Here is a 56,688-nt window from a genome sequence, read left to right on the forward strand (position 1 = left end):
GCCGCGATCCTGGGCCAGGAGATATTCGGCCCGGTCGCCCCCGTCACCACCTTCAGCACTGAAGAAGACGCCATCAAGCTCGCCAACAGCACCGAGTACGGGCTCGCGTCCTACCTCTACAGCCGCGACTTCAACCGGCTCCTCCGAGTGGCGGAGCAGATCGAGTTCGGCATGGTCGGCTTCAACGCTGGCGTCATCTCCAACGCAGCCGCCCCTTTCGGCGGCGTCAAGCAATCAGGTCTCGGCCGTGAAGGCGGCTCCGAAGGCATCGCCGAATACACCACTACCCAGTACATCGGTATCAGCGACCCCTACACCGCGTGAACAGGCATGGGAACTGCAACCGCTTGGGCCCCGAACGCGGCTACCTCGGCTGGGCGACTGAGAACCATCCAGCAGGGGGCACTCCCAAGGACCCAGGCGCTTTTCCCACCGCACCTACTTTGAAGGACGCAGCAAGCAATGAAACTCCTCACGCTCCGCCTTGGCAACGGCGTCACCACAGCCGTCCGGCAGGACGGCGACACCCTCACCGAGATTCCCGGCTTTCCCGATGTCGGCGCCCTGCTAAAAGACCCCAACTGGGAGACCACGGCGAAGACAGCTGAGGGCACACCGCACCCCTATGACGGCGCCGATCTCGCCGCCGTCGTGCCGTCCCCGGGCAAGATCATCTGCGTGGGCCAAAACTATCGGAACCACATCTAAGAGATGGGGCATGATGTTCCGGCGTACCCCACACTGTTCGCCAAATACGCCGAATCCCTGATCGGTGCCAACGACGACCTGATCCTGCCAGAGGAATCGGACACCGTGGACTGGGACCGAGCTCGCCGTCGTGATCGGTAGGGCCGGGCGGCGGATCCCCGAAGCCCAGGCGGGGGATCACATCGCCGGGTATTCAGTGCTGAACGACGTCAGCATGCGTGACTACCAGTTCCGCACCCTGCAGTGGCTGCAGGGCAAGACTTGGGAAAAGTCTACGCCATTCGGGCCGGCCATGATCACTAAGGACGAGTTCCTGCCCGGCCCCCTGATGACCTCAGCCGTGGACGGCGAAGTCCAACAGAGCACCCCGACCTCGGACCTGGTGTTCACCCCTGAGTTCCTGGTCTCCTACATCTCCACGATCATCACGCTGAACCCCGGCGACGTGATTTCCACGGGCACCCCTGGCGGCGTGGGCCACGCCCAGGACCCCAAGCGATACCTGCACGAGGGCCAGATCCTGGTCACCAGCGTCGAAGGCCTGGGCCAGCTGAGAAACCGCGTGGTCAAAGAAGCTTGATCGGGGAGTTGGCAGGGTCAAAGGACCAGCCTTTGCAACGCACCCTGAGCCTCTTTCGTCCGCCACGTAACGCCCCCAGGTCCTTACGCGGGCCCTGAAACGGCGCCCCGTGAAAGTGAGACGTGAGATGGTCGCGGACTGGCCGCTTGCTATGGCGCGAAAGCTGTTCGAACAAGCCTACGACGGCTTAGCGGCGGCCGCGGAGGCGCGCATGCGTCACCATGTGGGACAGAGCGCGGCTGAACTCATACCATCGGTCAGATCACTCAGCACGGCGGAAGTCGCAGACTTGGAGCAGGGGCTCGGCGACCCGCGCAAAATGACGGTGGGGACTGGCGGCCTACCCTAACATTGATACCGCCGAACATCCCGCGGCGCCCGGCAGCTTTCCCGCAACCAGGCAGGAACGCCGTAATGCCTAGGGCCCGGTGCTAGCAAAATGCTGGCGGGGTAACTTCTCAGGCGCCTCCAGCCCCTTGGACTCCAACTCCACCAGCAAGAGTTTCAGAGCGTGGTTGAGGTGACTGGTTTCTTCCGGCGGCAATATTGCGAGCAATTCCCGCTCGATGCCGGTGATCGCTTCGAGCAGCGGGGGTATCTCCTGCCGGGCCCGCGGAGTGAGATCCAATAGCGCGCTGCGTCGGTCGCTTTCGTGCGGTCTCCGTGTTAGCAGCCCAGCCGCGAGAAGTTTCTGCACCCTCTTGGTCGTTCCGGCCGGAGAAGCCGAGAGTGCGGCCGCGATTTCAGTGGGAGCCAATGGGTCGCCGTGCCTCATCAGAACAGCCAGGACGTCAAATTCGCCCCGCGTTAGGCCGGCCTTCTCAAGAAGGGCTTCGCTTTGCAGTTGGACAATGCGCGATATGCGGTGGATGCGCCCCAAGACGGCGGCCGCCTCCACCTCAATCGAAGGCAGCCTTAGTCGCCATTGCTCCACAACGCCATCCACCGAGTCCCTCATGTAGCAACCGTACTGTAAATTAAAAGTACTTCGCCAGCGAAATACTTTTAATTGGAGGATCGTGACATCACCATCAGTCACTGCAATTCCGCGAGTGAAACAGCTCCTGGCCGTCGGTCCCCACGCAGGCGCCCATCGGGTCGCCGTCCGAGCCGGGGCATCAGCCCTGCTGCCGCTCCTTGTGCTGTGGTCATTGAACAAGATCGAACTAGCTCCCTTTGCGATACTTGCAGCGACCGGAGCGGTTTTTGGGCGCAACGCTTCTTTACCCCGACGTCTCACGATGCAACTGCAGACCTCGACTGTTCTTGCCCTATTGATCCTTATCGGGGCGGCCGTATCCGCCGCAGACCTTCCTGGCTGGACCACCGTTCTGGCAACAGCCCTTGTCGCCTGCCTGTGCTCTGCGGCAGCCGACCTGCTCCAATGGACACCATCCGGCTGCCTCTTCTTTGTCTTCGCCTTCGCAGTAAGCGCCTACACCCCTCCGGGAAACACCGGGCTACCACTGATTGCCACGGCAGCTGCCGGCTCAGCTGTTCTTACAATTCTTGTGACCATCGTCGGAGGAGCCCTTGAGACCGTCACCCGCCCGCGTCGAGGCGGCGCCCCGGCCCGGCAGGCACCAGCCGCTCCCCGGCGCCTGCCACTGCCCCTGATTGCCGCACACTCGCTTGCCTGCCTGCTCGCTGCAGCTACGGCAGGCATGTTGAGTCTCGCCGGCGGTCTCGCGCACCCCTACTGGGCTATGGTTACTGCCATCGTGCCAGTAATCGGGGCGACAACGACAGGGCAGCTGACCAGGGCTACCCACCGAATGATAGGCACCTTCCTGGGCATCGGCGTCACCGGTCTTTTACTCTTTTGGGTGCCCGGCGGCCCTGTCCTCATCGTCGTACTGGCTCTGTTGACTGCCCTGACAGAGCTCATGGTGGCCCGCAATTACGGACTGGCGATGCTCTTCCTCACACCCCTGACCATTGGCATGATGTTTCTCAACCATCCACAACCGCTCGGCCCACTACTGGCCGACCGCGCTCTGGAAACCTGCATCGGTTTGTCAGTTGTGATGGTCTTGATAGTCCTGACACATAACCTAAGGCACCCGGAGGAACAAGCGGGATAGCTTTCGGGGCGCGGGAACGAGGTCTCACGGGGGAACTAGAGATGAACCATCAGGTTGAATCACACCCCAGCCTGACGTAAATGCGGTTTCGCAAGGGAGGATTTACCTGCCGGTGGGCTTCGGTCTTGTTCTCAGGCACCTGTCAAGCCGCAAAAGGGCACTTCGTCAGCTCCTGCCGCAACCGAGTCTCATCGAGTCCCGATTAATTGGTCTATTTCGATGATTCTCGGGCTACTGCACCGCGGTTTTCCTGCCATTCGACTGTCAGGGTGGGATTTGAGAACATCATGAGCGACTGTCAATAAAAGGGAAATTTCGCTCTATTCTGACGCCACGGCGATCGTTGCTTCGAGTTTCGCGTGCCAGGCGAGGCAGGCTGATCGGCGGCCGCAAGTGGCCCCCGCGCTGTCTGCCAGGCCGTCCAGTGCGGCTCTTCGGCGAGGCGATCTTCGAGAACCTGGACGGGTGCGAGAGGACACTCCTACGGTTTCTGCTCCCCAGGGCTAACCCGATAGCTAGTTGACCGAATATCCATTATCGGCGCTGGTATTAAGGGGAGCCGAAGGGGCGCTCGTGAATATGTGCCAAGAGATCATCGGCCCCACCAGCAAGACCGTCCCGGTAAGCAGCTCGGAAAGCTCGACATGCGTGCCAGAAGTTTCTTGACCCGCACCTGCCACTAGTGAGACTTCTTAGTCGTTGACCTGTGTTTGGTGTCCACCAACCTGAGAGGTCTTCACCTAGTCACGATGTAATTAACGTCTTGACTCGTACATCTAAGCATCCGTCGGCCGGATTTGCATCATCAGCCCGAAGAGATCCGGGAGACCGTGCTCTTCACCGATTTGACCATTCGTGAACCGATAAATGTTCATTGCCTGCGTTTGGATCTGTTTGCCTGTTGCAGGGACGCCGAGGAAGTCCCCTCGGTGCGTGCCACGAAGGATGAATCGAGCGGCTACTGTGTTTCCTTCAATAATGGTTTCTTCCAGCGACCACTGGACGTCGGGAAACGCTTGCCGCATGATCCCGATGATTTTGACGTAGCCGCCTGGACCCTGCACTGGCTCTGGCAGGAAAGGCACATGGAACGTTGCCGACGGCGAGATGATCTCATCACCAATCCTTTCGTCGGCTGAATTGATGAATTCAACGAAACGGTCCATCCGTTCACGCAGTTCTTCAGTCATTTGTTTGCTTCCTTCACGTCTCTATTTCGCTACGGCACACACAGTATTTTGGTGGCTATCGGATGATGAACTCTGGTTCCCGCAAGCCTCTCAGCTAGGTCGCACTGCAGCGGCCGCCGGCTCGACTGGCATGTAGCAGCCGACCGAGCAGTTCCATGAGTTCATCCGTGTTCTGCTCGGTGAGCACAGGATTCAGTCGCAGATGCAGCTCGGCTTGAACCGGGTGTTCCTGGCCCCTTCCAGCAAGATTCGACCGTCCGCCGTGAGCTCGATGAGGGAGGACCTTCGATCGACTGGGTTAATTCTCCGACGGCAATATCCGGCCTTTTCAATCCGGTAAATGAGCTTGCTCGCGCCTTCGACGGCAGGTCCTTAGGAGTTCGGGAGGGGTGTGGGCTGGTAGGCGACGAATTTCCACTCGTCGCCTTCTTGGATCCATACGGCCAGTGAGCTATTGTTTATGGTCTTATCGGTTCCGTTGACTGTCAGGTCGGCCTTCATGCGTCCCAGCACCAAAGCTGTATTCCCGATGATGGTGATGCTTTCAATGGAATTCTCGATCCTGTGATAGCGGAGGGTGCCAGTGCGGAGCTTGGCCGTGTAGTCCTGCCTGGAGTCGCGGTTGCCTCCGGAGTGGGAGTAGACGAGTTCGTCATGGCAGAGATCGTCGAAGGTAGCGAAGTCCTGCTCGAGGACGGCCCTGTAGCGTTTCGCTTCCAAGTCTTGGATGACGGATTCCGATATTCGTTCGGAGTCAGTCATGGGACTTGGGTATGTTGCCGGCCTCTGGGGCGAGGACGATGTCGAATCGGGTTCGGGCCCAGGGCTGGCCAGCGAGGTCCCGGCTGTTGGGGGTGGGGGTGCCGGGTTTCTGTTCGATGAATTTCTTGATCAGGGAGTCTTTGACTCCGAACACGGAGTCGCCGATGGCGATCTGGGGGTCGCCGTCGACGAAGATGTGTGTCACCAGGGTGCGTTGCCCCGGGGCTGTGACCATGAAGTGTAGGTGTGAGGCGCGTACCGGCGACCGGTTGACTGCTGCCAGGAGTTTGCCGACGGGACCGTCGTGCGGGATGGGGTATGGCGTGGGGGTCAGTCCCCAGAAGGAGTATTGGCCGTTTTCGTCGGCGAACAGATGGGCGCGGCCGGCAATCCTCCCGTCGGAGTACTGGGCGTCGTAGAACCCTTCGTCGTCGGCTTCCCAGACTTCGATCCGGGCACCGGGGACTGGTTTACCCTCGGTGGTGGTGACGGTGCCTTCAACCCAGCACGGTTGTCCGGTGGCGCCGCCGGCGATGTCTCCTCCGTTGGGGATTTCGGGGGCGTCCTCTGTGAAGAAGGGTCCGAACACGGTGGCCTCGGTGGCGTTGCCGTGGGTGGGGTTGTTCACTGCGACCGTCTGCATGGAGGCGCCGAATATATCCGAGAGCAGGATGAACTCCTGCCTTTTGTCGTCGGTGATATGTCCGCATGCGGTCAGAAAGTTGATCGCGGCGTCCCATTCCTCTTCGGTGAGACGCACTTCTCGGATGAAGGAGTGAAGGTGCCGGGTGAGGGCTTCCAGGAGCGTCTTCAGCCGCTCGTCCGGGGTGTTTTTGAAGGAGTCGACGACAGTCTCTGTCAGTTCCTGTTCGACGGCGGCCTGGACTGGGTCGGGAGCCATGGAGGTTCCGGTGGTGGTGGTCATTGGAGTGTCCTTTGTTGTCTTCACAAGGTGGCCAGTTCAGGGGCGGGGACGTCGCCGGCCTGTGCCGCGGAGAGCAGCGCGGTGATGTTCTCCTCCGTGGCAGAGGTCGGGTTCGATCCCGGCACCACGGCAAGGACCCGGCGGACGGCCTCGGGGATGTCTTCTGGGGTGAAGCCGTAATCGGCGAGGGACTTTGGCGCGTTGAGGCTTTCCCGGAGGCTGTTCAGTGCCTGGACGGCCGAGGTCTTGGTGTCCTCGGTGTGTCCTAGGGCGGCGGCGAGCCGGGCTGCCAGTTCCGGTACGGCCGGGGCGTTGAGCGCCAGAACGTATGGAAGGACTACGGCGTGGGTTTCGGCATGCGGGAGGTTGAAGGTTCCGCCGAGGACGTGGCAGATCTTGTGGTGCAGCCCGGAACCTGCGGAGGCGAAGGCGACTGCGGCAAGATAGCAGCCGTAAAGTGACTGCTCGCGCGCCAGGATGTCGCCGACGTCCGCGGTGATCCCGGTGAGCCCGGCGGTCAGGGCGCGGACTCCTTCCAGTGCCAGTGCCTGGTTGATGGGGTCTGCCTTTGGCGCCCACAATGAATCCACGCAGTGTGCCAGGGCGTTCAATCCCGAGGCCACGGACATGCCCGCGGGCAGTGAAACGGTGAATTGCGCGTCGTAGATGACCGTGACGGGCAGGACCCTGTCATCAACCCCCGTGGTTTTGGTGCGGTCTTCTGTCAGGCCCCAGACGTTGGTTGCCTCAGACCCGGCGTAGGTGGTGGGAACCGCGATGATCGGTATCCCGGTTGTCAGAGCGACCGCCTTGGCCAGGCCCGTGGTCGAGCCGCCCCCTACGGATACCAGGAGGTCGATGTCCGCGTCCGCTGCGGCCGCCCGTGCCTTATCAGCCGTTTCCATGGGGACATGCATGACCACGTCGTCGTGCCACATTGCGACTTCGATCTCCGCGCAGGCCTGCCGGGCCATCTCGGTCTCGAACTTCGAGGCGATGACCATCACCTTCTTCGCGTCCAGCCGGGTTACCTCTGCTGCGAGGTAACCGGCGGCTTTCCCGGAGCCGAAAAGCACTCTCTGCCCCAGCGTCGTGTGCTCGAATTCCATTCCCATATCTTCCGTACTCCTGCTCATGCTCATGTCGTGTTGATGCTTGAATCGAGCGCCCCGGGCGGTGCTCATGCCATCCTGATCAACGTGGCATGAGCACCGCCCGAAGCCCCTGAGCCCTGTCGCTCAGGCTGCCTCGCGACTATTTGGCGGACGCCGCCAGTGCGGTGGGGATTGCGGCTTCATCTCCCAAGCGGAGCAGCTTTTCTGCGTTGCGGTAGCTGATGTTGGCGCGGTCGGCCTCGCTGATGGGTGCGTTGTCCAGGAACTTCGCGGCTTCCTCAATGGTTTCGAACGGGTAGTCGGTGCCGAACAGGATGTGTTCGGAGCCCAGCGCCAGCAATGCACACAGGAGCGGGGCGGGCGAGCACACCCCGCTCGTAGTGACGTACAGGTTTTCGCGCAGGTATTCCGAGGGCTTGCCCTTGGCGAGCTCGATGCCGTGGTGGTTGTGGAAACCCCAGCGTGAATCCATCCGCCACAGAACGTAGGGCAGGCCTTCACCCATGTGTCCCAGAAGCAGCTTCGCGTTGGGGAAGTCGTCAAAGACCCCGCCGAAGATCAGCCGGAGGGCGTGAGTGGAGGTATCGATTCCCCAGCTCCACATCGGACCCACCAGTTCCGGGTGTCCGCTGAGTACGTGAGCCGTGTCCACACCATTTGCCGGGTGCAAGTACAACGGAACGTCGAGGCCTTCTGCCATTTCCCAGACAATGCGGAGCTTCGGATCATCCAAGTACATGCCGTTGGTGTGGGCATTAACCAAAGCACCCTTCATTCCCAGGTCCTTGACGGCGCGTTCCAGTTCCTTGGCCGCGGCCTGGGGATCCTGCAGCGGCAGCGCTGCGAAGCCTGAGAACCGGTCGGGCCTTTCAGCCATGATGCCGGCCAGGAAGTCATTCACTGTCTTGGTCTTGGCAATAGCCACCGCGGGGTCGGTTTCGGCCTGGATGCCCGGGGAGTTGAGAGACAGGACTTCCATGTCGATCCCGTGCAGATCCATTTCCGGCAGCCGCTCCTCCGTAAAGTCCAGGAGCCTGCGGGAGGCATCGGCCCACGCCTGCGGCTGCGCGATGTTCGAGGTGCTGCTGCCGTAGCCCACCAGATCAGGGGTTACGAAGTGTTCTTCGAGGGCAATTTTCTTCATTGGGTCTCCTTTGAACCTTGAGTCACTGCGTTCACTATTATGCATTGACTTTATCTATGATGAATTCTAGTCTTGGGTTGTGTCAAGCATCACAGGAGATGCGTGCCGAGAGATTTGAGGATTTGAGGATGGAAAAGTACGACGTTGCTGTCGTGGGATACGGTCCGGTGGGCATGGCCATGGCGGCCCTGCTCGGGAAGGCTGGGCACAAGGTGATTGTGCTGGAGCGCTACGCCGGCCTGTATAACCTTCCTCGGGCAGCGATTTTCGATGACGAGACCATGCGCACGTTCGCAGAGCTCGGGATAGCCGAGGAACTTCTGCCCAAGGTCAGCGCGCAAAGGAACTATGAGTGGCGCAACGGTGCCGGCGATCTTTTGATCGAGCACGAGTTTGCGTTGAAGGGCGCCTCTGGATGGTCCGAGTGGTACATGATGTACCAGCCCGATCTGGAAAATGCGCTGTCCGCCCTCTGCACTTCCCTTCCTAATGTCGAGGTCAGGTTCAACTCGAAGGTCGACGGATATGAAGACAGGGGTGACGAGGTCCGTGTGAATGTGGCCGGGGCTGAAGCTGTGAGTGTCAAATACGTTGTTGCCTGCGACGGTGGCAACGGCACTACCCGGGCCAAGATCGATGCCGAACTCACAGACTTCGGTTTCTCGGAGCCCTGGCTTGTATGCGATTTCCGGCTTACCGGCGACGCCCGGCCGCCACACGCCCGCCAAGTATGTGATCCCAAACAGCCCCAGTCGATCATCTCCCTGGGGCCGGACCACCACCGGTTCAGTTTCATGCTCGACTCTGAAGCCGACTTTGAAATCGAACGTGACCCCGAGCGTGTCTGGAACCGCGTAGCGCCCTATTTGGCGCCGGGTCAGGCGGAACTGGTGCGGGTCGCCACGTACACCTTCAGGTCGCTGCTTGCTAACCCATGGCGAAGGGGAAGGATCATTCTGGCTGGCGACGCTGCCCACCAGATGCCGCCTTTCCTGGGACAGGGAATGTGCTCCGGCATCCGGGATGCCCATAACCTGGCGTTCAAGCTTGATCTGCTGCTGGCCGGGCAGGCTCAGGACTCGATCCTTGATACGTACCAGTCCGAGCGCGAACCCCACGTAGCCGCCGTGGTACACAAAGGCATCGAACTCGGGAAGGTCCAGACCATGCGCGACCCCGAGGCGGCAGCCGAACGGGACCGGCAATATCTGGCCAACCGGGCCCGGAACCACAACCCGGAAAAACTGCGCTTTCCCGGCCTCGGCCCGGGCTTCCTGTCCGGCAATGGCCACGCCGCTGCCGGCCACCTGTTCATCCAGGACGAGGTACGCACGGCGGCAGGGGACCAAGGCCGCTTCGACGGGATCTTCGGCTACGGCCCTCGGCTGCTGCTCCTCCGCTCGGGCTACGAAGAGTTCGCCCCCGAAAGCGCCCATGACATCGCCGGCGGAGACGTCGTCGTGGTAAACCCCGCAACAGGTCGGGCCGAAGCATTCACGGATGTCAACGGCAGCTACTGGAGCTGGTTTGAGACCAACCAATGCTCAGCAGTACTGGTTCGCCCCGACTTCTACATCTTCGGGGCCGTACGAACAGGCGGTGAAGTTACTGGACTCATCCGCGAGTACGACAAAAGCTTCGCATTCGAAACCAAAATCCCTGCAACATCAGGAAGCGTGAGCGCATGAGCACCAAAGAACAGACTCAGGGAAAGGAACACATCAGGACAATCTCCGAGCGCGTTCTGTTGACCGTCGCACTGGTCATTGGCGGTTTGGAAGGCTATGACCTGGCAGTTTACGGCGTAACCGTCCCCTCGTTGCTGGCCGACCACGCCCTGAACGTCGACAAGGGCGCCGCGGGCACTCTCGGCTCCGTGGTCGCGGTTGGCATGATGATCGGCGCAGGCCTGGCCGGCGCCATGATCAGCCGCATCGGCCCGAGACGGCTCATCCTGTCCAGCTGCATGATCTTTTCGGTCGGCATGCTCCTTTCAGCCGCGGCGCCCAGTGTCCTCATTTTCGGTCTCGGACGCATCCTGGTGGGGTTGGGTCTTGGAATCGTCCTGCCCACCCTGTTGGCCTACGTGGCTGACTTGTCTCTGCCCGGCCGCCGTAACAGGAATACAGGCATCGTGATGGCCGGATACGCCGTAGGCGGCCTAGCCGCCCCGCTGCTGGGCGCTGCATTGCTCCCCAGCGCCTCATTCCGATGGTTGTACGTCATCGGAATCATCCCGGCCGTGGTGATCCTTCCCTTTGCCTGGAAGCTTTTGCCCGAAACGCCCGTCCATCTTCTGCGCCTGGGCCGCGTAGAGTCAGCGCACCGCCTCAGCGCCGCCATGGGCTTGCCGGAGCCAGTCCTCGTGGCTGCAGGGAAGCGACACTTCGCAGGCATCGGACCGCTCTTTTCTGCCGGTGTCGCCGGGGCCACGATCCTGTTCTGGATCATGACCTTCTGCGGGCTCCTCCTTGTGTTCGGTATCACCGCGTGGCTGCCCACGATGATGCAGGCCAACGGTTACTCGCTCGGATCCGCCCTTCTGCAGACTGCTGCGATGTGGATCGGCGTCGGCGTCGGCGTCATCGTCGGCGGAAGAATCGCCGACAGGATAGGGGCGAAACCAGTTGTCGTGACTGCGTTCCTGATGGGGGCGCTCAGCCTGGTAGCCATGAGCCTGAACCCGAACGTCGTCGTATTGTTCATCCTGATGTTCCTCAGTGGGGTCGGCTTCATCGGCTCGCAAATTCTTGTCAACGGGTTCATTCTGACCCGGTACCCCGATGACATGCGTGGAAGCGGCCTTGCGTGGGCGCTGTCCTTCGGCCGGCTTGGCGCCATTGTCGGCCCCTCGCTGGGCGCATGGGTCCTCACTTCAGGACTGTCCGTCGAATGGAACTTCTACACCTTTGCCATCCCCGCAGTGGTAGGAGCTGTCGCATCACTCCTGGTCCCGCGGATACGAGTCAGCGAACCTGGAAGCCACGAAGTCGGTGCGCTTAGAGGAGACGTACCCGGCGGAGTAACTGGATAAAGCCGCCGCCATCGACCGCGATCGATTACCTGACCGATACGATCATGATCGGCAAACAATTTGTAAGGAAGTGCATGGTCATGAGCGACATGGAAGCCGCCGCCCCCTCAGAACGCCAAGGTATCCAGTCCGTTGAGCTCGCAATGCGGATCATCGAAGCCCTCGAATCCGGCGGCGGCCCCATGTCCCTTTCTGAAATCGCGGAGCGAAGCGGCTTCCAACCCAGTAAGGCTCACCGGTACCTGGTGAGCCTTACCAGGATCGGACTTGTCAGCCAGTCCCCGAAGACCGGCCGGTACGACTTCGGGGCAGCCATGCGCCGTCTGGGGGCAGAATCACTGCGCAGGACCAACGAGGTCTCGGTGGCTTCTGATTACACCCCCGATCTACGGGACGAATGCGGACACTCGGTAAACATTGCGGTCTGGGGAGACGACGGCCCGGTGGTCGTCCGTTGGGACTATGGAAGCCACGCACTGCCGATCAACATCCGTCTCGGCGCCACACTCCCCATGCTTACCTCGTCCAGCGGCCAGGTCTTCCTCGGTTTCCTGCCGGAATCCATGTGGGCTGCAACGCTGGCAGCAGAACGCTCCCGGCGGAGCCCCAACGCATACACAGACGAAGATATCCAGCGACTCCGGAGCGAAGTCTCAACTAACGGATATGCCTTTACATCCGGAGGCGTCATCCCGGGTGTGTCCTCGATCGCAGCTCCCGTATATTCATCCCTCGATGCAATCCCATTGACGGTCGCGGTTGTCTTCCCCACCGAAGTCGTCCACGAAGACGAACTGGAACTGGTAAAAACCCAGCTGCTCAGCATCACACGAAAAATCTCAAGTGAGCTCGGCATGCCCTTTGAAGGCGACGCCGCTATATCTGCATAAAAAGGCTCTCGTCCCAGACCCTCGGAGGTAGCGACTCGATTCGAGACACAAAGCAGCACGCGACTGAATCCGTGGGTGTCAGCCTGCACGCTTGAGTGCACGACAGCTATCCCCTTGAGCCAGTGCTCCATAATGCTTGGAAGGAAACACCATGATTCAACTGTGGAAGCACCTGGCCTCTTTGCTTGACGCCAGTGGCCAAGAAAAACCAAAGGGCGCGGCGGAATTGCCCTTCTCGGATACTAGGCTCGACTCAGCCGCATGGATTGGCTGGTACGAGGAAGACGCGTGATATCCACCAAGCACAGGCAGAACCATATCCATGCCGTTCCGCCTCTTCTCTACATCTTGTTGCCCGGATGGCGTACACCCCAGCCTGACGTCAAGCACCTACCCAAAAAGCGTCAGACTAGCGCTGGATTCTGCTGTTTCTGACACACGATCAAGCATCTCTTAGAGCATAACCTGACACTTCCACCCTCCCACGAGGGGCACGTCGGCACGGAAAATCAAAATGAAAATGGCCGGCCGATAGACGATGGCGAGCGGGGTGCGGTTGCCTTGTTGACTAAGTTTCCTGGGGCACACGACGGCGGCAGCGGCACCATGGGCAGGCGGCCGCGCGCCCGCGTGATGGCCCCCGTCAAGAGATGGACTGGGGGAGGTGGGGAGGCTTTCGGTGCACGCAACGGATGAGAACCTGAGATAGTCAGCCCACTGCAAGACCAACCACCCAGCTTGTCCCGGCTTCTGCCGAACGATTCGAGTATGACTGACTCGTCTCAAGCGATACCGGGGAACGCGTCAAGATTGGCTCAAGACATCACCGGCGGCACTCGACGTGAAGGTGCTGGGCCCCCGGACCAATCCGGCAATGCTCCACACTGACACCTACGTGAACGATTCGCCCAGCAACGTTACAGGGAATCGCCGTCGTCGTAATTCTGTCCGGTATTCTTCCAATTGAGTGAAAAACTGAACATTTTGGGGGAAAATGTGACTGAACCAGGACACGAGAAAATTGGGGGTTTCGGCCCTGAAGGTCGAGGATCGGACCAAACTTACACCGGGACTGTCGGGCTTGGAAACGCGCCAGTTGCTACGGAAAGTCAGGCGCCCGGACCAGCGAAATCACAACATTTTGATGCAAGCGCGCTGATTCCTTCCGCTTTGCTGGGTGTCATCGCGTATGCGGCCCTCTACGTAGTGGCATGCGCCTTTTTGGTATTGGCCATAGTAGGGCTCGCCATCAGCCAGGGTGGCAACACCAACGTGCCGGCCAGTTCGATGCTCCCGCAAGGTTCGACGCCGTCGCCGTAGTCCATCATGATGCAGCTTGCTGCTCAGCTGGTAGTGATGAGCCAGCTTGGAGCACTGGGCACAACAATCGATGTGACCGTCCCATTTCTTGGGAATGTGCACGGCACCGCTGGCCTATTTGCCACGCCCCTGTTGCTGACGGCGTTGTCAATCGTCGTTCTGTTTGTCGGCGGAAGGTTTGTGGCCAAGCGGAAGCCCGCTCCGACGACGACGGGAATGTGGCTGGAGTCAGCAGCCACGGGCTTGGTGTTCACGGTGTTGGTCAACGTTATTGGGGCCATCACCGGCATTTCATTTCCCATTCCGCAGCTGAAGGTCGCACCGCTGGTCGCAGTGACCATCGGATCCGTCCTAGCTGCCTTCGTCGTCGGAACGTTCGCGAGCTTGGCTGGGCGAACTTGGCATCAGGGACGGCCCACCGGAGTGCGCGCGATCATCCGCGATGCCGGGGCAGCAATAGGCGTGCATTTCGGCGTCTTTCTCGTGGTCGCCGTGCCGGTTGCGGTCACGGCTATGGGGATTAAATTCGGCTGGCAAGCAACGTTCTCGGCGCCACTCTGGGCACTGACGGCAGGCTTCTTCCTGCTCGGGCTCGGCCATTTGAGCCCCATCGTCCGTACCTGGAATTTCAGCACGTCCACCTCATCGTCCGTGAACAGTTCAGGATCTGAAACCGGCTTTGGCCCGGGAACCGGGCTGACCCAGTTCGACATCCCTGGGTGGACCGGCTGGCTTCTGTTGCTTCTGGCACTCGTTGCACTAGTGGCGACCTCGATATTTTGGTATCTCCGGCGCGGCCCGGCCGACACCAAGAAAATAACGGACTGGGTGGTCCTTCCCGGCGCATTCCTGGTGGCAGGGGCGCTCCTTACCTGGCTCAGCTCACTTACCGGCTCCTTTGAGGCCGGAACGTTGGTGACGGGCACCGGCAGCGTGGCCCTGGCTGGGTGGACGGCTTTTGTCATGTTGCTGTGGGGCGCTGCAACCGAAGCCTCAGCGCGCTATCTCGCACCCATCCTCAGCAATTACATCCCGGCCCGCGCAGCTGAGAGGCTCAGGACCCGTCGCCCGGTTCAGGATGCTCTGAACCCTCACCAGAGCCAGCCCGGCCACCCGAATACGGCCAGCTACGCTGACCCTTACGCTCAAAACAGCCAGACGACGGCGGTCGCTCCCCGGGAGCCGATGTCTCCCGGCGCTAAGCGCAAGCTTGGCCTGGTGCTGGGTGGAATCGGCTTGGTAGTTGTCTTGCTGGTCGCCGGGGCCATCACCGTCAACGTGATCAAGGACGGCAACGGCCCGGACAAACCCGTGAAGGACTATCTGCAGGCCCTTCAGAACGGCGAGGCATCCAAGGCGATTGCCTTGTCGGATCCCAACGTGGCGAACGATCAAAGAGCGCTACTGACCGACGAGGTGTACTCTAAAGCCGGCAAGCGCATCGACGGTTTCGACATCGTGTCCACCCAAACCTCCGGGGACGGAGCCAAGGTGGTGGCGGAACTACGCCAGGATGGTCGGAAACAGCAGGCTACCTACACACTGCGCAAGTCGAATCCGGAGCTCCTCGATGATCACTGGAAGATGGATCCGGCTCCGATCGGGCAGTTGGCCATCTCCGCGGACAGCATCGTGCAGACTGTGTTGGTCAACGGCCATGAGCTCAACCTCGGATTAGGTGACGGCACTTCATCTTCCACGGGCGTACACCTTCCAGCCTTGCCTGGAGAGTACACGGTGGAATTGCCTGCCTCCGAGAAGTACTTGACGGCGGCTAAGTCCACGGCTCTGGTAACTGTGGTGGAAGGAGCCCAAGCCCCGCCGGGGGTACAGCTGAATGTTGAGGCCAGCGATGCATTGAAAACGGAGGCTTTGGCGCAGGTCAACGCGCACATTACGGAGTGCCTCAAGTCCACGGAAGCAGAGCCGGCCAACTGTCCGTTCAGCATCTACGCCTCGAGTTATACGCGGAACTTCCACTGGTCACTGACCACCAAGCCGACATTAAGCCTCAGCAAAAACCTCTTCGACGCGTCGGGTTGGAGCATCGAGACGGACACTCCCGGCAAGGCGACGGTCAGCTACGAGAAAGACAGCTCCTACGGTTTCGGTACACCCGATTGGAAGCCGGCAACCGACACCAGTTCTTTCTATGTGAACGCCAGCGTGACGATAAAGGACGGTAAGGTCCAAACGACGTTCAGCAAGTACTAAACGCTCGACGGCGGTTCGGCGAACCTCCCATCTATACCCTCCCGGGGTACTTGCATCATACCCCCGGAGGGTATAGTTTTGTCTCTATGAACACGCCGGACCTGCAACTGGGCCATCCGCTCGCACCCGTGATTGAAGCGGATCTGGAGCATACTGCCCATCATGGTTACACCAGCAACAAAGAGGCGTACCTGAAGCGCCTGAAGCGCATTGAAGGCCAGGTGCGCGGGATTGCACGGATGGTCGAAGAAGACAAGTACTGCATCGACATCCTCACGCAGGTCGCCGCGGCCACCAAGGCCCTTCACGCGGTTAGCCTGGGTTTGGTGGAGGAGCACATCGGGCACTGCGTTGTCGGTGCGGCCTCCGAGGCAGACCCGGAGGCGCGAGCCGAACAGATCGAAGCCAAAGTAAAAGAAGCCACGGGCGCAATTGGGCGCCTGCTGCGGTAATCCCCCTGCTCGCCGAGCCTTCCCAGACCCCACCAAGCCTTCCCAGCCCAGGAGTACACCATGAGCCAGCACATCCAAACCAACGTCAACGTTTCCGGCATGACCTGCGGCCACTGCGTATCGAGTGTCAGCGAAGAACTCGAAGCCCTCAACGGCGTCGAGGAAGTGGCAGTCGACCTCAACCCCGGCGGCCTGTCCACTGTGATTATCACATCAACAAAACCGTTGATCCCTGAAGAAATCGGCGAGGCCGTGGCAGAAGCAGGCTATCTGGTAGTCGCCAACCAGGCTTAGGAGCTTCTGTGGGTGAGCGCGAGCCGGGCAGCCTTGCGGCAACCCGAGTTATCGAGTTGGACATTGAGGGCATGACCTGCGCCTCGTGCGTCAACCGAGTCGAGCGGAAGTTGCGAAAGCTCGACGGCGTAGAGGCCACGGTGAACCTGCCCCTGGAGTCCGCGCACGTCACCGTCCCGGATACCGTGTCGGACCAGCAAGTTGTTGATACCGTCAACGCCACTGGTTACAAGGCGACCCTCCGCCAGCACCAACCGCCAGTTACTCATGAAGATAACTCAGCGATTCGTACGGACCATGCCAACCACATGGACCATGGGCCGGCAGCGTCAAGTCTCCGTCCGCGGTTGATTGCCGCAGCAATCCTGACCGTTCCCGTATTTCTCGTCTCGATGATCCCGGCGTTTCATTTTGCCAACTGGGGCTGGGTGGTCGCTGCACTGTCCCTGCCAGTGGTGACTTGGGCGGCGTGGCCCTTCCATAGGGCTGCGGCCGTTAACGCACGCCATCTCGCCTCCACCATGGACACCCTGGTTTCCCTCGGCGTCATCGCCGCCTACGCGTATTCCGCGTGGCAGCTTATCGCTGACCCGACTATGACGGCACAACCATCCGCCGGAACTATGACTACGGGTGAGCTCTATTTTGAGGTGGCGAGTGTTGTCACCACGTTCCTTCTCCTTGGCCGCTACCTCGAGGCGAGCGCCAAGGCGAAAGCGGGCGATGCACTGAAGGCCCTGCTGAACCTCGGGGCAAAGGATGCCACGCTCCTCGTCAATGGCGCAGAACAGAAAATCCCCGCGAGTGAGCTCATGGTGGGTGACGTTTTCGTTGTACGGCCGGGCGAAAAGATCGCGACCGATGGGATCGTCACGGACGGCTTGTCCGCCGTCGACTCTTCCTTGGTAACCGGCGAATCGGTCCCCGTGGAGGTTGCACCCGGCAGCTCGGTGACGGGAGCGACGATCAACACCTCGGGTCGCCTACTGGTGCGTGCCACGCGTGTCGGCGCTGATACTACGCTTGCCCACATGGGTCGGCTCGTCAGCCAAGCACAGACCGGTAAGGCGCCGATTGCCCGCCTCGCAGACCGCATCAGCTCGGTCTTCGTCCCTATTGTGCTGGGCATTGCAATCGTCACGTTCGTACTGTGGCTGGTGTTCTCCGGAGACCTCAACGCCGCTTTCACCGCGGCCGTAGCCGTTCTCGTGATCGCCTGCCCGTGCGCCCTCGGTCTGGCCACTCCCGTTGGCCTGCTGACCGGGACCGGGCGAGGTGCGCAGTTGGGCATCCTGATCAAGGGCCCTCAGGTACTTGAGGATACTCGTCACGTGGACACGATTCTCTTGGATAAAACGGGTACGGTGACCACCGGAAGGCTCGCCGTAAGCCACACGCTGACCCTGAACGGCCACTCACCCGAGTCGGTTTTGATGCTCGCCGGAGCAGTGGAATCGGCGTCAGAGCACCCGATCGCCCACGCAATTGCCACAGCGGCGAAGGAGCAAATGCCCGACGCCGGCCCGCTTCCAGGCATTGAAGCGTTCGCCTCTGCGCCGGGCGGTGGAGTGCGGGGCGCCGTGTCGCTTCCTACAGGTACCCGGACAGTGGTGGTGGGACGTTCAGGCTGGCTCCAAGAGAATGGCGTCGTGCTCACCCTTGAGCAACGCGAAGACCTGCAGAACCGGGAAGCCATGGGGGCCACCGCCATCTGGGTGGGAATCGACGGTTACCCGGCGGGAATCCTCAGCCTGAGTGACTCCGTCAAACCCGGCTCCGCGGATGCCATCCGACGCCTCAAGGACCTGCATATCCGCCCCCTACTGCTCACCGGTGACAACGCCGCAGTTGCTGCCCGCGTGGCAGGCGAAGTAGGGATCCTGCCGGAGGATGTCTTTGCCGGCGTGCTCCCCGAGGGCAAGGTCGAGGCCGTCCGGAAGCTGCAGGCATCCGGGGCAATCGTCGCCATGGCTGGCGACGGCGTCAACGATGCCGCCGCCCTGGCGCAGTCAGACCTCGGCATAGCGATGGGCTCGGGCACGGACGTGGCCATTGAGGCGTCCGATTTGACCATCATGGGCAACGATCTAGGTCAGCTGGTGCAGGCCATTGAGCTGTCGCGCAGAACCCTCTCCACCATCAAGACGAACCTCTTCTGGGCGTTTTTCTATAACGCAATCGGGATCCCGGTGGCGGCATTCGGATTGCTGAATCCCATGATCGCGGGCGCAGCCATGGCAGCGAGTTCGGTGCTCGTCGTCGCGAATTCGCTTCGGCTGCGCGCGTTCGGGAAGTAGGGCCCCAACCGGCAGGCGAACCGGTCAGGAGCCTTAAGCCGTCCCGAATCGGACGGCTGCCCGGGCCCTGGCCTTTGCTGCTTCTTCTTCGCGGTTCTTTGCAGGCGCATGGGTCACTAACGAGTCCAACAGATGCTGGGTGATATGCGCGATCTCGTGCACAGCCTCCGCAAATGCCTCCTCGTTATCTTTCGAGGGCTTAGTGGTCCCGCTGATTTTTCGCACGTATTGCAATGCTGCAGCCTCCACCTCTGTCGACGTCGCTCGAGGTTCAAAATTGTGGAGGGTTCGAATATTCCGGCACATAGTCCAATGCTAACTATGGCCGGCAAAGTGCGGGAGGGGCGGGCAGCGTCGTTCGGCAGATGCCTTTCGGAGACAGCCACCAGGGTAATATCGCCCCGCTACTCGGTTCCGCGCTTGGTTCCGCTCCCCGAGGGGATGGGTTCGACGTCGTTCGCGTGGTCCAACGCGAGCGCTTGGGCGCTGTCACGGCCCGTCCGCCTGTCTCCCCGTAGTTCGTCCCAGCGAACCAAGACCACTCCGCCCACGATGAACAGCCCGCCGAGCAACTGGATGCCCCCTGGCAATTCACCGAGCAGTAACCACGCCCAAATGACTGCGAAAAGCACTTCGGTCAGGGACACAAAGGATGCGACCTTAGAGCCTAGGCTGCGAGCGGCCATGATTCCGGAAACGTAGGCGAGCACGGTCGCCAGGATGACCAACCCGGCAACGGAGACCCACCACGGTGTGGTCCATGGGCCCAGCGTAGTGTCCGTGTTGCTGAAGGTCATGGGCAGGAGCCCCACCAAACCAAAGAGCCATATCACCACGGCGCCAACCATCAAGCCCGCAGCGGCAAGGACCAACGGCGGCAGAGTGTCGTTTTCCTTGGCGGTGATGAAGAAATAGATCACCAAGCACACTGCCGCGGCCATGCCCCACAAGACGCCAACGAAGTCGACCTTCACGGACCCGGCCAGGTCCAGCACCAGAACCAAGCCTCCGAGCGACAGCAGGGCGCCAACTGCCGTAAGCAGCCGGGGACGGCGTCGGCTGGCAATCCAGAGCCAGAGCACGATCATGACCGGAGCCAGATATTCCAGCAGCAGGGCCACACCCACGGACAGCCGTGAGACGGCGTTGAAGTAGAAGAGCTGGCAACCGGCCACCCCAATCAGGCCGAACAACAAGATAGTGAGCCAGTTGTCCTTGACCTGGTGCCACCGCCCTCGGAGGACCACGACGCCGGGAATGGCCAGGATCAGCGCGGCACCTGTGAGCCGCACGGCGACGGCAGCACCAGGCGACCAACCGGTTTCCAGCATTGATTTGGCAAATGAGCCGGACGTCCCGAAAACAGCGGAGGAGAAGAGGGCAATTCCCAGACCCGACGCCAGGAAACCTCGTGCACCAGCCTTCGTCGTCGTAGCTGACACAGCAGCCTCCTGTCAGGAGTAAAGTGGGCTTATGGTCATGACAGTACCCCCGACACTCGTAAGGAGTCAAAGTGCTTTTTGCGCCTGACACCGAGGTAGCCCTCCGCAGTGTCGTCACCCTCATCAACACCGCTGCAAATGGTGGGGATTCTTTGGCCACAGTGGAAGACCTGGAGGCATTCCTTGACGCCGAGCAGTTCACCGGCTCCCGAATCAAATCCGCAGCCGAACTGCGATCGGTCAGGCGCCTTCGCAGTGAACTCACCGCGCTGTGGAGTGCCGACGAGGACACCGCCGCCATGGTTGTGAACAAGTTGCTGACGGACGCAAAAGCGCTCCCCCAGCTAGTCAAACATGACCACTGGAATTGGCACCTGCACGCAACTACGCCGGAAGCCCCCTTGGCCGACCGCTTGGGAACCGAAGCCGCCATGGCAATCGTGGACGTCATCCGCAGTGGAGAAATGGACCGAATGCGCGTGTGCGCCGCAGGCGATTGCGACGCCGTAGTGCTGGACCTCAGCCGCAACCGCTCCAAGCTCTACTGCGATACCGGAAACTGCGCCAACCGGGCGCACGTAGCCGCATATCGGGCCAGAAAGGCTGCTGGCGGCGAGTAGAAGGGTCTAACGCCCCAGTTCCGCCTTGTGACTAAGGTCACATTTGTTTTTCGACACGAACCTCCCGCTCTCCTCACCTACCCCTCGGAAGAAAAAGGGGTCCTCTCAGCGAGGGCCGCTCACCAAGGCATCAGGGAGAAGAGATCCATGCGGAAGCAATTTGAGCACGCCCGTGCTCGTGTCAATAGCGGGCCAGGTGACAGGCCTGGACTTTCAGTGCTTGGCCTCATGGCGTGCATGCTTCTTGTCTTGGTTGGCATGACCGCTTATGGCGTCGTCAACCTCTCGACGCCGGCCACGGCAGCCCCCGGATCGCCCGGCGTGACGCAGCCAGGGACGTTGATTTACACCGAGGACTTCTCCAGCGCCAATGCAGCCACTGCGCCGATTCCGCTCGGATCCTACGTGGGAGGAGCGGCGGCGACCAACGAGCAGTACACCGCTGATCCGGCATGGCTTCCGGGCGCCCAGGAATGCAATGGCTGGATCATGCGGGAAGGAACTCCCCTGCCCACCAATGGTGGCCTGCTTAACATCCTGACCAACGATGAATGTGGGCGAAACACCGCTTTCACGAACTCGGCAAGATGGCCCACGCCATGGGCCTCTACCAAGGCATGACCGACGCCCAAGCGGCCCAGAACCAGATCCTCAGTGAGTACACCAACAGCGTCAGCGGTACTCAGACTGCGGGCATCCAGCTGCAAACCACCAAGAACAGCATTCCCACCATTGCCGGCCACTACTACGCCGTCTCGGGTATCTTCGGTGCCACCAGTTGCTTCTCCAACCATGCGAGCCAAGAATTCGCCATCCTCGTCAACGGGGTGCCAACTGTCGTGGGTTCCAACTTGGATCCCTGCACGGACCCCAGCAGTAAGGCCATCTCGTACCAGAACAGCAACTTCAGCGTAGCCAAGCTCCAGTCCGGTGCTATCCAGGTCCCCCTGACCGGCACCACGCCGACCCTCGGAATCCGGGTTCGAAACCTGACAGCGAATGGAAACGGCAACGACGTCGGCTTCGACCTTCCGCAATTGGTGGACGTCACGCCTCAGCTAGACAAAGCCTTCCAACCGACCAGCATCTACCAAGGCCAGAACACCACGTTGACCTACACGGTCACGAACACCAGCGATCTCATGGCAAAGAACGGCTGGCACTTCGTTGATACGCTGCCCACCGGGCTCACTGCGGTCGGTCCGTTCGGCGGCACATGCGTACGGACCGCGGCGACGGTGTCCGGTAAAACTGTCGATGTCACCGGCAACCTTGCACAGGGCAGCGCTTCCTGCACCATCACAGTGACGGTCACCAGCAACACTCCCGGCGTGTACAACAACTCCGGCTGTGTAGCTAACGATGGCACCGCAATCGCGAACTGCACCAACAACTTCCCCACGATCACGGGGCTCTACTCACCCGGAACTGCACCTCTGAAGGTCTTGCCGGTCGTGGACCTGTCCATCACTAAGAGCACCAACCTGACCACGTACATCCCTGGCCAACCCATCACCTACACCGTCGTCGTCCACAACAACGGACCCAGCGACGCCATCAATGCCACCTTCACGGACCCGCTGCCCGGTTCCATCCAAAACGCTACATGGACGTGCGCGGTAACGGCCGCGGGAACATCGAATCTGACCCCGGCCGGTCCCACGGCCTGCAACGCGGCCAGCGGCACAGGCAGCATCTCTGGCGCGGTACGCATCAACACCGGCGGCACCCTCACCTACACGGTGAAGGGCACCGTGGCCTTGGGTACTACTGGCAATATCGCCAACACTGCCACGATCGTTCCTGCTGCCCAGTCATCGGTGCCGAACATGCCCGGCGGCGGTCCGAATCCTGTCGCGGGTTCCACCACCCAGGTTCCAACGGTGGACACGGCATGCCCTCCCGCCCCGGGTGCTGGATGTTCCGCAACGGTCACCACGCCGGTGGATCCCCAGTGGACGATTGCCAAGACCGCTTCCGTCAACGGCACCACCTCAACGGGAAATACGTCAGTCAAGCCCGGCGACACCATCAGCTACACCGTGACGGCCACCAGCAACCGTGGCCAGATCACGGGAGTTGTGCTCACGGATAACCTGGCAGATGTCTTGGACCAGGGGACGTTCGTGTCTGGCTCCGCTCAGCTCACCATCGGGGCGGCAGCGCCTGTAGCCGTGGCCAATCCTGCGGCCGGCTCAACAGTATTGACCACACAGCCCTTCACGCTTCCGGCAGGCCAGACGGCAACCCTCACCTACAAGGTCACCGTGAAGTCGGACGCTTGGAGCGCCCAGTTGGTCAATGTCGTGACGGGGACCGGCAGTGTCAACCCGATCCGTTGCGCACCGAACAGTACCCCGATGGCTCCGGAGTGCTCCACCACCCATCACACGCCGGCCAAGATTCTCTTCGAGAAAGTTGGCGAGGCCTCAAACTCGACGTGGGTGCCCATGGCAGGTTCTACCTGGTCCATCTTGGGCGATGCCAACGGAACACCTGGTGCGGCACTCCCGGCCTACTCGGTGGCTCCCATCGCGTCACAGACCGGCCAGTTCCAACTGCAGGGTATTGAACCCGGCGTCTACTGGCTCGAAGAGACCAAGGCGCCGGCAGGCTTCAACCTGTTGGCCGAACCCGTGCAGTTCACCGTTGCCGCCAGCGGCGCCGTGACCATCGGCAAGGGAAGCGGGTCAGGTGTCGTCACGGCAAGTGACAGCGGCACCAACGGCATCTATCTCGTCACCGTCCGCGACGTTCCGGCACTGAAGCTGCCGGAATCCGGTGGCATGGGTTGGTGGCCTTTCACGGTCGGCGGAGCAGCCCTGCTCCTGACCGCGGCAGCAATGGCTTCCAGCAACTTCAGGCGCAACAAAGCAACCGCCTGATTCAAGTCCCGGTCCGCCGCGTTCCGGCCGGACCGTTTCTCCAACAATGATCGCTCCCGAGCATCGCACCATCAAAAAGAAAGAGGATAGAAGTGAGTAATCAAAGCTCCCGGCGTCTTTGGAAGACCGCCGCCGCCACCATTGCCGGGGCGGTGTTGGCAATGTCGTTCTCCGTGGCTCCGGCTTCGGCAGCCCCGTTGGTCGATGGCACCAAGACCGGTTCCATCACCGTTCACAAGTTCGAGCGCCCCACCACTCCCACCGGCCTGCCCAACAACGGCACCGCCGTAGACACCACCGGCCTCAAGCCGCTGGCGGGTATCGAGTTCAGCATCCAGCAGGTCAACACCATCGACCTGACCACCAATGCTGGATGGGACAAAGCAAACAACCTGAGCAGTTCCTTCTCGGCATCCAACCCCACAGGCTCCATCACCAGCGCGGGATACACGCTGGGTACGGCCCAGACCAAGACCACTGACGCCACAGGAACTGCGGCTTTCAGCACCCTGCCCCTCGGCCTGTACCTCGTCACTGAAACGAACTACCCGGCGGGCGTAACGCCGTCGGCTCCGTTCCTGGTTTCCGTGCCGCTGACGGATCCGGACAACAAGAACAACTGGATCTACGACGTCAACGTCTACCCGAAGAACTCCGTAACGGGCGCCCAGAAGACCGTCACCGACGCTCCTGCAGTCAAGTTCGGCGACGCAGTCAACTTCACCATTACCGGTGATATCCCGAACGAAGCCGTCATCGATGGTTACAAAATCACGGATAAGCTCGATTCCAAGCTGACCTACGTTGGCGCAACCGCCACGCTGGTTGACGGAACCGTTATCACCAACGGCACCGATTACACCGTTGCCTTCGATGCAGCCACCAACACAGTCTCGGTCGTTTTCACTCCGGCTGGCCGCCTGATCCTCGCAGCCCACAACGCCACCAGCGTCCAGGTTGTTGTGAACACCACCGTCAACACCATCGGTGAAATCGAGAACGTTGCCGTGGTTTACCCGAATGCCGGTAGCTTCACCGGAACTCCGGGGCAGCCCGGCGGCCCGATCGTCACTCCCCCGGTTGTCACCAAGTGGGGCGAGCTGACCCTCCAGAAGGTTGACCAGAACGGCGCAGCCCTGTCCGGTGCTTCCTTCTCGGTCTACGCCAACCAGGCTGACGCCAAGGCCGGCACCAACCCGATCACCCTCAACGGCAAGACCACTTTCACCGTTGGTGCAGACGGAACGCTGACGCTTTCCGGACTCCGCTACTCCGATTGGGCCAACGGCGCTGCAGTGGCACCGGGCTCGCCTAACTACCGCACCTACTACCTGGTGGAAACCACGGCTCCGGCAGGATACGAACTCTTGGCCGAGCCGGTCTCCTTCCTGATCAACGCCGCAACCACCACGGTTGGCGTTGACCTCCAGGTCAAGAACATCCCGTCCAACGGTGGCTTCCAGCTTCCGCTGACCGGTGGCGTGGGAACCGGCGTTCTCTACGCAGCAGGCGGCCTCCTGGTCGTCGGCGCAGCACTGATGTTCGTACGGTCACGCCGGAGCACCAACAGCTAGTACCTGAGGACCCCCGATAACGGTCCTCGGTGTGAATACCGAAGTGGGGAAGAACGCCAAACATGCGGTCTTCCCCACTTCGTTTCCCCGGATATGCCCACTCTCCCAGGATCTCCCATGACACAGCTCCAAGCCCCCCAGCTGCCCGCACGGCAACGTTTCCGCGCCCGCTGGAGCACACAACGCATCCTCATAGTTCTTGCGACCCTTCTGGGCGTTGGCGTATTGCTGTATCCCACAGCCGCGGCTTGGTTTTCCGACCGGGTCCATGCCACAGAGATCAGCGGCTACGCCGACTCTGTCCACAGCCTGTCGCCCTCCGCCCAAGAGAGCCTCTTGGCTGAGGCGCGCCAATTCAACAAGGAATTACCATCGGGGCCCCTACGCGATCCCTACTCATTGAACGAGCAAGGTCAACAGACCGTCGTCGGCGCGGGTTCAGAGGCTTACAAGAACATCCTCAACGTTGGTCCCGAAGGCATGATGGGACGCATCAGCTTTCCCGCCATCCACGCGGACTTGCCCATCTTTCACGGGACCGACGATGCCACGCTCGCCAGGGGTGTAGGCCACCTCTTCGGCTCCGGGCTCCCGGTAGGTGGCACTGACACGCACAGCGTGCTCACCGGACATTCGGGCTTCGTCAATGCCACGCTGTTCGACAATTTGGACAAGGCCAAAGAGGGGGACGTCTTCTCCATCTCGGTTCTTGGACAGACGATCTACTACAAGGTCGACCAGATCCTCACCGTCCTTCCTGAAGACACCGACGCCCTCCGGAAAGTGCCCGGCAAAGACCTGGTCACCCTCGTCACCTGCACGCCGAAGGGCATCAACAGCCACCGGCTACTGGTCCGCGGCGAACGGATCGATGCTCCCAGCGGAGATGCTGCGCAAACACTTCCCAGCCAGTCCCTGGACCCCGGCTTCCCGTGGTGGGCCTTGGCCTTCCTGGCGACGGCCGTGGTCATCGTCCTCGTCACCCGGCCGCGCACGTCGGCCGCAGCCGGCTCCACCGGCGTCACCGATGAACCCGGCAACACTGATGAACCCGGCATCACCGATGATCCAAACGATGACGACGACGACGGCGGCCTCACGGACGGGCTGCTGGGCCGGTAGCACGCTGCTGGGCGGGTAACGCCAGCTCGGCTGGCAACGCCATCTGGACGGGTACCCCCGGCGGGTCCATCATTCGGCGACTATCAACAAAAAAGCGCTCCCCCGCCGAAGCGGGAAAGCGCTGGGAGTCAGTTGCCGGCGTCGGGCCTGTCCGGCGAATCGGCCGTATCCGGCCCGGTCGGCGAAACGTGACCTGGCCGTTTGGAACTGAGGTTGACGCCCGAGCCCTTACCCAGGTGCTCGGCGTTTTCCTTGTAGCTCATGGACAACATTGCTGCGACGACGAGGCTCACGATAAACGCGATCCCGGCGCCGGTGAAGGCGAGGTCGAACCGAAGAGCCCGCGCGCTGCCGCCCGAAGCGAAGATAAGAACAGCCACGAAGGCTATTACCGCAAAGAACGCGGAGAACATGAGCGGTCCCTTGACCGAGGTCCGCATCGAGCGCGGCTCTCTTGGTGTCTGGTCTGCCACTTTCATTCCTCCAATGATGGCGGTTCATTCCCGCCGGTCTGCAAAAGTTCTACAAGGAGTAGAACGTCCAACTACTAGTTTACGGCCTCAGGCGAACCGCTGGGCGCAGCGGGCGGCATGCCCACGGGCCGGCCCGTCCGGAGATCGTGCCTCAACGTCAGCGCTGACAGGACCCACAGCACGCCTGTGAGAATCGCTCCCCCACCGGCTGTGCCCAGCAATGCATGGGCACCCAGGGAGACAAAGAACGGCAGGATCAACGCGGTGCCCACACCGATGACACCGGAGATGAGCCAATCCCGGGCCAACGAATCGCGCTTCCTCAGGCCATGGACCAGCTCCAGGAGGCCAAGCACCAGCAACGCCAGCATGGCTGAGAGCGCGGTCCCGGCGTCGGACTGCATGACCACGGCGCCTAGACCCCCAATGGCTACCACCACGGATACTGCCGCCGGCAGCGCTCGGGTCCTCCACACTGCCGCTGCGGTGGCCAGCAGGTACAGCCCGACGGCCCACGCAAGGACATGCACCGACGGCGCAGTCCAGAAGATGGTGACCGCTCCGAAAACGAGCGCAATCACAGCGCGCAACAGAACAGGTTTCCAGGGCTCGGTCGCGAAAGCTGACGAAGTCTGGGCAGGGGTCGAGGGAAGAGTCACCCCACCAGTTTAGTGTGAACCCAGCACCATCCACCGGTCGGTGCGTGCCCGCAGCCCCAACGTCACGCCGCGCGCCAGCATGTAGCCCACCGCAAAAGCGGCCCATAGCCAGAGGAGCCCCGCCGCGCCGTCGGGCTTGGTCAGGTGAACGGCCGCCAAAAGCGGCAAGTACACCAACAGGTTCACGACGCCGGCAACGGCCAAGTAGCGCGCGTCGCCGGCTCCGATGAGCACACCGTCCAGCACGAAGACGTAGCCCGCCAAGGGCTGCCCGGCCGCGAGGACCCAAAGGGCGACAGTCAAGACCGATCTGACACCCGGATTAGGGGTGAAAAGGTAACCGGCCCAAGGAGCAACCAGTGCCAGGAGCGCACCAGTGACCAGCCCAAAGCCGAGCCCCCAACGCACCATGGTCCGCGTCAGCTCACGAACCCGCAGAGGGTTTCCAGCGCCCAGCTCTTTGCCGATCAACGCTTGGGCCGCAATGGCGAGCGCGTCCAATGCGAACGCCAGGAACGAAAAGATGGTCATGGCCAGCTGGTGGGCGGCCAAATTCACGGGACCTTGGGCGGTCACCACCAGAACCGTTCCCAGAATGGCGAGTCGAAGGCTCAGTGTCCTCAGCATCAACCAGGAACCCACCTTGGTCATGGTCCTGATGCCGTGCCAATCCGGGCCCAGTGACACACCGTGCCGCCGGGCGTTCCGTCCCACCATGACCAGATACACGGCAGCCATGGCCCATTGGGCGATGCTGGTGCCGATGGCCGAACCGGCAACTGATAAGTCCAACCCATAAACAAGGAACCAGTTCAGGGCGATATTCACGGCGAACCCTGCGGTAGCAACCACCAGCGGCGTCCGGGTGTCCTGCAGGCCCCGGAGCACGCCGGTTCCGGCGAAGATCAACAACATGGCCACGAGGCCCGGCATGGACCAGCGGAGGTATTCGACGGCGAACCCTCCCACGTCGCCGCCCGCACCCATGAGCCCAACGAGCGGCCGGGCAGCTACAAAGCCGACCACCGCGAGCGCCACACCAAGCAACAACGCCAGCCATACGCCGTCGCGCCCCGATGCCAAGGCCTTCCCCAGTTTTCCGTCGCCGATCGCACGGGCCACTGCCGGCGTCGTCGAGTACGCCAAAAAGACCATGAGTCCCACCGCGGTGTAGAGGAGGGTGGAGGCCAACCCCACGCCGGCGAGTTGGTCGACGCCGAGGTGGCCGACGATGGCTGAGTCCGCAAGCAGGAACAGCGGTTCTGCGATGAGCGCGCCGAAGGCGGGAACCGCCAGTCTCAGGATCTCGTGGGCGTTGGAACGGGTGCTGATGGTGGTTCGGGACACCCAACCAGCGTAGTCGGGGCTCCGGACACACTGACGTCATAAAACCAAGCCCCAGTAAACTTCCAGCATGAGCGACGCTGCTTCCAATTCCGTGACCCTCCGCTTTTTGGCAGCACCCACGGACGTGGGCCATAGCGGATCGGTCGACGCCGGCACTGTCCTTGAGTGGGTGGATAAGGCAGCGTATGCGGCAGCGGTGGGCTGGGCGAAGACGTACTGCGTCACGGCGTATGTGGGCAACATTCACTTCGCCGATCCCGTAAACAGCGGTGACATGGTGGAGGTCACCTCCACCATCGTCTACACCGGCAAGTCCTCCATGCACATCCACACCGTGGTCAGTTCCCATGATCCGAAGGGCGGACCGGCAACCATGCACAGTCAGTGCATGGTGATTTTTGTGGCGGTCGGGCCCGACGGCAAACCAGTGCCCGTACGTCATTTCGAACCCTCCACGCCCCGCGAGGTTGAACAACGCGACCACGCCCTCGCCCGTATCGACGTCCGCGAGCAGATCGTCAAGGCCATGAACGCCCAGGAATATACCGACGCCGGTACGGCCGAACGCGTCGTCTTGCGGTTCTTGGCGTCCCCCACGGATGTGAACTGGGGCGGGAAGGTCCATGGCGGCATCGTGATGAAGTGGATCGACGAGGCAGCCTACGTTTGCGCTTCGCGCTACTCGGGCAAGGACACTGTGGCCGTGTTCTCCGGCGGCGTCCGTTTTTACCGGCCGTTGCTGATCGGGCATCTGGTTGAAGTTGAGGCGCGTCTGGTTTACACAGGCGCCAAGGGCATGCACATCGCGGTTCATGTCCGCTCCGGTGATCCGAAGACCAGCGAGATGAACCTGACCACGTACTGCCTTACGGTGATGGTGGCGCGGGATGACACCGGAACGGCCGTCCCGATCCCACCGTGGGTTCCTGTCTCCGCGGAAGACAAGAAGCTCCACGCCCATGCTCGGGAGCTCTTGGAGATTCGGGGCCGGGCTCCGGGCAACCGCCTCCCGGATCACCTGCTCCAGGCATCCGGCAGCTAGGGCGTGCGGACCACGGGGCACGTGGCGCGGCAGATGGGCCGCGTAACCGGCTGATTTTGGACGTTTCGTCAGTGCTCGCGAGCGGTTTGCTCCTAGTGGACTGACACTCCAAGGACCGAGGCTTGAAGGACAGCAACACGGTCCAACAGCAACACAGTCCAGCCAAGGAGACAACGTGACCACTTACAACCTCGCCCTGATCGGTTTCGGCGGCGTCAACCGTGCTTTGGCGGAGCTCATCCGGGACGAACCCGAGCGCTTTGCGTCCCTCGGATTTGAGCTCCGCGTCGTCGCGATCACTGATCTGGCCTTCGGGTCACTCGTGCAAAGTGAAGGTATTGACTTGGCCGCGGTCCTCGCGATGCCCCGCGGATCCAGCTTCGAGAAACTCCCCGGTGGCAGTGTTGTCCCCCGGAACGAGGAACTCATCAAGAACTGCCCGGCGGACATCGTTGTGGAAGCTACGTTCACGAACCCCCTGACCGGGGAACCGGCCATCTCCCATGCCAAGTGGGCCTTGGAATCCGGCAAGCATGTGGTCACCACCAACAAGGGACCCGTGGCTTTGTGCGGACAGGAATTGCGAAGCCTGGCTGCCGCCAACGGCGTTCGCTTCGAGTACGAGGGCGCCGTGATGAGCGGGACACCGGTCATCCGAATGGCCCACAGGATGCTCGGTGGACTCGAGCTCACCTCAGTCCAAGGCATCCTGAACGGAACCAGCAATTATGTGCTGGGCCGCATGGAAGCGGGCTTGGGCCTGGAGCAAGCGATTGCCGAAGCCCAAGGCCTTGGTTATGCGGAGGCAGATCCCACCGCAGATATTGGCGGATCAGACGTTCGGTTGAAGGTGGCGATCCTGGCCAACGAGCTGCTGGGTGCCAACATCCGGCCGGGCGACGTCGATACCACCGGAATCCAAGACATCACCAGCGACGACGTGACCCGCGCCCGGGCGGAGGGCCTCCGGTGGAAACTCGTCGGCGAGGCCAGGCGTGCGGATGACGGGCAGGTCCTGGCATCTGTCAGGCCCATGAAGCTGTCCCCCGAGCACCCGCTTGCAGGCATCTCCGGTGCCACCAACGCCCTTTCTTTCACTACTGATTTGCTTGGCCCTGTCACCGTTTCAGGTCCTGGTGCCGGGCGGGTGGAGACGGCTTATGCGCTGATCTCGGACATCATCGCCGTCGACGAGTTCGTCAAGGCAGGCGTCAGTGCTTAAGCCAGCCTTCACACCCGGTTCCACGCAGGCAGCAGCACCGACCCTCGCCAGCGCCTCGTCCCAACCCGGCCTGGTGGTGTTCAACAAGTTCAATGGGGCCGTCTTGGCCACGCTGCCGCAATGCACGCCGTCGGGGGTTGAGCAGGAGGTAGGCCGGGCCTTTGCCGCCGGGCCGGTCGCCGCGTCCATGCCCCGACATGAGCGTGGGCGGATCCTCGATGCCGCCGCCGGGCTGCTGGAAGAACGGGCCGAAACAGCTGCCGAATTGATCGTTGCGGAGGCCGGTAAGACCATCACCCAAGCCCGGAAAGAGGTCTCCCGGGCCGTCAACACCCTCAAGCTCTCGGCCGCAGAAACACGCCGGAACGTAGGTGAAGTTGTTCCCTTCGATTCATTCGCCGGTTCCGAAAACCGGCAAGGCTGGTTCACCCGGGAGCCCTTGGGGCTCATTGCCGCCATCACCCCGTACAACGATGCACTGAACCTCGTGGCACACAAGATCGGACCGGCGATCGCCGGCGGCAACACAGTCATCCTCAAGCCCTCGCAACTGACGCCCCTTACGGCGCTGTTCCTCGTTGACCTCCTGGTCGAATCGGGACTTCCGGCGGACTGCATCGTAGTGGTCCTCGGCGACCGGCGGGTGGCACAAGCCATCATCTCCTCCCAGCTGGTCCGCATGGTGTCGTTCACGGGCGGCTTCGCCACTGGCCGGGCCATCGCCGCCAATGCGGGTATTAAGCGGTTGTCCATGGAGCTGGGCGGAAACGCACCGGTGATCGTTTTCGACGACGCCGACGTCCCGGCTGCCGTTCAAGCCAGCGTGTCCGGCGCGTTCTGGGCAGCGGGCCAGAACTGCATCGGTGCCCAGCGGATCCTGGTGCAACGCGCAGTTTTCGATTCCTTCCTCGAATCCTTCGTGGCCCGGACGGCGGGCTTGAAGGCGGGGGACCCCCAAAGTGAAGCGACCGACGTCGGCCCGATGATCAGCGCCGCCGCCGCAGCGGAGGCGAAGCGCAAGATCGACGACGCCGTCTCCGCCGGCGCGCGTTTGCTCACGGGCGGTTCGGTGGAAGGCGCTGTTTTGACGCCTGCTGTGCTCACTGGGGTACCGCGGGCGTGTGAGGCCTGGAGCGAGGAGCTCTTTGCACCGGTGGTCCTGGTGGAACCCTTCGATTCAACAGAGGAAGCGATTGAGCTCGCTAACGACAGTGAGTATGCCCTTCAGGCCGGGATCTTCACGACGGAACTTCGTCGGGCACTCGACACGGCCAAAGCCATTGACGCCGGGGGCGTGATGATTAATGACTCGTCCGATTACCGCCTCGACGCGATGCCGTTTGGGGGTTCAAAGTACGGCAGCATGGGCAGGGAGGGAGTCCGGTTTGCGTATGAGGAAATGACGCAGCCCAAGGTAGTAGCCATCGCCTCATAGAGGGCGGCCCCTGTGGGCCGCCTCAGAGAGGCAGCTGCCTGTCGATAACGGTCGACAGTGACAGCGCCGTCGTGATGTCCCTGACGCCGGGAAACTCGGAAACTTGCCGCCAGATCTCTTGGATCCGCCCGGCGTCGGGAGCCTCAACCCGCACCACCAAATCCAGCTCGCCGCTGACCACATCGCAGGTGGTGATTTCCGGGATGGAGCGCAAACCAGCGATCACGTCGCTGCCCCGCATCCTGTCGTGACGCTGAACCAGCAGCACCGCATTAACGGTGGGCCTGCCTTCGCCGGCTGATTCCTTGATGGTGTACCCGTTGATGTAACCATCACGTTCAAGGCGCTCGATACGTTGCCGTACCGCGTTCCGTGAGAGCAGCACCTTCTCCCCCAACTGCGCCAGGCTGATGCGGGCATTGCGCCGAAGTTCGGACAGGATCTGGCCGTCCAACTCGTCACGCGGACTCTTGGGCACGGGCGCTCCTGAAGGGATAATGCAGACAACTGGACCAGCAAAGCCTAAAACACCTGGTCCAGAAAATTCTCTGCCTGACCCGCCCTGCCCCCTGATAGAGATGCCGGCCGGATACCGAGCCTCTCGTCCGTGCCGTCACTGAGTTAGTGAGGTGGTTACATCAGGCATCGATGAGGTCGCGGGCTGAAATGACCTTGGCGAATCCGTCCCCAAGTGCTGCGACGAAGGCTGCGTGCACCATCTTTCCGGGCACTTTCACTCCGCCAAACTCGAGATCCGGCGCAGCGCAGGCGTCGTGGACGAGGGAAACGTCAAATCCCTGCTCCGCGGCCGCCCGGACGCTGGAATCCACGCACATGCTCGTCATCATTCCGGCCACCACCACCTCGCTGGCATTGAGTCCTTTGAGGAGCTCGGCAAGGTCAGTGCCCACAAAAGCATTGGGTGAGTCCTTGGTGACCACGGCCTCACCCTCAATCGGGCGGACCGCAGGGTGGATCTCGACACCACGTGTGCCCGGCCGCATGAAGGTGGCCGCCGGTTCGTCCCACACATGACGGACATGGACCACCGGTTCGCCCGAGCTTCGGAATGAACCAAGAACAGCGGCGGCGGCCCGGACTGCGTTCTCGGAATCGACGAGGGGATGGGCGCCCCCCGGGAAGTAATCATTTTGGATGTCTATGACGAGCAGTACACGGCTCACGACTACCGTCCTTAGCAGTTGGCACCAGCTGGGAAACGGCCCGCTGTGCCGCTTCCCAGCTGCAGGGTTAAGCTGGCACAATTTAGTGAACACCATTCTCTTTCAACAAACAACTGCGGGTGCCGCCAGCGTTGCCGCGCCCAAACCACGCAAATGAGGATCATCATGACTGCAACCACACCGAAGCAGGACGCCATAACCGTTGCAAATTGGCAAGACAGCGCGAACTTACGCTGGGCCTTCCTCCATATGGCAGAACTGTTCCCCACGGAGGCGATCCGGGCAGGAGAACCCAAGCCGTCGGTTGGGCTCAAGCACAGCCCCTCAAGCCTCCATTCCTTGGCTTTAGGGCTCCCGGACGGAACGAACACCACGGTGGCCGACATCCTGGCATCGACGAACACCGATGCCTGGATGGTCCTCAAGGATGACGTGGTGCTTGCCGAGCAGTATTTCGGCAGCATGCAGCCATCCACCCCACATCTGTTGATGTCCGTGAGCAAGTCGATCGTTTCCACAGTGGTCGGGATCTTGGTGGAAGAGGGCAAAATTGACCCCCAACAAAAGATCGAGCACTATATTCCGGAACTTTCCGGCTCCGGTTATCGGGGTGCATCCGTTCGCGACATCCTGGATATGCGCAGCGGCATCAAGTTCTCCGAGGATTACCTGGATCCCGGCTCCGAGGTGCGGCAGCTGGACGAAGCCGTAGGGTGGGCTCCCCGCCGCCATGGAAATGCGACCACGCTCAAGCAATTTCTCATGTCGCTTGAAAAGGCCCGCGACCACGGTGGTCCTTTCCAATACCGAAGCTGCGAAACAGACGTCCTCGGATGGTTGTGTGAGGCGGTCAGCGGGCGGCGGTTCGCGGAGTTGGCGTCCCAACTTCTCTGGTCGCCGCTGGGCACGCACCAGGATGCGTCTATCGCCGTGGACGCAGAAGGTACGGGCATGTTCGACGGCGGGATCTCCGCTTCGCTGCGTGACGTGGCCCTGTTCGGGGCCATGATCCGCGATGGCGGAGTCACGCTTGACGGGCGGCGGATTGTCGACGCCAAGTGGGTTGATGACATCTTCACTGGGGGTTCCGATTCACAGGAAGCTTTCGCTTTGGGCCAGGAAGCCGCCGACATGCCGGGCGGGAAGTACCGAAGCCAGTTTTGGTTCCTCTCCGGTGACCGGAACGTGGCCTACTGCTTGGGGATCCATGGGCAAATGGTCTACATCAACCGGGAGTCCGGCGTTGTCGGAGTCAAGTTCTCCTCCACCCCCTTGCCCGTGGATCCAATTGCTGGTCCGGCAGCATCGTCGATGTTCCAAGCCATCAGCAAGTCCCTCGCCGGGAATGCCGGCCACATAGTGATGCAGGCCTAAGAGAGGATCCCTCGCCCCGGCGTTTCGGGGCTAGGGGGCACCTCCCGGAAGGGCAGTGCCGCTGCCGATGGCTGTCCGCAGTCCTGCCGCGATGACATCGGCGAGGAAAGCGAAACGGTCCGTCTGGTGGGTGGCCACGGCCCTCTGGGCCGTGGTGAGGTAGGGGAAATCCGTTCTATCCGCTTCAGGGATGTTCCAGGCGGACTCCATGGTGATGGCGTCGAGACTGGCTCCGATGGCGGCGCTGTCCAGGGTTTCCAAGGTGGGGATGAGAAGGTGGTCCGGCACTCCTGCGCGGCTGAATGCTTCCGCGAATTTGTCGTAAAGTGCCAGCGCGGCGGGATGGGACACGGGCTGGGTCAGCAACAAGGGCAGGAGCGCCGGCGCCAAGCTGTAGGCGGTCCGCAGCGAGTCGAAGATCTGCCGGATGAGCAGATCCAGATCATGGGAGGCCAGCTCGGGGACGAGCATCCTTTCCACGAGTGACCCGCGGGCGAGCTCAATGATCTCGTTTCGACCCGTGACGTGCTTGTAGAAAGAAGACTGGCGGACCCCCAGGCGTTCAGCGAGTCGGGGAATGGACAACCCTTCCTCTTGTTCGAACATTGCCAGGGCTTCACGGCCAATTGTTTTTCGCGAAAGCCTGGGGGTCCGGGGGCGTCCCATCCGGCCGGTGGTCTCAGGGGTCTGCATCTTTCAAGGCTAGCCTTCGCATGCTATTCGGCGTGCCCGATCCGTTGGTAGGCCGCCGGGTTGAGCCGACGCAACACCAGGGCAAGGACTATGCCGGCAGCAAATATCAGTGGCGCGAACACCAGGAGGACAGTGTTCACCGGATCCCCCACCGGCAGCCCGGTGATCAGGTCCGCGTTGGTGGCCATCAGATAGGTCACCACGCACATGATGATGGTGGATGCCACGGCGGAGGGGATCACGTACCAGCGGAGGTTGTGATCTTTCCGGCGGGTGAAGAAGACCACCACCCCAATACCGGTAAGGGCCTGCAGGAAAAGTATCCCGATGACACCCGGCGTGTTGGTCCAAATGAGGAATTGCGTAAAGGGATCCAAATTAAGCAACGCCGCGGCGGCCACCAACACAACGGCCAAGAGGGTTTGGTCGCGGCCGGCCACCGTCGGCGTACGGAACCGGGGACTAATGCGCCCCGAAGCCTTGGGAAAGATTCCCTCACGGCTCAAGGAAAGGGTGTAGCGGTTGATGGTGTTGTGGAAGGAGAGCTGCGCAGCGAAGATGCTGGTCACGATCAGGACGCTCATGAGGTTCACGCACCATTCACCACCGAAGTTACCCGCTGCGATATAGGCGGTGTCACCGGTATCCAGGTGGCCGGCCGCGAAATCCTGTACGGCGTTCGGGCCAAATGCCTGAACGATGATCCAGACTGCGAAGGCATAGAAAGCGCCGATGAAGGCAATGGAGATGTAGGTAGCCCGCGGGACGCTCCGGTCAGGATCCCGGGCTTCCTCCCGGTAGAGGGCTCCGGATTCAAACCCCATGAAGGCGGAAAATCCGAGGCCGATGACGGCGGCGAACTGCGGGGTGAAGATGGCATTCGGGCTGAACGAATCAAAGCCGATGCCAGCGGCGCCGCCCTTGGCCAGAACAAAGACGGCGACAATGGCAACGATCGCGGTTTCCAATGTCAGTAGCACCGCAAGCACCTTTGCGCCGACGTCGATCCCCCGCCATCCCAGATACCAGACCGTACCAATGGCCACGATGGCGTAGAGCCACCACGGGAGTTCGATGCCGGTAAAGGACTTCACGGCCAAGTTCGCTTGGATGCCCAACAAGCCGTAGAGGCCAATCTGGAGCCCGTTGTAACTCATCCACGCAGTGAGTCCCGAGCCGAGGCCCACTACGCGACCCAGGGTTTTGGCTATGTAGCCGTAGAAGCCGCTGTAGGACTGGACGTGGCGGGTGAGTGCCATGAAGCCGACGGCGAAGAGACCAAGGCCGAGCGCCGCGGCAAGGTAGATCGACGGAGCTCCTACCCCGCCCACGGCCAGGGCCAGAGGAGCGATCCCCACCACGATGGTCAGCGGAGCGGCCGCTGAGACCAGCATGAACACGATGTCTCGGGTGCCAATTGCGTTCTTCTTCAGCCCGGCCGCGGAGGCGGGACTGGCAGGCGGCGTCGTTGCCGCAGTTTCATTAGTGAATGCCATTCATTTATTGTTGACCTGAATCACATCGTCCGTCAACGTCCTGTCGGCAAAAAGTATTTCGCCAGTAGACAGGTTGTATACAGCTCGTCTACTGTTGGCTTACGGCAGAAAGTGAGTCCCATCACGAATGCCGACCTTGGGCCGTAACGGAGCGGCGAAGGTTACCCACTTGAACCTTGAGGAACCCCATGAGCAGTGTGTCCCAACAGGAGCAAACCGTGCGCAAGCACACCTCGCTCCCCGCAGTTGCTGCATCCAGCCTCGCCGGCACCGCCGTCGAATGGTATGACTTCTTCCTGTACGGCACCGCGGCCGCCCTCGTCTTCAACAAACTGTTCTTTCCCACCGCTGATCCCTTCGTCGGCACCATGCTGGCTTTAGGCACCTTTGCCGCGGGCTTCATCTCCCGCCCTCTCGGCGCTATCGTGCTGGGCCATCTCGGCGACAAGCACGGACGCAAGTCCACGCTGATTGCGAGCCTGCTTCTGATGGGCATCGCCACAGCACTCATCGCCTTCATCCCGCCCTACGCTTCGATCGGTGTCGCTGCACCCCTTATCCTCCTGATTCTTCGCCTGATCCAGGGTTTTGCCCTCGGAGGCGAATGGGGTGGCGCTGTGCTCCTCGTTTCCGAATACAGCGACAACACGACCAAACGCGCGTTCTGGGCTTCGTGGCCGAACGTCGGTCCTCCGCTGGGAAACCTCATGGCCGCTGGCGTCCTGGCCGTACTCTCAGCGATGATGCCCCAACCGGCCTTCCTTGCCTGGGGCTGGCGAATCGCTTTCGGCGTCTCCGCGCTGCTGGTCATTGTTGGCCTCATCCTGCGCTTATACGTCCAAGAGACCCCGTTGTTCCTCGCCTCGCAGGCCAAAGCCGAAGCCGAGCACTCCAAACGGACCAAATTGCCGCTGGCAGAGCTCTTCCGTGGTAACTGGAAAGAAATCCTCATCGCTGCCGGCAGCCGCATGGGTGAAAACGCAGGCTTCTACATATATTCCTTGTTCCTCATCACCTACGTCACGGAGATCCTCAAAATGGACCGCCAAACCGGCCTTACTGCCGTGATGGTTGGTCAAGGAGTGGCAGTAGTTGCCATTCCCGTCCTTGCGATGTTTGCGGACCGCATGGGCCGCAAACCGGTGATGATAGGTGCCTCCATAGCCACCGTGGCATGGGGCTTTGCCTTCTTTGCGCTTCTGGACACCCGCCAGCCGGCGATGATTATCATCGCCGCAGTGGGTGGGCTGTTGATCTTCGCCGCGTACAGTGCGGTCATCGGCGCGTTCTTCTCCGAGCTGTTCCCCACCAAAGTCAGGTACAGCGGAACCTCTGTTGCCTACAACCTGGCATCCCTGATCGCGGGCTCCCTCTCGCCCATTATCGACCTTGCCCTGTACCAAGCGTTCGGGTCGGGCCAAGCCATCGGGCTCTACCTCGCACTCATGGGCGTGATCTCAATCGTGTCAGTGTCCTTCGCCAAGGAAACCAAGAACATCAAACTGAGCGACCTTGACGACAACAACTTGGCAGGGCGGCCGACGCAACGGTGAGCACCTTCCAAGACCCCACTCCCACGTCTCCGGAGATCGCATACCTCTGGCTGCGCAGGGAAATCTCCTCACATCCTTGGGATCAGGACGCCTTCTTCACCGAAAATGCGATCGCTGAGGCTGCCGGAGTCTCCCGGACCCCCGTCCGTGATGCGCTGCTCCGGCTTGAAGCGGCAGGTCTTCTTCGGCGCGTGCCCCACAAGGGCGCGTATGTCCCGGCGCTGACCGCTCAGGACATTGAGAGCATGATGGAAGTCCGGCACGTTATCGAGGACTGGGCCGTCCGCAAGGTGACGTCCCTGGGTAGGCTCGGCCCGGAGCTTGATCTTCTCCTGCTGACGCAGGAGGAGAGCTTGGCTGACCCGGTGGCGTTCATCGACTGCGACATCCGCTTCCACAAGCACATCGTTCATGCAGCCGGCAACCCCGCACTGGAGGAACTCTACGACTCCCAACGGATCAAGCAGCAGCGAATGGGCGTCAAAGCAATCCAGGACAGTCAGGGCCGCAGTGACCACGTCGTAGCCGAGCATCGCACCATTGTCGATGCCATCCGAACCCAAGATTCACAACTCGCCTCGGCTGCTGTGCACAGCCACCTCGTGTCCACACTCACGGCCCTGAAAGCACTCCCCGCCAACGCGGGCGGGAGCCAGGCGGCACGACCAACGGCACAGGCCCTCAACAGCCCACCGAAACTGAAGGAGTCCCATGGACATCGCTCTCGTCCAGCTATCCAGCCCTGACAACGAGAACCAAACGCAGCGCATCGAACGAACCGAGAAGCTTCTGCGTGAACAAGCAGGCGCGGACCTCATCGTCCTTCCTGAGCTCTGGAGCGCAGGCTACTGCCACTTCACCCAATACGAGGACCTGGCAGAGACGTTGGAGGGCCCCACCGTCACAATGTGCTCAGCGGTGGCAAAGGACCTCGGCACCTTCGTCCACGTTGGCAGCATCATCGAACGCACCGAAGACGGAGCACTGCACAACACCTCGGTCTTGATCAATCACGAGGGCAAAATTGCCCACAAATATTCGAAACTCCACGTTTTTGGCTACCAGTCCCTGGAAGCTGATCTCCTCACGCCAGGCACCTCGTTGCCGGTTGCCGACACACCGTTCGGAAAGACGGCAGGAATCACCTGCTACGACCTCCGTTTTCCGGGGCTTTGGTCAGAGCTGAGCCTCCGCGGTGCAGAGATCGTGATCGTTCCCGCCGCCTGGCCCGCCACGCGCAGGGAGCACTGGAGGCTGCTCACCTCAGCGCGCGCCGTCGAACACCAAGTTTTTGTCATTGCCTGCAACGCCTCCGGAACCCAAGAGGGCGTGGAACTGGGCGGCGCGAGCCGGGTCGTGGATCCGGCGGGCCGGCTTCTGGCCGAGGCCGATGCAGGCGAAGAAGTCATCCGGGTGAGTATCGACCCCGGCATTGTCCAGACCACCCGTCGGGAATTCCCGGTCATCGCTGACCGCCTCCCGGACTATTCGGGCCTCACCCACTGACCAGGAAGCAGAGCAAAATGAAGACCACTACCGAAACGCTGACGTTCGACGTCGCCGGCACCGGCGAGAAGATCGAGCTGACGGACTTCTACGCCGTCGTGGCCGGGTATACCGGCCGTGATGCCGCCGCTGTACAGCACCACATCGACGAGCTGGCCGCCATCGGGGTCGCACCGCCGCCAACCATTCCAATGTTCTACCCAGTGGAGAGCACCACCATCACCGCTGCGGCAGGGGTCACTGTCGTCGGCGACAAAACCTCCGGGGAGATCGAACCCCTCTACATCCGGCACAACGGGCGGTACTATTTCGGCATCGCCTCGGACCACACGGATCGTTACGTTGAAACACTGGATATCGGTGATTCGAAGCGGGCCTGCCCCAAACCGGTGGCCGGGACCGTCATTCCGATACCGGAGCTTCAGGAACTCTCCCTCGACGAGTGCCAGGCCCGCACCTGGGTGGACGGCCGCCTCTACCAGGACGGGACCTTGAACGGCCTACGGACCCCTGCAAACGTCGTCGGCCTCTTCCTTGAACGCAACCCGATCGGGGACCGGGACTTCGTCTGCCTCGGCGGGACGCTGCCCGTCATCGGCGGTGACTTCATTTACGGCCGCGAATGGCGGCTCGAACTCACCTTTCCCGACGGCGCCACTATCGACCACACGTACACGATTACGAAAGGAAACCAGTCATGAGGACCGGAGACGAGTACATCAAGACCCTCAACGATGGGCGCACCGTACTTATTGACGGGGAGGCAGTCCAGAACGTCGCCGAACACCCTGCGTTCCGCAACGTCATCGGCACGATCGCCGAGCTGTTCGACATCGCTGCCGACCCCGACAACGGCATGCAGTACCACAGTGCAGAAATCAACGGCCCCGCGAACCGCGTCTTCAGCATCCCCCGCACCGCGGAAGAACTGAAGCTGCGCCGCCAAGCTGTTGAGCGTTGGGCCAAGCACACCCACGGTTGGGTTGGACGCAGCCCGGACCATGTTGGCACGTTCTTCGCCGCTTTCGGTGCCCACCCGGAGGTGTTCGAAAACCGGGACAACGCAGAGCACGACTTCGCCGGTAACATCCGCCGGTATTACGAGCGGATCCTGGCCGAGAACCTGTATGTTTCCTACGCAATCATTCCGCCCCAGGTATCCAGGGCCACCACCGCGTCCGGCTGGGAAGGTGACTTCCTGCAGGTCGGTGTTGTCAGGGAAACCGAAGAGGGCCTGATCGTCCGCGGGTCCCAAATGCTCGCCACCGGCGGTGCCATTGCTGACGAAGTCTTCATAACCTGTATCAAGCCGCTGGGCCCGGACGATGTGGACTTCGCCATCAGCTTCGCCTTGCCGTCGGCCACGGAAGGGTTGAAGTTCCTGTGCCGGCGTCCTTTCGCACCGGCCGCCACCAGCGAGTTCGATTACCCACTGACCAGCCGGTACGACGAGCCTGACTCTTTGGTCATATTCGAGGACGTCCTCGTCCCCTGGGAGCGCGTGTTTATCGACCGCAACGTTGAAACGCTACGCCGCCAGTTCTTCGAAACCGGAGCCCACGCTTTGGGAAACTGGCAGGCACAAACCCGTTTCACCACCAAGCTCCAGTTCATCGCGGCGGTGGCCCGCAAGATCACCCAGGTCAACGGAACCGACAAAATCCCCGGAGTCCAAGAAAAACTAGGCGAACTCGCCGCCTTGGTCTCGTCAGTGGAGTCGGCTTTGCTGGCTGCGGAATACACCGCCAAAGCAGATTCCTCGGGAATGCTGGTCCCCGGAAAGCGTGCTCTCTACGGCGTCATGGGCCTGCAATCTGAGACCTACCCTCGGGTCATCGCCATTCTGCGGGACCTGGTTGGCGGCGGGGTGCTGCAGCTGCCTTCCAGCATTGCTGACATGAAGAGCCCGGTGACCGCCCCCGACGTCGAGCGGTACATTACTTCTCCTGGCGTCACCAGTGAGGAACGCATCAAATTGTTCCGCTTGGCGTGGGACATCATCGGCTCCGAGTTCGCCGGGCGGCACCAACAGTACGAGCTCTTCTACGCAGGCGCCCCGTTCGTGGTCAAGGGCGTGTACACGTACCGCAACTACGGCTACGACGCGCAGGTTGCCGAACTCGATGAGTTCCTCGCAGGCTACGGCATTGATGGCCGCAAGGAGGAGAGCTAAGCCATGGCTAAGCCCGAATTCGAGTTCACACCCGTCACTTCAGTGGAGTTCAGGCCCTGCGTGCCGCACATCGAGGGACTTTCCGAGGCCGTCCTGGCCCGCGACGATTCCAACGACTCCGTCACGCGTATCCTTAAATTCGAGCCGGGCACCGATACCTCCCCCAATGGCGTGCTGACCCACGATTTCTGGGAAGAAGTCTTCATTTTCGAAGGCTCCTTTGTGGACCAACGCCTGGGCAAAACCTTCAGCGCCGGCGACTGGGCCACCCGCCCGCCCGGGATGGAACATGGTCCTTGGATTTCCGAGACTGGAGCCAAGATGTTTGAAGTGCGCTACTACCAGGACGGAAACAGCTGACATGGGTACCCCAGCAGTCTTCGCTACCCCGGATGGCCTGGCCATGCGCCGGACGATGGGCCGGTTCCTGACCGGCGTCGCGGTGGTGACCACGGAACATGACGGTGAGCAATACGGCATGACCATTAACTCCCTCACCTCGATCAGCCTGGACCCGCCCATCCTGATGATCTCGCTCAATTTCAATACCCGGACCGGTGACGCCGTGCTGGCCAGCGGGAAATTCGCGATATCCATCCTCGGAGCCAAGCAGGAAGCCGTGGCCCGCCAGTTTGCCCAGCGCGGCGGCGCGCGGTTTGAGGCCGGCGAATTCGACACGACGGACGGCGGCCTGTCGGTCATCAGGGGCGCCCTGTCCCAAGCCGAATGCGCAGTCGTGCATCAGTACGACGTCGGTGATCACCAGGTCTTTTTCGGCCAGGTGGTTTCCTGCCGCGACCGCGACGGGGAAGGATTGGCCTTCAACGCCGGAAAATTCGGTTCGTTCCGGGACTTCAACCACGACGCGATGCCCTGGACTTTCTAGCCCTCGAAGCCGTGCCACGAAAGGCCGCTCCGATCCCGTCACGGGTTTGGGGCGGCCTTTCATGAGCCGGGCGGCCTGTCGTGGGCTAGTAGCCTCACGTGATAGCCGTCGGCCTAGTAACCGATCACGGTCTGCCGGGTGGATTCCAGGTGGGCGTCGATTGCCTCATGTGCAGCTTCGGCACTTTGCTTCCGGAGGGCGTCCACAATCAATTGGTGCTCACGGAGCACATCGTGGGTCCGGTCCGCGCCTTGGGTAACAGCGCGAACGCCGATGCGCAGTTGCCGCTGCCGCAGGGAGGCGTAGAAGTCAGTGAGAACGGGATTGCCGCCTGCTTGGACCATTGACGTGTGGAATTCGGTATCCAGCTCAATGAACCTCGCGGCGTCCTCCGCGGCTTCCAATTGCTGATCAATGATGCCCTGGAGCAGGTGGATCTGGCTTTCCGGGAAGCTCGACTGCGCGGAAACAGCCCACTTTTCAATGACGGCACGCGCTTGCAGGATCGCCCTGACCTCCGGATCCGAAATCAGCGGAACGTACGCGCCCTTATGCGGGATTCGCTTCACGAATCCTTCGGCTTCCAAGCGGAGGAGCGCCTCACGGACCGGGGTGCGTGAAGTCCCCGTGGACTGTGCGAGGACGGCCTCGTTGAGGAAGGTCTCTTCATCACGTGGGAGTGCTGCGATGTAGCTCTTCATCCACTGATAGGCGACCTCCGGCGCTGACTGGGCTGCCGGGGAGAACTGGTTCATAGTGTGCCTTCCTTGCGATGCCCAGTATACGGCCTGCATTTTAGGTGTAGTGCGGGTGCGCCGGTGCCAAAAGTCCGTCCGCGGCCCCCACCATCACCTCCACCGCTCGGGCCAGATGCGTTCCACGGTCAGGGACCCCCTCCCAGCGCACCAAGGCTTGGGCGTTGAGCCCGTCCACCATTCCCAATATCTGCCAAGCCACCGCTTGGGCATCCGGCATGGAAAATTCTCCCGCTGCTTGGCCCTCATCGAGAACCACCCGGATGACGTCCTGCCAAGCATCCATTTGGCTCCGCACGGTGGCCGCCAACAGCTCACTGCGACGCCCGAGGGTCCATGCGTCCACCCACACTGCCGTCACGTCCAAACGCTTCGCTTCGAGCATGGTTTCCACCAAGTAGCCCAGGCGCGCACCGGGACCGGCGATCACTTCGAGGGTCGACCGAACCTCTGCGATCTCCTCTGAGACGATCGAGCCGAAGATGCGGGCAACCAGTGCCTCGACGCTTGGCTCGTAGTGGGCGATAAGTCCGGACGCCACTCCGATCCGAGCCGCTACTCCCCTCAACGTGATGGCGCCCAACCCCTCTTCCAAGGCGATGGTCCGGGCTGCGTCGGTGATCTCCTGCGCACGCTCGTGGGGTGCCTTGCGGCTGCTCGGTTTTCTCGGAGTGTTTGACATCACTTCCAAGTGTAAAATAAAGTTTTGCTAATTGATCATGTGATCAACAAAGCACATCGGTCCCCTAGACCGAAACACCCAAGTACTTGAAAGAAGGACCAGCGATGACGTGGTCAATGCCCTCCGAAACCGCACGCCATGACCGAACCTGGATGGCATTCCCCCGCGCCGGACAAACCCTTGGCACTGATGAGGCCTCAGCCAATGAGGCATACGACGCATGGTCTACGGTGGCCTTGGCGATCGCTGAGTTCGAGCCGGTAACAATGGTGGTGGATCCCAGCGAGCGTGAGCGCGCAGCGAACAGGTTGGGACGGGACATCGAGCAACGCGAGGCTCCGTTGGACGAGTTCTGGATGCGGGATGTGGGTCCGACTTTCGTGATCGACGAGTCCCGGCCGGGCGTGCTCGGAGCTGTCGACTGGATATTCAATGGCTGGGGCGCCCCCGCATGGGCTGAGTGGCAAAAGAGTGCACAGCTTGGACGTTTCATAGCTGAGGAAGCAGGTGCTGAACTGGTCAGTTCCCTCCTTGTCAATGAAGGCGGGGCGATCCACGTTGATGGACGTGGCACGGTTCTCGCCACCGAGACCGTGCAACTGGATCCGGCCCGGAACCCCTTCGCCGACAAAACCGCCGTCGAATCCGAATTCGCCAGGACCATCGGGGCGCAAAAGACTGTCTGGCTACCGCGCGGACTGACCAGGGATTACGAGGATTTTGGGACGCGCGGACACGTGGACATGGTTGCCACCATGCCGGCTCCCGGAAAAGTCCTGCTGCACGTGCAATCCAACCCGGACCACCCGGACTTCGAGGTGTCCCGCGGCCTCAGGTCCTTCCTTGAGACCCAGACAGACGCCACCGGAGAAAAGTTCGACATCATCGACCTTCCCGCTCCCCAAGCCCTGCGCGACGACGAGGGATGGGTGGACTGGAGCTACGTCAACCACCTCGTTGTCAACGGGGGAGTCATTGCCTGTGGCTACGGTGAGGAGAAGGCGGACGCCATCGCCGCCGAGATCCTCGCCGATGCCTATCCCGGCCGCAAAGTGGTCACCATCGACGCCCGTCCGATCCTCGCCCGGGGCGGCGGCATCCACTGCATCACCCAGCAACAGCCGTCCACCCAGCCGGAAGGGAAATGACGATCATGCCTTTTGATGTTGTCGAAGCATCGATTAGCGAAATACGGGAGGCCCTTGATGCCGGAGTCATCAGCAGCGAGGACCTGGTCAGGCTTTACTTGGACCGCATCGCTGAATATGACCACTCCGGTATCCGTTTGAATTCGGTTGTTGTCTTCAACCCGGATGTCCTGGCGGATGCGCGGGCCTCGGATGAACGCCGGGCCCGGGGGCTGCTGCTCGGCCCTCTGGACGGGGTCCCGTACACGGCGAAGGACAGCTTCCTCGTGAAAGGGCTCACCGCCGCAGCCGGCTCACCTGCCTTCAAGGAACTCGTCGCGCAGAAGGACGCCTTCACCATCGAGCGGTTGCGCGCAGGCGGGGCAGTCCTGATCGGCCTGACGAATATGCCCCCCATGGCCAACGGCGGGATGCAGCGCGGGGTCTATGGCAGGGCGGAAAGCCCGTACAACGGCGAATTTCTTACTTCAGCCTTTGGCTCCGGCTCATCCAACGGCTCGGGCACTGCCACTGCGGCCAGCTTTGCCGCTTTTGGCTTGGGCGAAGAGACCTGGTCAAGCGGCCGGGCGCCGGCGTCGAACAACGCGCTATGCGCGTATACCCCTTCGAGGGGAGTCATTTCCGTGCGCGGCAACTGGCCGTTGGTGCCCAGCATGGATGTGGTGGTTCCACACACCAGGACCATGGCGGACATGCTCCAGGTTCTGGACGTCATTGTTGCGGAGGACGCCGAAAGCCGCGGCGACCTGTGGCGGACACAGCCGTGGATTCCCCTTCCCAAGGTCTCGGACGTCCGGCCCGCGTCCTACGCTCCTTTGACGCCAAGTGACGCGGCAGCGGCAGCGGAGTCCCTGAGCGGCAAAAGGTTCGGCGTCCCCAAGATGTACATCAACGCAGACCCTGATGCCGGAACTGGCGAGCACCCCGGGATCGGCGGGCCAACCGGCCAGCGCATCCACACCCGGCCGTCGGTGCTCAAACTCTGGGACGACGCCCGGAAGGCACTCGAGGCGGCCGGGGCAGAAGTTGTACTGGTCGACTTTCCGGTGGTCTCCAACTATGAAGGCGACCGCCCCGGATCCCCCACGGTGTGGACGCGGGGCCTTGTTCCGCCGTCGTACCTCCGGCAGGAAGTCATGGAGCTCAGCGCCTGGGCGTGGGAAGACTTCCTGAACGCCAACGGAGACCCTGAACTTAGTTCGCTGAGGGACGTGGACGGCGCATCCATTTTCCCCCACCCCGAAGGTGCCCTTCCTGACCGGTATACCGGTTTCGACGACGACATCGCGGCCTATCCCGAACTCATCCGCACCGGAGCGGTGACTTCCTGGGCTGACATTCCATCCCTTGAACAAGGCCTTCGCGGCCTTGAACAGACGAGGACAACGGACCTTGAGGACTGGATGGACCGCAACGCCCTGGACGCCGTACTGTTCCCGGCGGTGGCCGACGTCGGGCCGTCCGATATGGACCTTAACCCCGACTCGGCAGACCTGGGCTGGCGCAACGGAGTTTGGGTGGCCAACGGGAACCTCGTGCCGCGCCACCTGGGCATCCCGACGGTCACGGTTCCCATGGGCACCATGGCCGATACGGCCATGCCCGTGGGTCTGACTTTTGCCGGAAGGGCCTATGACGACACGCTGCTGCTAAGCCTGGCTTCGGCCTTCGAAGCACTGGAACGACGGCGGACCGAACCACCGCGGACGCCTCGCCTGAGGACGGCGGGTGGCCATGCGGCCCTCCCCCTCACAACGGCAGGGGTCTCCTAGAAGCCGCCGCCACCAGCTGTGTCCCCGGCCATGTTGGCAAAGCGCGAGTAGTGGCCTTGGAACGCAACAACGATGTCCTTGGTGGGGCCGTTACGGTGCTTGGCAATGAGGATGTCGGCCTCACCGGCTCGCGGCGATTCTTTGTCGTAGACGTCCTCGCGGTGAAGCAGGATCACCATGTCCGCGTCCTGCTCGATGGAGCCTGATTCACGGAGGTCGGACACCATGGGGCGCTTGTCCTGGCGCTGCTCGGATCCACGGTTCAGCTGCGACAGTGCAATGACGGGAACTTGGAGTTCCTTGGCGAGCAGTTTGAGTGCCCGGGAAAACTCGGAGACTTCCTGCTGGCGTGACTCCACTTTCTTGCCGGAGCTCATCAGCTGGAGGTAGTCGAGGATCACCAGTTTGAGGTCGTGCTGCTGTTTGAGGCGACGGCACTTGGCACGGATTTCCATGAGCGACATGTTGGGGCTGTCATCGATGAACAACGGGGCATCGTTCATTCGCCCCATGGTGGTGGCGATCTTGGACCATTGCTCGTCCTTGATGGTGCCCTTGCGAAGGTCCTGCAGGCCGATCGTCGCCTCGGCCGAGAGCAGGCGCATGGCGATCTCGTTCCGCCCCATTTCCAAGGAGAACATCACCGTAGCCAGATTGTTCTTGATAGCTGCGGAGCGGGCAAAGTCCAACGCGAAGGTTGACTTACCGACGGCGGGACGTGCGGCGATGACGATCATCTGCCCCGGGTGGAGGCCATGCGTGAGGTCATCGAGCTCGTAGAAGCCCGTTGGCACACCGGTCATGCCTTCGCCGCGGTGACCCGATGCCTCGATCTCATCCACCGTGGCTTCCATGACGTCCTTCAACGCCACGTAGTCCTCAGCGGTGCGCTTCTCCGCAACCGCGTACACCTCGGCCTGTGCTTGGTTGACGAGGTCTTCTACCTCGCCATCCTGGCCGTACCCCATCTGGACAATCTTGGTGCCGGCGTTGACGAGCCGCCGGAGTACCGCACGTTCAGCGACGATCTCGGCGTAGTAGCCTGCATTCGCTGCGGTGGGGACGGTTTGAATCAATTCGTGAAGGTAGGCCGGACCGCCGATCCGGTTGATCTCCCCGCGCTTTGTCAGCTCATCGGAGACCGTGACGGCATCGGCCGGTTCACCCCGCCCGTACAGGTCAATGATGGACTCATAGATCGTCTCGTGGGCCGGCCGGTAGAAGTCGTGGCCGCGAACGATCTCCACGACGTCGGCAATCGCGTCCTTGGAAAGCATCATGCCGCCCAATACCGACTGTTCGGCGGGAATGTCCTGGGGAGGCTTTCGGCTCGATTCGGATGACCTCGTGCCCTCGATTGAGTCCAAGTGGGTTACTGACAAAGCCGTCCTCCATGTGTGTACCGCATTTATTAGCTGATCCGGTTCTACATCGAGGCACAGACATTGAAACTTCAGTCGCCCGCGAAGCGGTCATGCAGCATGAGGAAAGTATCCACAAGTTTGTCCACAAGTCCGCCGGGGCGGCTTCACTTGAGGGCTGGCTACGAAGCGGATAGCAATCAAACCAATCACATTGATACCTAGGTCAGGTACCCCAGCCACGCTAGTCGCGCATGGGCACCACGTCTAACTCGTTGTCAACACCCGCATGTGGATAACCGGTGATTCCTGTGGAATACGTGCCCCACGTTGTGCACAGACTGTGCGTTCGGTTGTGGATAAAGAATTTCTTTTGTCGGAAATCACGGCCTGACCTGCGGAAACGCTGAAATGAACCTGTGGAACAAATAAAGATTTGGTGGAAAACCATCCACAGGCGTGGCGGCCCCGCGTGTCGGAGGACCGGCCGGAAACGTGCTAAGCATGCCCGAAATGTGATGTATCTTACTCTCCACGCAGGATCTGATAGCGCCCTCTTAGGGAGCTATGCCGGAATAGGAATGTGCTGTGGATAACCGAGTTCTGGCATAAGCTCTAAGCATGGGGATGAACATTGGTGACGTGGTGATGCTTGCCCTTCCGCTGGTAGTCCTCGTCGGCCTTCTTTGGGCACTTACCTCGGCCTTTAAACCACGCGATACCGGCCTTTCAGACGCTGAAAGATACCAGCGCGAACTGGCCGCGCGCTCAGCTGCGAACCAAGCTTCCCAAGTGCAAGCGGCCCTTGCTCTGAGGGCGCGCATCGAGGCAACTACGCAGCCCAGCCAGAATGCAGCGCAACAGACCCAGCAATCGGACCAAAACAGGATTGCCATCCAGGCACAGGCCGCACGAACCCAGAGCACGGGACAATCTTCGTCCCATCCGGCCGTGATGCCCAATGGCGAGCTCAACCCCCAGCTCGCCGTCCAGCTGCAGAGCCTTGTCCGCAACGGGCAGCGGATCCAGGCCATTAAAGTCCTGCGCCAGGCAACCCATTCGGATCTTCTCACCGCCAAGAACTACGTAGATCGGCTCTGAACCGCATGGAATCCATCCTCATCCCACTCCTGATACTCATTGCGGTCGTAGCGGGGGTACTCCTTCTGACCCGGGCCGCGTCCAAGCACTCCCAAGAAGCGAAGGAGAGTGCCGCGGCCGCCAGTACTCCGAAGGACCCGGCGGAATTAGCGCGGGAGTCGGCTGCCAAGCTAAACCAAGAGCAGCATCGCCAGCTCTACTCGCTGATCGCGCAGGGGCAGGGCATGGCCGCCATCAAGCTTTACCTTCAAGCTACCGGTGAGGGCCTGCGCGCCTCACGCGACGCCGTCGGCGCGCTGGCCGCCCATCCTCAACCGTTCACCCAGGAGGGGCCCGCACAAAGCCCCCTTGCCGACGAGGACGACGACGAGCCGGAGCGTTTCCCGTACCGGTACCGGGCAATCGTCAGCAAAGGCGATGTCACGCGTGAAGTCAGCAGCAACATGCTCAATGACGAGATCTACGGCAGGATCCGAACCCTGGCCAAGAGCGGGGATACCGAAGGTGCGGCCCTGGCCCTGACGCGCCACTCGGACATCAACATCAAGCAAGCGCGCGAATTCGTGGAGCTCATGGACGACTAGTTACCCAGGGCCTAACTGCAGACGAAGGGCTTACCTGCTGCCGCCGGAGATTCCGGCAAGCAGCTGTTCAAAGGGAAGCGAGTCCAGCGTGGCGTTCTTGCGGCCCGGCTGCGGGCCGCTCAGCAGCTGGACGAGTTCCCCGGCAGCGCGGTCCACGCGGGCAGAAAGCGGCGAGCCGCCGTCGTCGGTGTTGCCCCAGTCCTGCGGCCCGGCAAAAACGCCGGTGGCGGCGATCCTGGTGCGAAGGTAGCTGAACAGGGGCCGCATGGCGTAGTCGAGGACCATCTGGTGACGGTCGGTGCCGCCTGTTGCGCCCAGCAGCACAGCCTTGCCGTCCAGCGACTTGGGATCCAAGACATCGATGAAGGACTTGAACAATCCGCTGTAGGAGGCGCTGAAGATGGGGCTTACGGCAATGATGCCATCGGAATCTTCGAGGCCCGCAATGACCTCGGCCAACCGGGGCGCGGCATATCCGGTGACGAAGTTGTTAGCGATATCCACGGCGAGATCCCGCAGTTCCACCACGTCGATCCGCACGTCGTAGCCGGCCGCACGCAGCTGCCTGTCGGTAGAAGCCGCAAGCTGGTCGGCAAGCAAACGGCTCGACGACGGGACGCCAAGCCCGGCGGAAAGGACGGTGATGCGGCGGGTTTCCATGACATTCTCCTGTTGCTCGTTCACTTACTTTACATGCATTTGCATCTAAATCAATGAACAGTGCGTGGGCTCATGCTATTCCCGCTGTTCCGGCTAGCCGGCAGTAAGTGCTGCGCGACGACGGCGGCTGCTCGCCGCAGGGGCGAGCACCCGCCGTCGTGGGTGTTGTTGACAGTGTGGTCCTTCAGGCTCCCAGCCGGGCCTCCGCTGTACCTTGGTTTTCCTTCGGGTCGGCCTCTGTGTTCATTTCGGGTGGGGTCTTTCTGAAACCCTTGGTGAGGATCGCCAGGTAGACGATTCCCAGGGCGAGCCATCCCAGGCCGAGATAGATCGCCACAGGTCCGAGGCCGAAACATCGCTTCCCGGCACGCCGGCCGCCTGGACGAGGGCAAGAGGGAGGGGTCTGCTCATATCACTACCATTCTGGAGGTGTGGTCCACGCCACAATGAATTAATAAAATAAAATTTAATTAATTAACTCGGGACTGTCAAGGGTTCCGACCGCCTCGGGTGTGCCATCATCGGTTAATGGCCAGACCGAAAGACCAGAAGAAGCGGCGTGAACAGCTCATTGCGGCAACCGCCAACGCCGTCCTGCTGCATGGCTCCACTGAGATGCGCCTGGCGGACATAGCCGAAGAAGCCGGACTGGCCTCCGCCTCCGTCCTCTACTACTACCCGGACGTCCAGGAACTCTTCACCGCGGTATTTGAGAAGGGAAGCGTTCAATACTGCGAAGAGCGCGAGGCGCACGTCGCTCAGGAAACCACGCCGCTCGAACGCCTCCATGCCTGCATTCGCTCGGGGATACCCCGGCCCGGCCCAGCCGAAGAGGCAAGCCGCATCCTTTATGAGCTGACCCCGGTGGTGCTGCGCAACGAAGCAGCAGCAGCGCAACACAAATCCTTCATCTCCCGGCAGGCCGCCCTATACGAACGCGTGCTCGAAGAGTGCCAAGGCACCGGTGAGTTCCGTCTCCTCATGCCCGTGAACATCCTGGCCCGGAGCTTCGTAGCCCTGGAGGACGGCTATGGGATCGACGTCCTCACCGGCGCCATCACAGCCGACGAGGAAGAACAGTGGCTCCTCCAGTACGCCCACACCGTCCTGGCACCAGAATCAATGCCAATCAGCTAACGCCTTGCCGACTCAAGGGAGGCGAAAGGCGCTATGGACCAGCGCCATTTGATGCAAACAGCCTCAGCCTTCAACCTGGTTTGGCGCCGCGTCCCCTTGGGCCTCTTGGTTCTTGCGTCCGGCCCCACCGGCGGCCATGAGCTCCAAGCGCTTCAAGGTTTCCCGGTTACGCAGGTCGATTAAAGGGTCTCGCAACGCCTTGGGAACCAGTTTGCCGGGCCCGCGCACAGCGTCCTCGGCGATGGAAACCCGACATCTGCCGTCGTCGAGGCCTTCGAGGGAGATGCGGACCTTGGCTTCGCCAATGGGCCATCCCCGGGCCAGCAACTCCAGGGACACCCCCGGCTGTGCAGCGGTTACGCGGGTGCTGTCATTGATCAGCAGCGGCCACGAACCCACCGAGTGATGCAGGTGCGAGCCGACCTCCGGCCACTCCTCGTCCACATCGCGGATCCGCGAAGCACCCACAACCCAACCGGAGTAGAGCCACCCATCGGCGATCACCTTCCAGACGTGGGCTGGCGGTGAATCAAAGACCTGGGTCACGGTGGACATGTGGATCCTTTCTACACGCCATCAAGCAACGGCATAGCCTTAAGCTAAGCATGCTTATTGATTCTCGGCCAGCAGCGTGGGATCAATCTTCGAAATGGGCCTCCGCCCGTTGCTCTCCTGACACACGGGAGACCATGTCCATCGCGATGGCATACAGTTTTTGGTTGCGATCGCTCGATGCCCTCCGGAGGACGTCGAACGCCTCGGCTTGGCTGCAGCGGTTCTGGGCCATGATCATTCCGCACGCCAAGTCGATCACGGTTCGGCTCTCCATGTCGGCCTTAAGGTCGTCCCCCCGCTGGTCGGAAGCGCAATCCTCAGTGCCAAACGCAGGGCCTTACTGGACATGTCAGCGAACAACACAGCGTCAGCGACCACGCCCTCGGTGTACAGGCCAGCCTCGGGAGCAAAGAAATTCAATACCGCCTGCGAGTCATCCCCCAAGGTCATAGGGACGCCCAAGGCGCTGTCGATTCCGGCCTGAAGCAATGCGTCCGAGTATTTCGGCCACCGCGGATCCGAATGCACGTCGCCCAAAAGTACAGGGACCCCACTATCGAGCGCGTCCACACACGGACCCTGCCCCAAGGTCTGTTCAATGCGGTCCAGCACGATTGCCCGTTCGCTGCTCCCGCCAAGGGTCGCCGTCCGTTTGCGTCGACGCAATGTCACTGCGCATTCGATCCGCGTATTGGTGACCCTGGTCATCATCCCGGCACCGAAGCCGGTCATACCCTCCAAGAAGGACTTAACATCCTCCGTGGCGCCGATGAGATCAACCAACCGCTCAAAATCATCTGCCCAATCCTCGGCCACCATGGATCAAATCTAGAAGAACCGACGGCACCCCACAACAGTTGCGTGATCCAACCTCGGGATCCCCGCTGGGTTTCCCCCTAACCGATGGTTGGCAGGACGCTCGGGGCGCTTTCCACCCTCACCTTGACCTCGGCGTCGACGGTCCTGACTTCTCCGTCCACCTGGTAAGGGAGGGGCTTGAGGGTGGTGAACTCGTAACTGCTGACGCTCGGCTGTTCGCCCAATCCCTGCGTGGTGGCCCGCAACGCAGTCAGCAAAACTCGCCACTTGGGCATGTGCGGAAAGACAATCACCTCGAACTTCCCGTCCGACGGTATGGTCTCAGCTTCGCTAAGCGTGGCGTACTTGGCCATTTCGCGGATATTGGCGAAGACCAAGCTATCGAACTTGCGGCGCTTTCCGTCGGACTGCCGGATGGAGAACGGCTTGAACTTGGAGAAGGTCTTGATGACCGTCACCATTTCCTTCAAAGCACCTTTACTGCCCTTTTCAAGCTCCGTCGCAACCACGGGACTGAGACCGAATCCGATGTACGAATGCGCGTACTCCAGCGGCTCGTCATCGTTTTGGCCGGTATGGATACGGAGGAGGTCGATGTTCCGCACCCTGCCCTCCACGATGGCGTCCTCGAGTGGCTTGGTTCCCGTGATCCGGCTGTGATCGTTGGCGTTCCCAGCAGCAAGCACCGCGCACACAGCCTTGGGGTTCCCCGCCTGCATCACCCCGTTGACTACCTCGTTGTACCCGCCATCCCCACTGACCGATACCACCAGGACGCTGCGGTCCCCCGCGGCGGCGTCGCGGGCAAGATCGACGGCGTGGCCAGCGTGTTCCGTGGGCCGGAGAACGATCTCGGGCGCGTAGCTGATGAGATCTTGCAGCTTGTCATGCAACTGCTGCGCCAGCTCAGGAGCGTCCCCCGTGCTGTTGGGATTGAAAATGATGACGATCGATTCAAAGGTCCGGGCAGAATCCATGATGTGCTCCTGGTTCATTGCGAGGTACCTTACAGCGGCTGTTTCCCTCGGAAGTTCCCATCCTATTCGCAAAGCGACAGTGCCCCTTGCATAAGGCGGTCCGAAAAGGGGGTTCGAACGGGGGTTCCGCATGGGCTCCGGACATGAAAGCATGAAATTGCGTCTTCAGAAGTGGGGACCTCAAGGACAATGAGCTGACGGACGCTTCGGGCCCCCCAGCGGCGGGGAAAGTCCATGGAATCAGACCCACTGCAGGCTGCAAGAACGCTGGTGCAAAAGCACGACATATCCTCTGACGACTTATGGGCTTGGTATTGGGCAAACGGAGGAAGCGCAGAGCCCCTCGACTTTGACGCCTACCTTTTCGGCCTCGAAGACCGCGATCCCTTCGACATGAAGATTCTCGCCTGGGCGATGGAAGACATGGAGGAGCGCTCCCTCCTCTAATTGAGCGACACCTCCCCTAACCCGCGACAGCTACTGTTGACCCATGGCTACAGTTCTTGAGGCCGACAGACTGGTTGTGGGCTACGCCGGGTCGCCGGTGTGCGGTGAAGTGTCCGTATCAGTGAGGGCCGGCGAGGTCTTGGGAGTTGTCGGGATCAATGGTGCCGGCAAGTCCACTGTGGCGCGCACCATCGCTGGTCGGCAGGCTCCCTTGTCCGGGCACGTCAAGGTCCACGGACTCCTCATAGACCCCGACGCCGTGCCGTTTCGTCGCGAGGTCGCAGCGGTCTTCGACGAGGACCTCTTCTTCCCGTCCTTAACTGTGCGCGAGCACCTGCTTCTGATCGCCCGTGGCCACTCGTTGGACCAACCCGAAGCGCGGGTTGAGGAGGAACTGGCGTTCTTCGGGCTCGCGGGACGCGCGGACGCAGTACCAGATGCCCTCTCTTCCGGCCAACGCCGCCGGTTGCTTCTGGCCGCCGGGCTGATTCGTCCGTCGTCGCTCCTTATCCTTGACGAACCCGAACAGCGCCTTGATCCCCAAATGCGCGTGGCCATTGGCGGCCGCATTGCCCACCACGCGCGGGCTGGCGGTGCGGTTGTCTTAATAACCCATGATCCCCAGTTGTTGCTCGCCACCGCGTCCAGGTGTTTGGTGATCGACGAGGAAGTGCAGGAATTCAAGCCGGACAAGGGAGCGTCCATCATTGCCGGCTCTTAAGGCCCCCGCCTCCGGGAAACAGGAGTCCAGCCGCGTACTGTCCGCAGAAATCGTCCGCTTCACGCATCGTTCAGCGCGTCGGTATGAACGCCGGCAGATCTCTTGGGGCGACCGCTTCATCGACGTCTACAACAACGTGCTCGGACTCGGCGTCGCACTGGCCATGGCCGGTTCCTTCGTCTTCGCCATGCGGAACGAGATTGCCCTGCGGACCGCGGTGTCGAGCATCGTTCGGAACCAGTGGTTCGTGCTGCCGCAGCCTGCTCTCTGGAGC

The 56,688-nt window shown here is 61.5% G+C and carries 58 protein-coding genes and 1 pseudogene (1 of these 59 only partly in view); 35 read left to right on the forward strand and 24 right to left on the reverse strand.

Features of this window, described 5'->3' with window-relative positions; genetic code table 11:
• On the forward strand, positions 1-324 hold a 324-nt coding region (locus QRN42_RS06910), incomplete at its 5' end, for an aldehyde dehydrogenase family protein (RefSeq protein ID WP_284978530.1).
• Between the two features lie 138 nt (positions 325-462).
• Positions 463-1,288: pseudogene (locus QRN42_RS06915) on the forward strand (fumarylacetoacetate hydrolase family protein).
• 418 nt (positions 1,289-1,706) lie between these two features.
• Here QRN42_RS06915 and QRN42_RS06920 read toward each other — a convergent pair.
• Positions 1,707-2,246, reverse strand: a complete 540-nt coding sequence (locus QRN42_RS06920) for a MarR family winged helix-turn-helix transcriptional regulator (protein WP_284978531.1) — start codon at positions 2,244-2,246, stop codon at positions 1,707-1,709.
• A 61-nt stretch (positions 2,247-2,307) separates the two neighbouring features.
• Here QRN42_RS06920 and QRN42_RS06925 point away from each other — a divergent pair, with 61 nt between their 5' ends.
• Positions 2,308-3,372, forward strand: coding sequence for an FUSC family protein (locus QRN42_RS06925; RefSeq protein ID WP_284978532.1), 1,065 nt, complete (start codon positions 2,308-2,310; stop codon positions 3,370-3,372).
• Between the two features lie 776 nt (positions 3,373-4,148).
• Here QRN42_RS06925 and QRN42_RS06930 read toward each other — a convergent pair.
• From QRN42_RS06930 to QRN42_RS06950, 5 genes are all read right to left on the reverse strand, one after another.
• Positions 4,149-4,562, reverse strand: a complete 414-nt coding sequence (locus tag QRN42_RS06930) for an ester cyclase (protein WP_284978533.1) — start codon at positions 4,560-4,562, stop codon at positions 4,149-4,151.
• Positions 4,563-4,934: 372 nt separating this feature from the next.
• Positions 4,935-5,324, reverse strand: a complete 390-nt coding sequence (locus QRN42_RS06935) for a nuclear transport factor 2 family protein (protein ID WP_284978534.1) — start codon at positions 5,322-5,324, stop codon at positions 4,935-4,937.
• On the reverse strand, positions 5,317-6,249 hold the full coding sequence (locus QRN42_RS06940; RefSeq protein WP_284978535.1) for a hydroxyquinol 1,2-dioxygenase: 933 nt from the start codon (positions 6,247-6,249) through the stop codon (positions 5,317-5,319). The genes QRN42_RS06935 and QRN42_RS06940 overlap by 8 nt, the downstream gene beginning before the upstream one ends.
• Positions 6,250-6,269: 20 nt before the next feature.
• Entirely contained in the window at positions 6,270-7,364 is a 1,095-nt protein-coding gene (locus QRN42_RS06945; RefSeq protein WP_284978536.1) for a maleylacetate reductase, read from the reverse strand.
• Between the two features lie 139 nt (positions 7,365-7,503).
• Entirely contained in the window at positions 7,504-8,508 is a 1,005-nt protein-coding gene (locus tag QRN42_RS06950; protein ID WP_284978537.1) for an amidohydrolase family protein, read from the reverse strand.
• Between the two features lie 128 nt (positions 8,509-8,636).
• Here QRN42_RS06950 and QRN42_RS06955 point away from each other — a divergent pair, with 128 nt between their 5' ends.
• The 8 genes from QRN42_RS06955 (at position 8,637) to QRN42_RS06990 (ending at position 19,009) form a co-directional block, all read left to right on the forward strand.
• Positions 8,637-10,196: a bifunctional 3-(3-hydroxy-phenyl)propionate/3-hydroxycinnamic acid hydroxylase gene (locus QRN42_RS06955; protein ID WP_284978538.1), complete on the forward strand. Its 1,560-nt coding sequence runs from the start codon at positions 8,637-8,639 to the stop codon at positions 10,194-10,196.
• On the forward strand, positions 10,193-11,542 hold the full coding sequence (locus QRN42_RS06960) for an MFS transporter (protein WP_284978539.1): 1,350 nt from the start codon (positions 10,193-10,195) through the stop codon (positions 11,540-11,542). The genes QRN42_RS06955 and QRN42_RS06960 overlap by 4 nt, the downstream gene beginning before the upstream one ends.
• An 80-nt stretch (positions 11,543-11,622) precedes the next feature.
• Positions 11,623-12,432 (forward strand): IclR family transcriptional regulator, encoded by an 810-nt coding sequence (locus QRN42_RS06965; RefSeq protein ID WP_284978540.1) that lies wholly within the window; start codon positions 11,623-11,625, stop codon positions 12,430-12,432.
• A 963-nt stretch (positions 12,433-13,395) separates the two neighbouring features.
• The gene (locus QRN42_RS06970; protein WP_284978541.1) at positions 13,396-13,752 is read left to right on the forward strand and encodes a hypothetical protein; all 357 of its coding nucleotides are present in this window, start codon (positions 13,396-13,398) and stop codon (positions 13,750-13,752) included.
• Between the two features lie 36 nt (positions 13,753-13,788).
• Positions 13,789-15,966, forward strand: a complete 2,178-nt coding sequence (locus tag QRN42_RS06975) for a hypothetical protein (protein WP_284978542.1) — start codon at positions 13,789-13,791, stop codon at positions 15,964-15,966.
• 86 nt (positions 15,967-16,052) lie between these two features.
• Complete coding sequence (locus QRN42_RS06980) at positions 16,053-16,418, forward strand: metal-sensitive transcriptional regulator (RefSeq protein WP_284978543.1); 366 nt, start codon at positions 16,053-16,055, stop codon at positions 16,416-16,418.
• Between the two features lie 60 nt (positions 16,419-16,478).
• On the forward strand, positions 16,479-16,712 hold the full coding sequence (locus QRN42_RS06985; RefSeq protein ID WP_284978544.1) for a heavy-metal-associated domain-containing protein: 234 nt from the start codon (positions 16,479-16,481) through the stop codon (positions 16,710-16,712).
• Positions 16,713-16,783: 71 nt separating this feature from the next.
• Positions 16,784-19,009: a heavy metal translocating P-type ATPase gene (locus QRN42_RS06990; protein ID WP_502869481.1), complete on the forward strand. Its 2,226-nt coding sequence runs from the start codon at positions 16,784-16,786 to the stop codon at positions 19,007-19,009.
• 33 nt (positions 19,010-19,042) lie between these two features.
• Here QRN42_RS06990 and QRN42_RS06995 read toward each other — a convergent pair whose 3' ends face one another.
• Both QRN42_RS06995 and QRN42_RS07000 read right to left on the reverse strand, forming a co-directional pair.
• A complete protein-coding gene (locus QRN42_RS06995; RefSeq protein ID WP_284978546.1) occupies positions 19,043-19,315 on the reverse strand; it encodes a DUF2277 domain-containing protein in 273 nt (90 codons plus the stop codon).
• Positions 19,316-19,413: 98 nt separating this feature from the next.
• Entirely contained in the window at positions 19,414-20,451 is a 1,038-nt protein-coding gene (locus QRN42_RS07000) for an EamA family transporter (RefSeq protein ID WP_284978547.1), read from the reverse strand.
• A 71-nt stretch (positions 20,452-20,522) separates the two neighbouring features.
• Here QRN42_RS07000 and QRN42_RS07005 point away from each other — a divergent pair, with 71 nt between their 5' ends.
• The 5 genes from QRN42_RS07005 to QRN42_RS07025 all read left to right on the forward strand — a co-directional run bounded on the left by QRN42_RS07005 (position 20,523) and on the right by QRN42_RS07025 (position 26,652).
• A complete protein-coding gene (locus tag QRN42_RS07005) occupies positions 20,523-21,071 on the forward strand; it encodes a CGNR zinc finger domain-containing protein (RefSeq protein WP_284978548.1) in 549 nt (182 codons plus the stop codon).
• A gap of 147 nt (positions 21,072-21,218) precedes the next feature.
• Positions 21,219-21,692, forward strand: coding sequence for a hypothetical protein (locus tag QRN42_RS07010; RefSeq protein ID WP_284978549.1), 474 nt, complete (start codon positions 21,219-21,221; stop codon positions 21,690-21,692).
• Positions 21,623-23,956: a DUF7927 domain-containing protein gene (locus tag QRN42_RS07015; protein ID WP_284978550.1), complete on the forward strand. Its 2,334-nt coding sequence runs from the start codon at positions 21,623-21,625 to the stop codon at positions 23,954-23,956. The genes QRN42_RS07010 and QRN42_RS07015 overlap by 70 nt, the downstream gene beginning before the upstream one ends.
• A gap of 92 nt (positions 23,957-24,048) precedes the next feature.
• Positions 24,049-25,530 carry a SpaH/EbpB family LPXTG-anchored major pilin gene (locus tag QRN42_RS07020; protein ID WP_284978551.1) on the forward strand — a complete coding sequence of 494 codons (1,482 nt, stop codon included), beginning with the start codon at positions 24,049-24,051 and terminating at the stop codon, positions 25,528-25,530.
• Between the two features lie 117 nt (positions 25,531-25,647).
• Positions 25,648-26,652 (forward strand): class C sortase, encoded by a 1,005-nt coding sequence (locus QRN42_RS07025; RefSeq protein ID WP_284978552.1) that lies wholly within the window; start codon positions 25,648-25,650, stop codon positions 26,650-26,652.
• A 128-nt stretch (positions 26,653-26,780) separates the two neighbouring features.
• Here the strand turns inward: QRN42_RS07025 and QRN42_RS07030 are convergent, their stop codons facing one another.
• From QRN42_RS07030 to QRN42_RS07040, 3 genes are all read right to left on the reverse strand, one after another.
• On the reverse strand, positions 26,781-27,131 hold the full coding sequence (locus tag QRN42_RS07030) for a hypothetical protein (RefSeq protein WP_284977003.1): 351 nt from the start codon (positions 27,129-27,131) through the stop codon (positions 26,781-26,783).
• Between the two features lie 68 nt (positions 27,132-27,199).
• Positions 27,200-27,784: a DUF308 domain-containing protein gene (locus QRN42_RS07035; protein WP_284978553.1), complete on the reverse strand. Its 585-nt coding sequence runs from the start codon at positions 27,782-27,784 to the stop codon at positions 27,200-27,202.
• Positions 27,785-27,793: 9 nt separating this feature from the next.
• The gene (locus tag QRN42_RS07040) at positions 27,794-29,131 is read right to left on the reverse strand and encodes an MATE family efflux transporter (RefSeq protein WP_284978554.1); all 1,338 of its coding nucleotides are present in this window, start codon (positions 29,129-29,131) and stop codon (positions 27,794-27,796) included.
• A gap of 67 nt (positions 29,132-29,198) precedes the next feature.
• Between QRN42_RS07040 and QRN42_RS07045 the strand changes: the two genes are divergently transcribed.
• From QRN42_RS07045 to QRN42_RS07055, 3 genes are all read left to right on the forward strand, one after another.
• Positions 29,199-30,173, forward strand: coding sequence for an acyl-CoA thioesterase (locus QRN42_RS07045; protein WP_284978555.1), 975 nt, complete (start codon positions 29,199-29,201; stop codon positions 30,171-30,173).
• Positions 30,174-30,348: 175 nt separating this feature from the next.
• Positions 30,349-31,395, forward strand: a complete 1,047-nt coding sequence (locus QRN42_RS07050; protein WP_284978556.1) for a homoserine dehydrogenase — start codon at positions 30,349-30,351, stop codon at positions 31,393-31,395.
• Between the two features lie 70 nt (positions 31,396-31,465).
• A complete protein-coding gene (locus tag QRN42_RS07055) occupies positions 31,466-32,830 on the forward strand; it encodes an aldehyde dehydrogenase family protein (protein ID WP_284978642.1) in 1,365 nt (454 codons plus the stop codon).
• Between the two features lie 22 nt (positions 32,831-32,852).
• Here the strand turns inward: QRN42_RS07055 and QRN42_RS07060 are convergent, their stop codons facing one another.
• Positions 32,853-33,308 (reverse strand): Lrp/AsnC family transcriptional regulator, encoded by a 456-nt coding sequence (locus QRN42_RS07060; RefSeq protein ID WP_284978557.1) that lies wholly within the window; start codon positions 33,306-33,308, stop codon positions 32,853-32,855.
• Between the two features lie 160 nt (positions 33,309-33,468).
• Entirely contained in the window at positions 33,469-34,014 is a 546-nt protein-coding gene (locus tag QRN42_RS07065) for a cysteine hydrolase family protein (RefSeq protein ID WP_284978558.1), read from the reverse strand.
• A 165-nt stretch (positions 34,015-34,179) separates the two neighbouring features.
• Here QRN42_RS07065 and QRN42_RS07070 point away from each other — a divergent pair, with 165 nt between their 5' ends.
• Positions 34,180-35,388, forward strand: coding sequence for a serine hydrolase domain-containing protein (locus QRN42_RS07070; RefSeq protein WP_284978559.1), 1,209 nt, complete (start codon positions 34,180-34,182; stop codon positions 35,386-35,388).
• A 30-nt stretch (positions 35,389-35,418) separates the two neighbouring features.
• Here QRN42_RS07070 and QRN42_RS07075 read toward each other — a convergent pair whose 3' ends face one another.
• On the reverse strand, positions 35,419-36,081 hold the full coding sequence (locus QRN42_RS07075; protein ID WP_284978560.1) for a TetR/AcrR family transcriptional regulator: 663 nt from the start codon (positions 36,079-36,081) through the stop codon (positions 35,419-35,421).
• A gap of 23 nt (positions 36,082-36,104) precedes the next feature.
• Positions 36,105-37,577 (reverse strand): APC family permease, encoded by a 1,473-nt coding sequence (locus tag QRN42_RS07080; RefSeq protein ID WP_284978561.1) that lies wholly within the window; start codon positions 37,575-37,577, stop codon positions 36,105-36,107.
• Positions 37,578-37,765: 188 nt separating this feature from the next.
• Here QRN42_RS07080 and QRN42_RS07085 point away from each other — a divergent pair, with 188 nt between their 5' ends.
• Genes QRN42_RS07085 through QRN42_RS07115 form a run of 7 tightly spaced genes read left to right on the forward strand, consistent with a single transcriptional unit; the run spans position 37,766 to position 43,695 of the window.
• Positions 37,766-39,130: an MFS transporter gene (locus QRN42_RS07085; protein WP_284978562.1), complete on the forward strand. Its 1,365-nt coding sequence runs from the start codon at positions 37,766-37,768 to the stop codon at positions 39,128-39,130.
• Positions 39,127-39,876 (forward strand): GntR family transcriptional regulator, encoded by a 750-nt coding sequence (locus QRN42_RS07090; RefSeq protein ID WP_284978563.1) that lies wholly within the window; start codon positions 39,127-39,129, stop codon positions 39,874-39,876. Before QRN42_RS07085 ends, QRN42_RS07090 begins: the two co-directional genes overlap by 4 nt.
• Positions 39,842-40,636: a carbon-nitrogen family hydrolase gene (locus tag QRN42_RS07095; protein WP_284978564.1), complete on the forward strand. Its 795-nt coding sequence runs from the start codon at positions 39,842-39,844 to the stop codon at positions 40,634-40,636. Before QRN42_RS07090 ends, QRN42_RS07095 begins: the two co-directional genes overlap by 35 nt.
• A 17-nt stretch (positions 40,637-40,653) precedes the next feature.
• A complete protein-coding gene (locus QRN42_RS07100) occupies positions 40,654-41,337 on the forward strand; it encodes a DUF2848 family protein (RefSeq protein ID WP_284978565.1) in 684 nt (227 codons plus the stop codon).
• Positions 41,334-42,809 (forward strand): 4-hydroxyphenylacetate 3-hydroxylase family protein, encoded by a 1,476-nt coding sequence (locus QRN42_RS07105; protein WP_284978566.1) that lies wholly within the window; start codon positions 41,334-41,336, stop codon positions 42,807-42,809. Before QRN42_RS07100 ends, QRN42_RS07105 begins: the two co-directional genes overlap by 4 nt.
• Positions 42,810-42,812: 3 nt before the next feature.
• Entirely contained in the window at positions 42,813-43,169 is a 357-nt protein-coding gene (locus QRN42_RS07110) for a cupin domain-containing protein (protein WP_284978567.1), read from the forward strand.
• A gap of 1 nt (position 43,170) precedes the next feature.
• On the forward strand, positions 43,171-43,695 hold the full coding sequence (locus QRN42_RS07115) for a flavin reductase family protein (protein ID WP_284978568.1): 525 nt from the start codon (positions 43,171-43,173) through the stop codon (positions 43,693-43,695).
• Positions 43,696-43,808: 113 nt separating this feature from the next.
• Here QRN42_RS07115 and QRN42_RS07120 read toward each other — a convergent pair whose 3' ends face one another.
• Together QRN42_RS07120 and QRN42_RS07125 are read right to left on the reverse strand one after the other, a co-directional pair.
• On the reverse strand, positions 43,809-44,450 hold the full coding sequence (locus QRN42_RS07120; protein WP_284978569.1) for a GntR family transcriptional regulator: 642 nt from the start codon (positions 44,448-44,450) through the stop codon (positions 43,809-43,811).
• Between the two features lie 40 nt (positions 44,451-44,490).
• Positions 44,491-45,132: a TetR/AcrR family transcriptional regulator gene (locus tag QRN42_RS07125; protein ID WP_284978570.1), complete on the reverse strand. Its 642-nt coding sequence runs from the start codon at positions 45,130-45,132 to the stop codon at positions 44,491-44,493.
• Between the two features lie 104 nt (positions 45,133-45,236).
• Between QRN42_RS07125 and QRN42_RS07130 the strand changes: the two genes are divergently transcribed.
• Positions 45,237-46,280: an agmatine deiminase family protein gene (locus QRN42_RS07130; protein WP_284978571.1), complete on the forward strand. Its 1,044-nt coding sequence runs from the start codon at positions 45,237-45,239 to the stop codon at positions 46,278-46,280.
• A gap of 5 nt (positions 46,281-46,285) precedes the next feature.
• A complete protein-coding gene (locus tag QRN42_RS07135) occupies positions 46,286-48,052 on the forward strand; it encodes an amidase (protein WP_284978572.1) in 1,767 nt (588 codons plus the stop codon).
• Here the strand turns inward: QRN42_RS07135 and dnaB are convergent.
• Complete coding sequence (dnaB, locus tag QRN42_RS07140; protein WP_284976993.1) at positions 48,049-49,434, reverse strand: replicative DNA helicase; 1,386 nt, start codon at positions 49,432-49,434, stop codon at positions 48,049-48,051. The two genes, QRN42_RS07135 and dnaB, sit on opposite strands and share 4 nt — an antisense overlap.
• 606 nt (positions 49,435-50,040) lie before the next feature.
• On the opposite strand from dnaB, the gene QRN42_RS07145 reads away from it, so the two are divergent.
• Complete coding sequence (locus QRN42_RS07145) at positions 50,041-50,514, forward strand: hypothetical protein (protein WP_284978643.1); 474 nt, start codon at positions 50,041-50,043, stop codon at positions 50,512-50,514.
• 5 nt (positions 50,515-50,519) lie between these two features.
• Positions 50,520-51,098 (forward strand): hypothetical protein, encoded by a 579-nt coding sequence (locus QRN42_RS07150; RefSeq protein ID WP_284978573.1) that lies wholly within the window; start codon positions 50,520-50,522, stop codon positions 51,096-51,098.
• A gap of 30 nt (positions 51,099-51,128) precedes the next feature.
• Here the strand turns inward: QRN42_RS07150 and QRN42_RS07155 are convergent, their stop codons facing one another.
• On the reverse strand, positions 51,129-51,758 hold the full coding sequence (locus QRN42_RS07155; RefSeq protein WP_284978574.1) for an FMN reductase: 630 nt from the start codon (positions 51,756-51,758) through the stop codon (positions 51,129-51,131).
• A gap of 184 nt (positions 51,759-51,942) precedes the next feature.
• Entirely contained in the window at positions 51,943-52,095 is a 153-nt protein-coding gene (locus QRN42_RS07160) for a hypothetical protein (RefSeq protein WP_284978575.1), read from the reverse strand.
• Between the two features lie 191 nt (positions 52,096-52,286).
• Between QRN42_RS07160 and QRN42_RS07165 the strand changes: the two genes are divergently transcribed.
• A complete protein-coding gene (locus QRN42_RS07165; protein WP_284978576.1) occupies positions 52,287-52,895 on the forward strand; it encodes a TetR/AcrR family transcriptional regulator in 609 nt (202 codons plus the stop codon).
• Between the two features lie 63 nt (positions 52,896-52,958).
• Here the strand turns inward: QRN42_RS07165 and QRN42_RS07170 are convergent, their stop codons facing one another.
• The 4 genes from QRN42_RS07170 to QRN42_RS07185 all read right to left on the reverse strand — a co-directional run bounded on the left by QRN42_RS07170 (position 52,959) and on the right by QRN42_RS07185 (position 55,246).
• Entirely contained in the window at positions 52,959-53,450 is a 492-nt protein-coding gene (locus tag QRN42_RS07170; RefSeq protein WP_284978577.1) for an SRPBCC family protein, read from the reverse strand.
• A gap of 82 nt (positions 53,451-53,532) precedes the next feature.
• Positions 53,533-53,709 carry an ANTAR domain-containing protein gene (locus QRN42_RS07175; RefSeq protein ID WP_284978578.1) on the reverse strand — a complete coding sequence of 59 codons (177 nt, stop codon included), beginning with the start codon at positions 53,707-53,709 and terminating at the stop codon, positions 53,533-53,535.
• A complete protein-coding gene (locus QRN42_RS07180; RefSeq protein ID WP_284978579.1) occupies positions 53,706-54,269 on the reverse strand; it encodes a GAF domain-containing protein in 564 nt (187 codons plus the stop codon). Before QRN42_RS07180 ends, QRN42_RS07175 begins: the two co-directional genes overlap by 4 nt.
• 77 nt (positions 54,270-54,346) lie before the next feature.
• Complete coding sequence (locus tag QRN42_RS07185) at positions 54,347-55,246, reverse strand: diacylglycerol/lipid kinase family protein (RefSeq protein WP_502869482.1); 900 nt, start codon at positions 55,244-55,246, stop codon at positions 54,347-54,349.
• 234 nt (positions 55,247-55,480) lie between these two features.
• Here QRN42_RS07185 and QRN42_RS07190 point away from each other — a divergent pair, with 234 nt between their 5' ends.
• The 3 genes in view from QRN42_RS07190 to QRN42_RS07200 are tightly spaced (at most 43 nt apart) and all read left to right on the forward strand, a layout consistent with a single transcriptional unit that may run on beyond the window.
• Positions 55,481-55,693, forward strand: coding sequence for a hypothetical protein (locus tag QRN42_RS07190; protein WP_284978581.1), 213 nt, complete (start codon positions 55,481-55,483; stop codon positions 55,691-55,693).
• Between the two features lie 43 nt (positions 55,694-55,736).
• A complete protein-coding gene (locus tag QRN42_RS07195; protein ID WP_284978582.1) occupies positions 55,737-56,414 on the forward strand; it encodes an ABC transporter ATP-binding protein in 678 nt (225 codons plus the stop codon).
• A protein-coding gene (locus QRN42_RS07200) for a DUF6297 family protein (protein WP_284978583.1) crosses the window boundary here: on the forward strand, positions 56,401-56,688 show its start. 981 nt of this gene lie beyond the right edge of the window; 288 of the gene's 1,269 nt are visible here — the first part of the coding sequence; the start codon lies at positions 56,401-56,403; its stop codon lies beyond the right edge, outside the window. Before QRN42_RS07195 ends, QRN42_RS07200 begins: the two co-directional genes overlap by 14 nt.

The organism is Arthrobacter sp. fls2-241-R2A-200 (genome assembly GCF_030209745.1).
Taxonomy (GTDB): Bacteria; Actinomycetota; Actinomycetes; order Actinomycetales; family Micrococcaceae; genus Arthrobacter.

Excerpts from the sequence above, each read along its gene's own strand:
- QRN42_RS07190 (WP_284978581.1), top strand. The coding sequence starts at position 55,481 with ATGGAATCAGACCCACTGCAGGCTGCAAGAACGCTGGTGCAAAAGCAC.
- QRN42_RS07105 (WP_284978566.1), top strand. The coding sequence starts at position 41,334 with ATGAGGACCGGAGACGAGTACATCAAGACCCTCAACGATGGGCGCACC.
- QRN42_RS07125 (WP_284978570.1), bottom strand. The coding sequence starts at position 45,132 with ATGTCAAACACTCCGAGAAAACCGAGCAGCCGCAAGGCACCCCACGAG.
- QRN42_RS06945 (WP_284978536.1), bottom strand. The coding sequence starts at position 7,364 with ATGGGAATGGAATTCGAGCACACGACGCTGGGGCAGAGAGTGCTTTTC.
- QRN42_RS07165 (WP_284978576.1), top strand. The coding sequence starts at position 52,287 with ATGGCCAGACCGAAAGACCAGAAGAAGCGGCGTGAACAGCTCATTGCG.
- QRN42_RS07150 (WP_284978573.1), top strand. The coding sequence starts at position 50,520 with ATGGAATCCATCCTCATCCCACTCCTGATACTCATTGCGGTCGTAGCG.
- QRN42_RS07025 (WP_284978552.1), top strand. The coding sequence starts at position 25,648 with ATGACACAGCTCCAAGCCCCCCAGCTGCCCGCACGGCAACGTTTCCGC.
- QRN42_RS07085 (WP_284978562.1), top strand. The coding sequence starts at position 37,766 with ATGAGCAGTGTGTCCCAACAGGAGCAAACCGTGCGCAAGCACACCTCG.
- QRN42_RS07075 (WP_284978560.1), bottom strand. The coding sequence starts at position 36,081 with ATGCAGACCCCTGAGACCACCGGCCGGATGGGACGCCCCCGGACCCCC.
- QRN42_RS07185 (WP_502869482.1), bottom strand. The coding sequence starts at position 55,246 with ATGGATTCTGCCCGGACCTTTGAATCGATCGTCATCATTTTCAATCCC.
- QRN42_RS06985 (WP_284978544.1), top strand. The coding sequence starts at position 16,479 with ATGAGCCAGCACATCCAAACCAACGTCAACGTTTCCGGCATGACCTGC.
- QRN42_RS07010 (WP_284978549.1), top strand. The coding sequence starts at position 21,219 with ATGCGGAAGCAATTTGAGCACGCCCGTGCTCGTGTCAATAGCGGGCCA.
- QRN42_RS07110 (WP_284978567.1), top strand. The coding sequence starts at position 42,813 with ATGGCTAAGCCCGAATTCGAGTTCACACCCGTCACTTCAGTGGAGTTC.
- QRN42_RS07130 (WP_284978571.1), top strand. The coding sequence starts at position 45,237 with ATGACGTGGTCAATGCCCTCCGAAACCGCACGCCATGACCGAACCTGG.
- QRN42_RS06975 (WP_284978542.1), top strand. The coding sequence starts at position 13,789 with ATGAGCCAGCTTGGAGCACTGGGCACAACAATCGATGTGACCGTCCCA.
- QRN42_RS07030 (WP_284977003.1), bottom strand. The coding sequence starts at position 27,131 with ATGAAAGTGGCAGACCAGACACCAAGAGAGCCGCGCTCGATGCGGACC.
- QRN42_RS06980 (WP_284978543.1), top strand. The coding sequence starts at position 16,053 with ATGAACACGCCGGACCTGCAACTGGGCCATCCGCTCGCACCCGTGATT.
- QRN42_RS07145 (WP_284978643.1), top strand. The coding sequence starts at position 50,041 with ATGAACATTGGTGACGTGGTGATGCTTGCCCTTCCGCTGGTAGTCCTC.
- QRN42_RS07080 (WP_284978561.1), bottom strand. The coding sequence starts at position 37,577 with ATGGCATTCACTAATGAAACTGCGGCAACGACGCCGCCTGCCAGTCCC.
- QRN42_RS06965 (WP_284978540.1), top strand. The coding sequence starts at position 11,623 with ATGAGCGACATGGAAGCCGCCGCCCCCTCAGAACGCCAAGGTATCCAG.
- QRN42_RS07015 (WP_284978550.1), top strand. The coding sequence starts at position 21,623 with ATGTGGGCGAAACACCGCTTTCACGAACTCGGCAAGATGGCCCACGCC.
- QRN42_RS07070 (WP_284978559.1), top strand. The coding sequence starts at position 34,180 with ATGACTGCAACCACACCGAAGCAGGACGCCATAACCGTTGCAAATTGG.
- QRN42_RS07155 (WP_284978574.1), bottom strand. The coding sequence starts at position 51,758 with ATGGAAACCCGCCGCATCACCGTCCTTTCCGCCGGGCTTGGCGTCCCG.
- QRN42_RS07100 (WP_284978565.1), top strand. The coding sequence starts at position 40,654 with ATGAAGACCACTACCGAAACGCTGACGTTCGACGTCGCCGGCACCGGC.
- QRN42_RS07120 (WP_284978569.1), bottom strand. The coding sequence starts at position 44,450 with ATGAACCAGTTCTCCCCGGCAGCCCAGTCAGCGCCGGAGGTCGCCTAT.
- QRN42_RS06950 (WP_284978537.1), bottom strand. The coding sequence starts at position 8,508 with ATGAAGAAAATTGCCCTCGAAGAACACTTCGTAACCCCTGATCTGGTG.
- QRN42_RS07045 (WP_284978555.1), top strand. The coding sequence starts at position 29,199 with ATGAGCGACGCTGCTTCCAATTCCGTGACCCTCCGCTTTTTGGCAGCA.
- QRN42_RS06940 (WP_284978535.1), bottom strand. The coding sequence starts at position 6,249 with ATGACCACCACCACCGGAACCTCCATGGCTCCCGACCCAGTCCAGGCC.
- QRN42_RS06930 (WP_284978533.1), bottom strand. The coding sequence starts at position 4,562 with ATGACTGAAGAACTGCGTGAACGGATGGACCGTTTCGTTGAATTCATC.
- QRN42_RS06955 (WP_284978538.1), top strand. The coding sequence starts at position 8,637 with ATGGAAAAGTACGACGTTGCTGTCGTGGGATACGGTCCGGTGGGCATG.
- QRN42_RS07180 (WP_284978579.1), bottom strand. The coding sequence starts at position 54,269 with ATGGTGGCCGAGGATTGGGCAGATGATTTTGAGCGGTTGGTTGATCTC.
- QRN42_RS06990 (WP_502869481.1), top strand. The coding sequence starts at position 16,784 with ATGACCTGCGCCTCGTGCGTCAACCGAGTCGAGCGGAAGTTGCGAAAG.
- QRN42_RS06920 (WP_284978531.1), bottom strand. The coding sequence starts at position 2,246 with ATGAGGGACTCGGTGGATGGCGTTGTGGAGCAATGGCGACTAAGGCTG.
- QRN42_RS06995 (WP_284978546.1), bottom strand. The coding sequence starts at position 19,315 with ATGTGCCGGAATATTCGAACCCTCCACAATTTTGAACCTCGAGCGACG.
- QRN42_RS07095 (WP_284978564.1), top strand. The coding sequence starts at position 39,842 with ATGGACATCGCTCTCGTCCAGCTATCCAGCCCTGACAACGAGAACCAA.
- QRN42_RS07170 (WP_284978577.1), bottom strand. The coding sequence starts at position 53,450 with ATGTCCACCGTGACCCAGGTCTTTGATTCACCGCCAGCCCACGTCTGG.
- QRN42_RS07195 (WP_284978582.1), top strand. The coding sequence starts at position 55,737 with ATGGCTACAGTTCTTGAGGCCGACAGACTGGTTGTGGGCTACGCCGGG.
- QRN42_RS06960 (WP_284978539.1), top strand. The coding sequence starts at position 10,193 with ATGAGCACCAAAGAACAGACTCAGGGAAAGGAACACATCAGGACAATC.
- QRN42_RS06935 (WP_284978534.1), bottom strand. The coding sequence starts at position 5,324 with ATGACTGACTCCGAACGAATATCGGAATCCGTCATCCAAGACTTGGAA.
- QRN42_RS07115 (WP_284978568.1), top strand. The coding sequence starts at position 43,171 with ATGGGTACCCCAGCAGTCTTCGCTACCCCGGATGGCCTGGCCATGCGC.
- QRN42_RS07135 (WP_284978572.1), top strand. The coding sequence starts at position 46,286 with ATGCCTTTTGATGTTGTCGAAGCATCGATTAGCGAAATACGGGAGGCC.